We start from the raw sequence: 40,640 nt of genomic DNA on the forward strand, positions 1-40,640 counted from the left end.
TTCGTGGTCGGGCACCGCGACGGCCAGCCGCTTCTCCCCGGGCACCTCGGGCAGCCCTCTCGGCACCGCCCACGAGCGCAGCACGCCGTCCTCTTCCAGGCGCAGGTCGAAGTGGTGGCGCGGCCGCCGGTGCTCGTGCAGGACGAAGGCCGGCCGCCGGTGCTCGTTCGTCACCACCCGCAGGCCCGTGACTCCGGAGGACTCGGCCGCTCGGTGCCCACCGTTGTGTCGTCGCCGTGGCCGGAGTACACCCACGTCTCGTCGGGCAGCCCGTAGCGGGTGCATCTGCGCTGAGCAGGAGTGCGGTCCCACGCGGGACGTAACAGAGACAACGGCCCCCCTCGTCACGGTCATCGTCGCCATGCCCAGGATGCCAAATCTGCTGCGCGTCCCTGACGCGCACGCGCGCACCGGGCTACCGCTGCAGCGTGGGGTCGACCTGCTCGAGTGGCATCGGACTCACAGCGAAGTATCCCGCGAACGGGCGCTCCTGGGCCGCGATCATGATGATCGCCGCCGTCGCCGCCAAGGCGAAGAGCGTCATCGCGATCGCCGCTCCGCGTCGGTTGCCGCTGTGGACGAACGCGATCGCGAACAGGGTGAGGATCGCCAGGGCGGCCACGGCTCCCCACTTCGCTTCGTTGACGGAGGATTCGCTCACGATGATGCGCTGGCGCCGGGCGTCCAGCGCTTGCTCGACCGATGTGACGATCTCCTGCTGGGCGATCGTCTGGCCGGGGGTCTCGGGACGCAGGCCGAGCGTCATCGCCTGGAGATCCGCGAGCGGCTGTGACACGACGGACAGCGTCGCTCCCTGCTCGGCCATCTGTGGCCATTCCGTCGTGACCGCGTTCTCGATGTGGCGGTGAACGAGGCTGCGCGCCTGCGCCTCCGGCTCACCCGGGAACTCGGAGGACAGCAGGACGACCGCGCGCAGCGAGCTCGCTTCCTGGCTGACCGCGGTCGTGGCGCTGTCTCCCGAACTCCAGACCTGCGCGGCCAGAAACCCCACCAGTAACGCGAACACGATTCCCAGCGGCGGGAGCAGCCCGGGTGAGATCGACGCGAACGCGCGGCCGCGCTCCCCGGTCGAGAGCGAGATCACCACCGCGTAGATCGCCGCCGTGATGAGAACAGCGACCCCGAACACGAACGCGGCCAACCAGAACAAAGGAAGGCCGTGTAGCCAGTTCGGCATCCGTGAATCGTCCTCGCCGACGACGCCGGATTCAAGGCGGAAACGCACCCTGGCCGGTGGTGCGAGATCGAAATTCTTCCTGCGATCCCGTGCAGGTCTTCGGCCGTGTGCAGATGATGTCGCGAGACGTTGTCGGATCGGAGATCGAGTGTCCGGTTACTCGGGGTCTTTGCTGCTGCTCTTGACGGTCTCTTCAGCTGTGCGGAGGATTGCGGGTCCGCTGAGGAGAGGAGAAGTCCATGAGCCACGTTCGCATCGGCGTCTACGATCTGATCGGCGGGACAGCCGAGGAAGTCGGTGACCGTGCTCAGAAGGGAATGCTGAGGGTGTTCCAGGCGCAGCCTGGATTCAAGGCGTACGGGCTGGCCGAGACTCAAGAGGGCAAACTGATCTCGGTGAGCCTGTGGGACTCGGGCGAGCAGGCCAAGCAAGCCACCGAGCTGGCCGCCTCCTGGGTCAGCGAGAACGTAGCCGATCGAATTCGGCTTGAAAGCACTCAGGTCGGAGACTTCATGTTCTTCGAGAGTGCATGACAACCTGCGCGAGGATTCCCGCTCGCCCGCTTCGCGACCTGACTTCCGCGGAGACGACTACCAACCGCGCTCGCGCCACTCACCGAGGTGCGGGCGCTCCCGGCCGAGAGTGGTGTCGTCACCGTGGCCGGGGTACACCCACGTCTCGTCGGGCAGCGGGCCGAACACCCGCTCCTCCAGGTCGTTGATGAGCGACGTGAACTCCGCCGGTCCGGCCGTCTTGCCGGGCCCGCCGGGGAACAGGGAGTCGCCGGTGAAGATGTGCGGGTGGTCGGCGCCGCGGTAGACGAGCGCGATCGATCCCGGCGTGTGGCCGCGCAGGTGCACGACCTCCAGTTCGATCTCCCCGAAACGCACGGTGTCGCCCTGCTCCACCAGCTCGTCCATCGGGATGGGCAGCTCGGGGGCGTCCAGCGGGTGGGCGATCTGGCGGGTCTGGAACATGCCCGCGACGGCGCCGAGGGCCTGCCAGTGGTCGGCGTGGCGGTGGGTGGTGACCAGGTGCTGCAGCTCGGGCCGGGTGGAGGAGGCGCCGACGAGATCCGCCAGCCGGTCGGGCTCGTTGGCCGCGTCGATCAGCAGGGCCTCGTTCGTGGCCCGGCATACGAGCAGGTAGGCGTTGTTGTCCATCGGGCCGACGGAGAGCTTGGTGATGCTCAAGGCGTCGAGGTCGCGCCGGATCGCTGCGCCGCCGGGGTCGGTGTGACCTGAGTAGCTGTCGAGGACGTCCACCGCGACAGCCTAGCCAGCGAACTCCCCGTCACGATTGAGTCGCGAGCACGTGCCCGGTTCACCCGAATCGTTGACATTGAGAAGGTCGCTCGACAACGATCCGTCGACATCGCACCCAGGCTGCGGCCCGGTCGACGAGGAGCGTTCTGAGATGGTGCAACACCCCATGGTCAACCGGCGACGGTTCCTCGGTCTCCTGGGTGCGGCCGGCGCACTGCCGGTGCTGTCGGCGTGCGGAAGCAGCGTCGGGGGCGGCGGGTCCACCGCCGGCGGAGGCGGCACGGTGAAGGTCGGTCTCGTCGTCCCGCAGTCGGGGGTCTACGCCGCGCTCGGCACCGACATGCAGCGCGGCTGGGATCTCTGGCTGGCCGACCACGGGCAGAAGTTCGGGAACTACACCGTGGAGACCGTCGTCGCCGACGAGGGCGAGACGCCACAGACGGGCGTGCCCGCCGTGCAGAAGGTGCTGCAGAGCGACGGGGTCGACGTGGTGGTCGGGCTGGTCAACTCCGCCACCGCGCTGGGCGTGCGCGACGCGCTCACCGAGTCGAAGAAGCTGCTGATCGTCACGAACGCAGGCGCCGAGGACGTCACGGGCAAGGCCCGCACGCCCTACATCTGGCGCAGCTCCTTCACCAACGGCCAGATCGCGGCCGCGATGGGCACGCACCTCGCCCAGTCGGGCTTCTCCGAGGGCGTCTACGCCATCGCCCCCGACTACGCGGCCGGCACCGAGGTCATCACCGCCTTCACGAAGGCGTTCGAGACCGGCGGCGGGCGGGTGGTCGGGCAGGCGAAGACGCCGTTCGGCACCACGTCCGACTACCAGCCGTTCCTCACCGGCATCCAGAGCTCCGGGGCACGCGCCACGTTCTGCTTCTTCTCGGGTGCCGAGGCCATCAGCTTCGTGAAGCAGTACGCGCAGTTCGGGCTCTCGTCGACGATCCCGCTGTACGGCTCGGGCTTCCTCACCGAGGGCAACGTGCTGCCGCAGCAGGGCGACGCGGCGGTGGGCGTGCAGACGACGCTGCACTACACCGACCAGCTCGACAACCCGGCCAACACCGCGTTCGTGCAGGCCTACAGCGCGAAGTACGGCGAGAACCCCAGCTGCTTCTCGGTGCAGACCTGGGACGCCGCCAACGTCCTCAACCGGGCACTCACCTCGGCCACGGGCGTCGACGGCGACGCACTCGCCGCCGCGCTGGGTGGCATCGGCACCGTCGACGACAGCCCGCGCGGGCCGTGGACCTTCGACAACCAGACCCCACGGCAGAACATCTACCTGCGCCGGGTGGACAACGCCGGGGGCACGCTGGTGAACGCGGTGGTGCAGGACCTCGGCCCGCAGAGCCAGCCGGCGGCCTGATGCTCGTCAGTGTCCTCAACGGCCTCGCGATCGGGTCGCTGCTCTTCATCCTGGCCGTGGGGCTCTCGATCGTGTTCGGGATGATGGACGTCCTCAACCTCGCGCACGGCGCGCTGTTCCTCGGGGGCGCCTATCTCGGCGCCGCCTTCGCCGGGAGCTGGGGTGGGTTTCTCGCCGCGCTCGCGCTGGCCGCGGTCGGCGGCCTCGCCGCGGGTGCGCTGCTGTCGCTCATGACCGAGCCGCTGCGCAAACGCTCGCACCTCGACCAGGCCCTGCTTACGCTCGGCGTGGCGTTCGTCGTGGCCGAGCTGCTGATCATCGCGTTCGGGGACGACCCGCTGTCGGTGGCCGCGCCGCCCGCGCTCGACGGCTCGGTGTCGATCCTCGGAGCGACCTACCCCACGTACCGGCTGGTGCTGATCGGGGTGGGCGCGGTGCTGGCCCTGGCCGTGTACCTCGTCGTGGAACGGACGCGGGTGGGCGCGCTCGTGCGGGCCACGGTGGCCGACCGCGAGATGGTGGCCGCGCTCGGCGTCGACAACCGGATGGTGCAGGCCACGGTGTTCGCCGTCGGCTCGCTGCTCGCCGCCACGGCCGGAGTGCTCGGCGGCCCGATCTACGGCGCGCGCCCGGGGCTCGATGCGACGGTTCTCATCCTGGCGCTGGTCGTCGTCGTGATCGGCGGGCTCGGCTCGGTGCGCGGAGCGCTCGTCGGGGCGCTGATCATCGGGCAGGTCGACACGCTGGGCCGCTTGCTGCTCCCGGACTTCGCCTCCTTCATCCTGTTCGCCGCGCTCGCGCTGGTGCTCGTGCTGCGCCCGCACGGCCTGTTCGGGAGTCCGGCATCGGCGGGCGCGCGATGACCGCGCTGGACGCGCCCGCGGTGCCCGGAGGAGCGGCCGCGATGTCCCCACGGGTGCCCCGGGGCCGGGGCGGGCTCGTGGCGGCGGCGGTGCTCGTCGTGCTCGCCGCGGCTCCGCTGTTCCTCGCCCCGTTCGCCACCACCACGCTCACCCGCATCCTGGTGTTCGCGCTCTTCGCCGTGAGCCTGGACCTGCTCGTCGGCGTCACGGGCCTTCCCTCACTCGGTCACGCCGCCTACTTCGGCGCAGGCGCGTACGCCGCAGGCTGGGTGTCGATCAACGTCACCGCTGCGGCGCCGGTGCCGCTGCTGGTCGGAGCGGCCGTCGGCGCCGTCGCCGCCGCGCTGACCGGATGGATCACCGTGCGCACCGGCGGGGTCTTCTTCCTCATGCTCACCCTCGCCATCGGCGAGATGGTGCAACAGGTGGCCAACACCTGGGAGGGCGTCACCGGCGGGGCCAACGGGCTCACCGGCGTCCCGTCCGTGCGGGTCGCGGGAGCGCCTCTCGCGAACCCGGGCTTCCTGTACTGGTACGTGCTCGCCGTCTTCGTACTGGGCTTCGTGCTCGTCTGGCTCGTGGCGCGCTCGCCGTTCGGCGCGGCGCTGCGCGGAATCCGCGACAACGAGCCGCGCATGCGTGCCGTCGGCTACCCGACGGCGCTGTACAAGTACGGAGTCTTCGTGGTGGCAGGCGCCGTTGCGGGCCTGGCAGGCTCGTTGCTGGTGGCACAGCAACGACTCGTGACGCCGGCCGATCTCGGGTTCCTCACCGCCTCGTTCGCGTTGCTGGCCGTGATCATCGGCGGGGCGGGCTCGCTGTGGGGCGCGTGCATCGGTGCGGCGCTGGTGATCCTGATCCGGGACGCGCTCGGGCCCAGCCTCGACGGTCACGGCACCCTGGTGCTCGGAGCGGTGTTCGTGCTGGTGGTCTACCTGCTGCCGCGGGGCGCTGCGGGCCTGCAGCTGTGGCGACGGCGAGGTTCGTCGTGACCGTCCTGCGGTGCACCGGGTTGACCAGGTCGTTCGGCGCCCTGAAGGCGGTCGACGGCGTGGACCTGGCGGTTGCCCCCGGTGCCCGGCACGCCCTGATCGGACCCAACGGCGCCGGCAAGTCCACGCTGTTCAAGCTGGTCACAGGCACGATGCGGGCGGATGCGGGCCGCGTCGAGCTCGCGGGCAGCGATGTCACGCGGCTGTCCGAGGTGAAGCGCTGCCGGCTCGGGATGAGCCAGACGATGCAGCACGCGAGCCTGTTCGCCTCGATGACGGCGGCCGAGACGGTCGCGCTGGCCGTGCAGCGCCACGACAACGGGCGGATCTCCCTGCTGCCGCGCAGGCAGCCCCGGGTGGTCGCGCGGGCGGAGGAGCTGCTGTCCGACGTCGGCCTCGCCGGTCGTGGTGGCGTGCGCGTCCCCGCGCTGTCGCACGGCGAGCGCAAGCAGTTGGAGGTGGCGCTGGCGCTGGCCTGCCGCCCGTCGCTGTTGCTGCTCGACGAGCCCGCGGCCGGGATGTCGCCCGGTGAGAGCGCGCGGTTGGTCGAGCTGCTGCGCAGGCTGCCGCCGGAGATCACCGTGCTGTTCGTGGAGCACGACCTCGACCTGGTGTTCTCGCTGGCGGACGCGGTGACGGTGCTGCACCTCGGGCGCGTGCTGCTCTCCGGCACCCCCGACGACGTCCGGGCGAGCGACGCCGTTCGCGAGGCCTACCTGGGCACCGGTCGGCGCGAGGAGCTGTTCCTGTCATGAGCTTCCTCGAGGTACGTGGCCTCGTCTCCGGGTACGACAGGGGCAGGGTGCTGCACGGCGTCGATCTCACCCTCGACGCCGGTGCCGTGCTCGGGCTGCTGGGCCGCAACGGCGTCGGCAAGTCCACCTTGATCATGACGCTGGCAGGGCTCGTCCCGGTGACCGAGGGATCGGTGCGCCTCGACGGGGCCGAGCTGGCCGGGAAGCGGCCCGACCTGGTCGCCAGGGCCGGGGTGGCGCTGGTGCCGCAAGGGCGCCGGGTGTGGGCGACGCTCACGGTGGCCGAGCACCTCGCGCTGGCGCGTTCACGGTCGCGACCCGGCACCTGGACCGTCGACGCCGTGCTCGACCTGCTGCCCCGGCTCGCCGAGCGCCGCCGCCACTACGCAGGGCAGCTCTCCGGCGGGGAGCAGCAGATGCTCGCCGTGGCCCGGGCCCTGCTCACCAACCCGCGGCTGGTGCTGCTCGACGAGCCGTCCGACGGGCTCGCCCCGGCCATCGTCGACCAGCTCGCCGGTGTGGTCACCACCATGCGCGCCGAGGGTGTGACCGTCGTGCTGGTGGAGCAGGACTTGCACCTGGCCTTCAGCGTGGCGGACGAGATCGCCGTGATGGAGAAGGGCGCGCTCGTGCACCGCGTGCCGACCGCCGAGTTCCGTCGCGATCCCGGCACCGCGCACCGGCTCCTCGGAGTGGCCTGAGCCGCAGGAACGCCCTGCTCGTCGCGATCATCCGATGCGGCCTCAGGTCGACCCCGACGACGGGGCCGTTCCACAGGACAGGGCCGCTCCCGAGGACGATGCTGTCTGCGTGGACAGTGCCGCGTCGGGCCGTGCCGATTCCGAAGGCGCCGATTCCGAAGGCGCCGATTCCTCCGAGGAGACCGACTCGGGCGACGGTGCCGTCGAGCACGAACCGGACTACCGGTTCACCCTCGCCAACGAGCGCACCTTCCTCGCCTGGATCCGATCGTCACTGTCGTTGCTGGCGGCGGGGATCGCGGTGGTGCAACTGGTGCCCGCGTTCCCGCTGCCGGGGGTGCGCACCATCACGGGCGGGCTCCTGGTCGTCCTCGCGGTGCTGTGCGCCGCGAACGGTGTGCTGCGCTGGCAGCGGGTCGAGTACGCGATGCGCCGCGACGGTGCACTCCCACGGCAGCGGGCCCCGTGGGTGCTCGCCGTCGGCCTCGTCGTGCTGGCGCTGCTGGGATTGGCGTTGGTGATCGTCAAAGGGGTCGACGGATGAGGCCCCTACGTCCCGGTCCGCCCCCGGGAACCCCCGGGCTCCAGCCCGAGCGGACGAGGCTCGCCTGGAACCGCACGGCGCTCGGTGTGCTGGCCAACGGGGCGCTGCTCTCGGTGCGCGAGATCGGTGCGACGGGACCGACCGTCGCGATGGTGCCCGTCACCATGGCGATGCTCATCGCGCTGGTCACGGTCGCGGTAGGCAGGCACCGGGCGACCGTCCTGCGCCGTTCCCCGCTCCCGGCCCGCGTGGCCCCCGTCGTCTCGGTGCCGGTGGTCGGCTGGTCGGTGGTGGCACTGGCCCTCGTCACCGGCGTCGTCCTGCTCTGACGACGGGTGCCGGTGGGCCTCCGGGTCAGGACGCGCCGGTGGTGAGCTCCGTGCGGATCGTCAGTGCGTCGCGCAGCAGGACCGTGACCGGGGTGTGGTCGACCACCGAGGCGAGCTGCTCGCGCAGGTCCGGACTGACCTCGGCTTCGACGGTGACCCGGCGGTCCATCATCGGTGGCGACCCCGTGCGGAACCCGACGTGCACCGTCACCTCGCCTGGCTCGATATCCCAGAGCTGCAAGAACGTGCGGACCGACATCGCCGTGCAGGCCGACAGCGACCCGGCGAGCAGGCCGAACGGCGTGGCGCCCGCCGGTTCCGGCCCGAGATCGGCGGGGATCTCGCAGCTCAGCTCGAGCCCGTTGACCGTGACGCCGGCGGCCCGGCCGTCCCCGGTGGGCAGATGAGCGGTGGACCAGACGTTGGACTCTCCCACCCGATCGAGCGTAACCGTCGTCGCGGGCTGATCGGCCACACCCGGCCCGTGTCGTTCGAGCTCGGCGACGCCGTGCTGGAGGCGGTCCTCGACCCCCGCTGTACGGCCGTTCGAACGTCTGTGCGACCCTCGTTGCGGCGGTTCGGCTCGCCCGGCCCGCCGCCCGCCGGGCGAGCTAGCTGCCGGAACAGAACTGTCGGCGGCCGCGCTTAGCATGGATGAGGGCACACTGTCATGCCCCGGCCGTGTCGAGTCTGCTCGTGTCAGGCCCAGCTCGTGCCAGACCTTGCTCGTTGCCAGACCTGTTCGCCGTTCGGATTCACAGGAGGCTCCCCACCGTGGCCGACCGCAGCATTGATGGGCGTTCCGCCGACGCCGTGCGCCGTGTCGACGCTCCCCGTCTCGTTGTCCGCGGGGCCCGTGAGCACAACCTGCGCGGTGTCGATCTCGACCTGCCGCGCGACAGCCTCGTCGTCTTCACCGGGCTGTCCGGGTCGGGCAAGTCGAGCCTGGCGTTCGACACGATCTTCGCCGAGGGCCAGCGCCGGTACGTCGAGTCGCTGTCGGCGTACGCGCGGCAGTTCCTCGGCCAGATGGACAAGCCCGACGTCGACTTCATCGAGGGGCTCTCGCCCGCGGTGTCGATCGACCAGAAGTCCACCAACCGCAACCCACGGTCCACGGTCGGCACCATCACCGAGGTCTACGACTACCTGCGCCTGCTCTACGCACGGGCGGGCGTTCCGCACTGCCCGGTCTGCGGCCACGTCATCGAGAAGCAGACACCGCAGCAGATCGTCGACCAGGTGCTCGCGATGGAGGAGGGCAGCCGGTTCCAGGTGCTGGCGCCGGTCGTGCGCACCCGCAAGGGCGAGTTCGTCGACCTGTTCTCCACACTGCAGACGCAGGGCTACTCCCGTGTGATGGTCGACGGCACGGTGCACACGCTCACCGACCCTCCCACGCTCAAGAAGCAGGAGAAGCACGACATCTCCGTGGTGGTCGACCGGCTCACCGTCAAGGATTCGGCCAAGCAGCGGCTCACCGACTCGGTGGAGACCGCGCTGCGGCTGGCCGACGGCCTGGTCGTGCTCGACTTCGTCGATCTCCCCGACGACGACCCCCACCGCGAGCGCCGCTTCTCCGAGCGGATGGCCTGCCCCAACGGCCACCCGCTGAGCCTCGACGACCTCGAGCCCCGCACGTTCTCCTTCAACTCGCCCTACGGCGCGTGCCCCGAGTGCCACGGCATCGGGATCAAGAAGGAGGTCGACCCTGAGCTCGTCGTGCCCGACCACGAGGCGAGCCTCGCCGACGGCGCGATCGCTCCCTGGTCCGGCGGGCAGTCCGCGGAGTACTTCGGGCGCCTGCTGGACGGGCTGGCCAAGGCGATCGGGTTCCGGCTGGACACACCGTGGCGCAAGCTGCCCGCGGCCGCCCAGAAGGCGATCCTCCACGGCAGCACCGACCAGGTGCACGTCCGTTACCGCAACCGCTACGGCCGGGAGCGCTCCTACTACGCCAGCTACGAGGGCGTCATCCCGTTCCTCGAGCGCCGCCTCGACCAGACGGAGTCCGACTCGCAGCGGGAGCGCTACGAGGGATACATGCGCGACGTGCCGTGTCCTGCCTGCCAGGGGGCGCGGCTCAAGCCCGAGGTCCTGGCCGTCACCCTCGCCCATCGCGACCAGGGCGAGCGCTCGATCGCCGAGGTGTCGGCGATGTCGGTGTCGGAGTGCTCCGCGTTCCTCGACGGGATGGTGCTCGACGCCCGGCAGACCATGATCGCCGGCCGCATCCTCAAGGAGGTGCAGGCGCGGCTGGGCTTCCTGCTCGACGTCGGGCTCCACTATCTGTCTCTCGACCGCGCCGCCGGCTCACTCTCCGGCGGCGAGGCCCAGCGCATCCGGTTGGCCACGCAGATCGGCTCCGGGCTGGTGGGCGTGCTGTACGTGCTCGACGAGCCGTCCATCGGGCTTCACCAGCGCGACAACCGGCGCCTGATCCAGACGCTCGTCCGGCTGCGTGACCTGGGCAACACCCTGATCGTCGTCGAGCACGACGAGGACACCATCCGCGCGTCCGACTGGGCCGTCGACATCGGTCCGGGCGCGGGCGAGCACGGCGGTGAGATCGTCTACAGCGGGCCGGTTCCGGGGCTGGAGTCCCACGACACCTCGCTCACCGGGGCGTACCTGTCGGGCCGTCGCTCGATCCCGGTGCCCGACATCCGCCGGCCGGTCAACAAGAAGCGCCGGCTCACGGTGGTCGGTGCGCGCGAGCACAACCTGCGTGGCATCGACGTCGACATCCCGCTCGGCTGCCTCGTGTCGGTCACCGGGGTGTCGGGGTCGGGCAAGTCCACGCTGATCAACGACATTCTCGCCACTGTCCTGGCCAACAAGCTCAACAAGGCCCGGCAGGTCCCCGGCCGCCACACCCGGATCACGGGTCTCGACGAGCTCGACAAGCTGGTGCGGGTCGACCAGTCGCCGATCGGGCGCACCCCGCGGTCCAACCCGGCCACCTACACGGGCGTGTGGGACCAGATCCGCAAGCTGTTCGCGGCCACCACCGAGGCCAAGGTGCGCGGATACCAGCCCGGCCGGTTCTCGTTCAACGTCAAGGGCGGCCGCTGCGAGGCATGCTCCGGCGACGGCACGATCAAGATCGAGATGAACTTCCTGCCCGACGTCTATGTGCCGTGCGAGGTCTGCAAGGGCGCCCGGTACAACCGCGAGACGCTCGAGGTGCACTACAAGGGCAAGACGGTCGCCGAGGTGCTGGACATGCCGATCGAGGAGGCGGCCGAGTTCTTCGCGCCGATCAACTCGATCGCGCGCTACCTGCGCACGCTGGTCGACGTCGGGCTCGGCTACGTCCGGCTGGGCCAGCCGGCACCCACGCTCTCGGGTGGCGAGGCGCAGCGCGTCAAGCTCGCGTCGGAGCTGCAGAAGCGCTCCAACGGCCGCACCGTCTACATCCTCGACGAGCCCACCACGGGCCTGCACTTCGAGGACATCCGCAAGCTGCTCCAGGTGATCAACGGTCTGGTCGACAAGGGCAACTCGGTGATCGTGATCGAGCACAACCTCGACGTGATCAAGACCTCCGACTGGATCATCGACATGGGGCCGGAGGGTGGCTCGGGCGGCGGCACGGTGGTGGCGCAGGGCACACCGGAGCAGGTGGCGGCCAGCCCCGAGAGCTACACGGGCCAGTTCCTCGTCGGTCTCGTCACTCCGGAGGAGCCGGCGGTGGCCCCGGTGGCCGTCCGGCGGCGCCGCAAGGCTGCTGCGGCCGGCTGACCACCGGGGTTCCGGCTCACGTCAGGCGGTAGAAGCGGAAGAAGGCGTCGTCGATCGGGAGGACCTCGATGTCGGCGTACCCGGCCTCCTGGGCGTACCGGCGCAGGGTGTCCGGACGCATCACGGTGCCGGTGCCCACCGACGGCGCGTGCGCCAGCCCGTCCGGCAGGCAGCACGTGATGCTCCAGCCGTACATGAGCTGCTCGGTCTCGTCGCCGGGTGCGTGGAATCGCTCCGCCACGCGCTCGTCCACCACCAGCACGATCCCGTCGGGCGCGGCGATGCGGCGCATCGTCTCGAGCACGCCGACCGGGGCCGGCATGTCGTGGATGCACTCGAACGCGGTCACGAGGTCGTAGCGTCCGTCCGCGGTGGCGGCGTCGGCGCAGTGGAACCGCACGCGGTCCGCCACCCCGGCGTCGTTCGCGTTGCGCCGGGCCGCGTCGATCGAGGGTTCGTCCACGTCGTAGCCGTCCACGGTCACGTCGGGATGAGCGAGCGCGAGGCCGATGGACGACCAGCCGTACCCGCAGCCGACGTCGGCGATCCGGCCGCCCCGCTCCAGCACGTCCCGGATGGCGGGCACCGACGGGAAGTACTCGCGGGGGAGCGCCCCGAGGAACAGCGGGCGGTTGGCAGCGGCCTGAGCCTCGCGGGCGTCGGTGCCGAACTGGGCCCACGACACCCCGCCGCCGGACCGGTACGCGTCGACCAGCGCGTCCATGTGCTGCCCCATGCCGCCCACCATCCGGGCCAGCGGCAGCACGTGGTTCGGGCTGAGTACGTCGGTGAGCACCTCGGCGTGGGCGCTCGGCAGCCGGAAGCGCCGCTGATCGGGTGCTGCGGTGGCGTCGTCGACGGTGAGGACGCCGGCCACGGCCTGGTGTTCCAGCCACTCCCGCGCGTACCGCTCCGCTGTTCCGGTGCGGGCGGCCAGTTCGGGCGGGGTGAGCGGTCCCTCGGCGAGAGCCCGGTAGAAGCCGAGCCGATCACCCAGGTATGCAGCCTGGACGAGCTGGGCGCCGAGCACGGCGCCGAACAGACGCTCGACGAAGGCCTCGGTGGTCGACTCGGTATCGGTGGGCCTGGCTGTCGTCTCGGTCATCGGTGCTCCCTGGTGGATGCGGTGTGTCCGACGGCGACGCTGGGAGCGCGCCCTGTCGCATTGTTGTCAGCGCCCTGTCACTGCACCGACGGCCGCAGTGAGACCGGCGCGGATACCCATGGTATTTCCACTCGTGAGCTCTGCACGGTACTGCCAGTACCCGCACTCGTGATGATCGTCGGAGAAACCGTCCGGTACGGTGATCATCGTGACGTCGGACGCATCGCAGACGCCCGTCGACAACGCGCCTGTCCACGAGGTGGCGCCACAAATCCTCTGGCTCGCTCGTCGTGGCGAGAGGCTCGCGTGCGGCGGGATGTCACCGCAGTCGTGACGTCGTTTTCTCCGGGAGGAGAGTCCGCCAGGGGAGCCACGGCCCGGCGAATCGTGCTCGGCGCCCAGCTGCGACGGTTGCGAGAGTCGTCCGACATCTCGCGAGCCGACGCCGGGTACGCCATCCGCTCGTCGGAATCGAAGGTGTCGCGCATCGAGCTCGGCCGCGTCGCCCTCAAGGTGCGGGACATCTCCGATCTGCTCACCCTGTACGGAATTGCCGACGCCGCAGAGCGCGAGTCGTTCCTCGAGATGGTGGAGCAGGCGAACGAGCCGGGCTGGTGGCGCCGCTACAGCGACGTGATGCCCGGCTGGTTCCACGACTTCGTGGGTCTGGAGGAGTCCGCGTCGCGGATCCAGAGCTACGAGCTGCAGTTCGTGCCCGGCCTGCTGCAGACCGAGGCGTATGCACGCGCGATCGCCACCCGCGGGCGCGTCGGCTCCGCGTCGGAGGAAGGCGAGCGGCGGATCGCGCTGCGCATGCGGCGGCAGAAGATTCTCGGCGGCATGCACCCGCCGAAACTGTGGGTGGTGCTGGACGAGTCCGTTCTCCACCGGCCGATCGGCGGCCGAATGGTGATGCGGGAACAGCTCGATCGGCTGATCGAGCTCACGAAGCTGCCGAACATCACCATTCAGGTCGTGCCGTGGCAGTTGAGCGGATACGGCGCCGAAGGATCGTTCACGGTGCTGAGGTTCGCCGAGGCGGAGCTGCCGGACGTGGTGTACGTCGAGCATCTCAGTGGCGCGCTCTATCTCGACCGCCAGGACGAGATCGAGTTGTACGGAAGGGCCGTTGACCGCCTGACGGTGGACGCACTCACTCCCGACGAATCGCGACAATTGCTGGCGAAGGTGCTGACCGACCTCTGAGTGGCGGGAACGCCCTGGTCAGAAGGTGATCACGCGGGACGGAACTCTCCGTGCTCGACCCCGCCCAGGAAAGCGAGCCATTCGGCCCGGGTGAAGACGAGTGCGGGGCCGCTGGGGTGTCGTGAGTTGCGGACCGCGAACTCGCCGGTGTCGAGTGCGGCAACTTCGACACAGTTGCCCATTGCGCCGCTTCTGCTGCTCTTGCGCCAGACGGCGCCTCGAAGCAGTGCTGCTGAACCGCCCTCGTGATTCGTGTCGGGCACGTCATCATCCTCGCTCGTGCTGAGTTGGTGGCGCTCGTTCTGCACGAACCTTATCAGTTGCACCTGCACGTGCATTTGCACGGGTTGATGGGTCGGACTGCGCCTCATCGCTGCCGAGATGTCCGAATCGCGGTGATTCTGCAACAGTTTTTGCTGGTCAGCGCCGTGCGGCTCGGGATAGGGCTGTCCGGGCGGCTCGAGGAGGCCAAGCCTTCACCTCACGGTTCGTACAGGTGCACGTGCAGGCGGCTCTTGCATCTGCACCGATCGTTCGGCACGCTAAGGGGGTGCAGGGCAACTCGACGTCAACAACCCGTACCTCGGGCGACGCCGGGACGGGTGCGCGCAGAGGGAACGAAGCGGACTCTTCGCTGCGCCTCGTCAGCGGCCTGCGTGCATTGTTCCGCCGTGGAAATCATCGGCGCGGTGACGACCCGCGGCGCCAGTGGTGCATGACCGGGCACGCCTGAGCGATCCGATTCGGCGGGAGTGAGCCGCTTCGTCGCGCGGCCCTGTTCGAGCCCCGGCTCTCGGCCTCGCAGCGTTTCGTTCGCACCGAAACCGCAGGACAACGCCCGGATGGAGGGCGCCGGAGGCTGGGCCGCCATCGTCTTGCGGCGCACGCCCTATGATCGATATCAGCCTGCGTGCAGCTCGTCTCGACGTGGCGCCGGCGCCCCCGCGGGGGATTGACATCCCGCGCTCCTCAACCGTTACCGGGTGCGGGCACGGAGCGTGGCCGCGGGCTGCTATCCTGCGGAATGCGACCACCCTGTCGCGCGTTGCACAAGGCGTCAGGGCGATCAAGTGGAGCCCCGCTCCCACCCGCCGCCTCAGGCGTCCGGGTCCGGTCCGTCGATGAGCCACAGGCTCGTCGGGTGTGATCGTCGGGTTCAGGTCTCCGCTCCGTCGCACTACACGACGTCGATACGAGGAGACCCCATCAGCACAGAGACGCGCATCAACGACCGCATCCGAGTTCCCGAGGTCCGCCTGGTCGGACCCAACGGCGAACAGGTCGGCATCGTGCGTATCGAGGACGCCCTGCGGCTCGCGCAGGAGGCAGAGCTCGACCTTGTCGAGGTCGCGGCTCAGGCCCGCCCGCCGGTCTGCAAGCTCATGGACTACGGCAAGTTCAAGTACGAGAGCGCGCAGAAGGCCCGGGAGTCCCGCCGTAACCAGCAGCTCACCACGATCAAGGAGCAGAAGCTCCGGCCGAAGATCGACACCCACGACTACGAGACCAAGAAGCGCAATGTCGTGCGCTTCCTCGAGGGTGGCAACAAGGTGAAGGTCACCATCATGTTCCGCGGACGCGAGCAGTCCCGCCCCGAGCTGGGGTTCCGGCTGCTGCAGCGCCTCGCCGAGGACGTGGCGGAGCTGGGCACGGTCGAGGCTGCTCCCAAGCAGGACGGCCGCAACATGACGATGGTGATCGCTCCGAACAAGAAGCCGGCATCCCGCCCGCGCCCCGTCGCCCAGGCGGACGCACAGCAGGCCTGACGGCAGCAACGCCAGCACGACCAAACTGACGCCTCGCCCCCGAGGCGTCACCGGTGAACGGAACTGTCATGCCCAAGAACAAGACGCACAGTGGGATGTCCAAGCGGGTCAAGGTGACCGGCCGGGGCAAGATCCTGCGCCAGCAGACCGGCCTGCGGCACCGCCTCGAGGTCAAGTCGAGCAAGGAGACGCGTGACCTCTCGCGCGTCGTGCCTGTGAACAAGGCCGACGTCAAGCGCGTCAAGAAGCTGCTCGGCCGCTGACGCGGGCGCTCGCCCCCCTTCCCCGCCTGACCAAGACGTAAGGACACCCCCATGGCACGCGTGAAGCGCGCGGTCAACGCTCAGAAGAAGCGCCGCACCACCCTTGAGCTGGCCAGCGGCTACCGCGGACAGCGCTCGCGGCTGTACCGCAAGGCGAAGGAGCAGATGCTCCACTCGCTGAACTACGCCTACCGCGACCGTCGCGCCAAGAAGGGCGACTTCCGGCAGCTGTGGATCACCCGTATCAACGCGGCCGCCCGCGCCAACGGCATGACCTACAACCGCTTCATCCAGGGCCTCAAGGCCGCCGGCGTCGAGGTGGACCGCAAGATCCTCTCGGAGCTCGCCATCAGCGACCCGGCCGCCTTCACCGCCCTCGTCGAGCTGGCCAAGGCCAACGTGCCGGCCCAGAGCGGCCCGCAGGACGGGACCGCGGCCTGAGCCGTCCGTCAGGCACGGCCGTGACCGAACCGCCCGGTACACCGATCCGAGCGTCAGCGGAGATCGCGTTGACGCAGCGCACGCCGCGCGTCGTCGCAGCACGCAAGCTGCTCCGCCGCGCGGGACGCGATCGGGCCGGGCGGTTTCTCGTGGAAGGCGCACAGGCCGTCCGCGAGGCGCTGGAGTGGTCGGGCGCAGGATCGGGCCGGGTTCACGAGCTGTTCGTCACCGACGCGGCCGCGGCCCGTCACCCTGAGCTGGTCTCGGCGGCGCAGGCCGCCGGAGCCCGCCTCAGCCCGGTCCCCGAACCCGTCGCCGAGTCGCTGTCCGACACCGTCACCCCGCAAGGGCTGGTGGCCGTGTGCGACCTGCTCGACGTTCCGCTCGCCACCGCGCTGTCGAACGGGCCCGAGCTGGTCGCCGTGTGCGCCGACATCGCCGATCCCGGCAACGCGGGCACCGTCATCCGGGTGGCCGACGCGGCGGGCGCCGGTGCCGTGCTGCTCGCGGGGGAGACGGTCGACCCGCACAACGGAAAGGCCGTCCGGGCCTCCACGGGCAGCGTGTTCCACCTGCCCATCGCGCGCGACCGTGACGCCGACGCCGTGCTGGACGCCTGCCGCGCGGCCGGGCTCACGCTGCTCGTAGCCGACGGCCGCGGCGAGCTCGACCTGCACGATCCTGCCGCCGACGCTGTGCTCGCGGGGCCCGTCGCCTGGATATTCGGTGGCGAGGCACACGGCGTCCCGGCCACCGTTGCGGAGCGGGCCGACCACCGCGTCCGGGTGCCGATCCACGGCAGGGCGGAGAGCCTGAACCTCGCCACGGCCGCGGCGGTGTGTCTGTACGCGAGCGTGGCGGCACGACGTCGTCGAAGCCCGTCGGCGGCGGCCGTCGGAGAGCCGTCCCCGACCGGACCTTAGGATCGAGCCACCATGAGTGAGAGCACGGACGTGATGAGCCCGCTTGACCCGGATTCGCTGGACGCCGCCGTCGACGCGGCGGTCCAGGCTTTCGCGGGGGCCTCCGACCTGGCCGCGCTCGCCGCCGTCAAGCCGGCCCACCTGGGCGATCGCGCCCCGCTGCTGCTGGCGCGCCGCGAGCTCGGCTCGCTGCCCGGGCCGGAGCGTGCCGAGGCCGGCAAACGCGTCAACGCCGCCCGTCAGCGGGCGCAGGAGGCGTTCGACGTCCGCCGGGAGACGCTGGTCGCCGAGCGCGACGCGCGCGTGCTCGCCGAGGAGACCGTCGACGTCACGCTGCCGTGGGACCGCATCCCGCGCGGCGCGCGCCACCCGCTCACGCAGATCTCCGAGCAGATCGCGGACGTCTTCGTCGCGATGGGCTGGGAGGTCGCGGAGGGGCCCGAGGTCGAGTCGTCGTGGCTGAACTTCGACGCGCTGAACTTCGGCAAGGACCACCCTGCGCGCACCATGCAGGACACCTTCTACCTCGCCGGATCAGCAGCGGACGACTCCGAGAGCTCCGGCATGGTGCTGCGCACCCACACCTCACCGGTGCAGGTGCGGGCGCTGCTGCAGCGTGAGCTGCCCGTCTTCGTCGTCTGCCCGGGTCGTACCTTCCGCACCGACGCCCTCGACTCCACCCACACCCCGGTGTTCCATCAGGTGGAGGGCCTCGCCGTCGACAAGGGCATCACGATGGCGCACCTCAAGGGCACCCTCGACGCCTTCGCCCGCGCGATGTTCGGCGCCACGTCGCGCACTCGGCTGCGCCCGTCGTTCTTCCCGTTCACCGAGCCGTCCGCCGAGGTGGACGTGTGGTTCCCGGAGAAGAAGGGCGGGGCGGGCTGGGTGGAGTGGGGCGGCTGCGGCATGGTCAACCCCAACGTGCTGCGCGCCTGCGGCGTCGACCCCGATGTCTACTCCGGCTTCGCGTTCGGCATGGGCCTGGAGCGCACGCTGCAGTTCCGCAACGGCATCCCCGACATGCGCGACATGGTCGAGGGCGACGTCCGGTTCAGCCGCGCGTTCGGCGTCTGAGTCCGGCATCTGATCCCCCAGGAGCAACCCCGTGCGCGTTTCCCAGTCCTGGCTCGCCGAGATGCTCGGCGCCGGCAACGTCCCACCGGCAGATGACACCGCCGAGGCGTTCGTCCGTGTCGGCCTCGAGATCGAGGACATCCACCGGGCACCCGACCTCACCGGTCCGGTCGTCGTCGGCCGCGTGCTGGAGTTCGAGGTGCTCGCCGGGCTGAAGAAGCCGATCCGGTGGTGCCAGGTCGACGTGGGGGAGCCTGAGCCGCGGGGGATCATCTGCGGCGCGAGCAACTTCGCGGTCGGCGACCTGGTGGTCGTCGCGCTGCCGGGGACCATGCTCCCCGGCGGCTTCGAGATCTCGGCCCGCAAGACCTACGGCCACATCTCCGACGGCATGATCTCCTCGGCACGGGAGTTGGGCATCGGCGCCGACCACGCCGGCATCCTGGTGCTCCCGGAGGGCACCGCGGCGCCCGGCGACGACGCTCGCCGCCTGCTGGGTCTCTCGCCCGACGACCCGGACGACGTGATCGAGCTGAACATCACGCCCGACCGCGGCTACTGCTTCTCCGTGCGCGGGCTGGGCCGCGAGCTCGCCTGTTCGCTGGACGTCGGCTACACCGACCCGGCTGCCCGGGTCGAGGTCCCGCCGGCCCAGGGCGAGGCCTGGCCGGTCGTGCTCGCCGACTCGGCGTGCCCGCGGTTCGTCGCCAGCCGGGTGGACGGGGTCGACCCCGCCGCTGCCGCGCCGTGGTGGATGCAGCGGCGCCTGCTGGCCGCGGGCATGCGGCCCATCTCGCTGATCGTCGACGTCACCAACTACGTGATGCTCGAGCTGGGGCAGCCGCTGCACGCCTACGACGCCGCCCGGGTGACCGGCCCGATCGTCGTGCGGCGGGCCCGGGCGGGGGAGAAGCTGCGCACCCTCGACGACGTCGAGCGCACCCTGAACCCCGACGACCTCCTGATCACCGACGACTCCGGCCCGATCGGGCTGGCCGGTGTGATGGGCGGGGCGTCCACCGAGATCGCGGGCCCGAACGAGAACGGCCGGATCGACGTGCTGATCGAGGCCGCGCACTTCGACCCCGCCGTGATCGCGCGGGCCGCGCGCCGCCACAAGCTGCCCAGCGAGGCGTCCCGGCGCTTCGAGCGGGTGGTCGACCCGCTGCTGCCGCCCGTGGCCGCCGAGCGCGCCGCGCAACTGCTCGTCGAGCACGGCGGTGGCACGATCGTCCCCGGCCGCACCGACGCCGGCGCCGCACCGCGGTCCGTCCCCGTCGAGATGGCACTGGAGCTGCCCGACCACGTCGCCGGCATCGCCTACCCGCCCGGCGCCACCGTGCGCAGGCTCACGCAGATCGGCTGCAGCGTCGAGCTCATCACGGGCGACGACGGCCGCGGGCACGTGGTGGCCCTGCCGCCGTCCTGGCGACCCGACCTCGTCCAGCCTGCCGACCTCGTCGAGGAGGTGCTGCGGCTCGAAGGGCTTGACGTGATCCCGTCGGTGCTGCCCGCCGCCCCACCCGGGCGCGGGCTGACCCCGGCCCAGCTGCGCCGTCGTGTCGTCTCGCGTGCGCTGGCCGAGGACGGGTACGTCGAGGTGCTGCCGTTCCCGTTCGTCGACCCGGCCGTCTGGGACGCGTTCGGTCTTGCGGCCGACGACGTCCGCCGCCGCACCGTGCACGTGCTCAACCCGCTCGACGCCGAGCGTGCAGAGCTCGCCGGCACACTGCTCCCGGGCTTGCTCGACGCGCTGATCCGCAACCGCTCCCGTGGCGCAGCCGACCTCGCGCTCTACCACATCGGCCAGGTCGTCCTGCCGCACGCGAAGCCCGTGCCGATGCCCGATCCCGCTGTCGACGCCCGCCCCTCCGACGCGGAGCTTGCACAGATCGAGGCCGCCTTGCCCGCCCAGCCCGTGCACGTCGGGGTGGTGCTGGCCGGCGACCGCGAGGCGCGAGGCTGGTGGGGCGAGGGCCGGGCCGCGAACTGGGCCGACGCCGTGGAGGCCGGACGCCTGGTAGGGCAGGCCGCAGGCGTGGAGCTGCGCGTCACGGCGGCGTCGCTCCCTCCGTTCCACCCCGGCCGTTGCGCCGCGCTGCGCGTGGGCGACTGGATCGTCGGGCACGCGGGGGAGCTGCACCCCAAGGTCGTGGAGGCCCTCGGGCTGCCGGAGCGCACCTGTGCCATGGAGCTCGACCTCGACCTCCTCCCGCTGGACGACCGGCGCCCGGCGCCGCAGGTGTCGCCGTACCCGCCGATCGCGGTGGACGTCGCGCTCGTGGCCGACGCGTCCGTGCCTGCCGCGGAGCTGGCCGACGCGCTCACCGACGGAGGCGGCGAGCTGCTCGAGGACGTCCGGCTCTTCGACGTCTACACGGGCGAGCAGGTGGGGGCGGGCCGCCGCTCGCTGGCGTTCACCCTCCGTTTCCGCGCCCCCGACCGCACGCTGACGAGCGAGGAGGCCAACGCCGCTCGCGACTCCGCCGTGGCCGTGGCCGCCGAGCGGCACATGGCGACCCTGCGCTGACTCCGCGTCAGGCAGGCAGGCGGGAGAGCGCGGCCGCGGCCGCGCTGCGCCAGGCGTCGTCGGAGGGCGCACGGCCGGCCACGAGGATCGTCACCAGGTAGCGGGGGCTCGCCAGTTGCATCGTGGGCCCGGTGGCGGTGTCGATCACCGCGGCCGCATCGCCGACGTCCGGCAGGTCGCGGCGCCCCGCCGGCCCGGCCCGGACGTAGTCGGCGGGAGTGCCCGAGCGCACGGTGTAGACGTTGATCATGGCGATCGGCTCCGTGCCGTCGATGGCGACGCAGGCGGCGCTGCGGGATCCGTCCTCGCGCTGGACCGAGCCCTGCACCGGCGGCCGCACCGTGGAACCCACCAGCTCGCCGAACTCGGCGGCGTTGAGCAGGCATTCGTCCGGGAGCGGATCGACGTCCAGGCCGCTGCGCGGACCGCGAGGCGTGGCGGGGGTGGCGGGCTCGGGCGAGGTGGCCCGCTGTGGTGCCGCTGCTGCCGGGGCCGTGGGCGCCCCATTGCCCGGGACGGAGACGGTGCAGCCAGTGGCCACAAGGGCGAGTACGACAACAGCCGGTCCGAGCCACGCGCGCAGCACGAGGGGCGACAGTAGCCGGACGGATCGCTGTCACGGGGCGGTTCGGAGCTTTCCGCCGCCGACGGCCTCGGGATGCTTGCGCCGGTAGTCGTGACCTACCGGCCACGGTATGACCGCAAACGTCAGAGATGGAACGGATCGATCTCCAGTCCGAGCAGTGCCTGTCCGGCACCTCGCCACCGGCCCCGCGAGAACGCGATGTGCTGGCCGGCGACATTGACGTCGCGCCAGCAGCGCTGGATGACGTCACCTGCGAGTGCAGAGGACACCCCGGCTGTCTCGAACGCCAGATTGACCGCCTGTACCGCACTGCGCGTCGCGAACTGTGCAGCCAGGGCGTACTCCGTGCGCAGCGGCAGCGGCACCTCAACTCCCGATTGCACTGCAGACCACGTCCGCTCGGTGACGTCGAGCAGGAAGCTGCGGCCGGCCCGCAGTGCGGCCTCCGCCTCGGCCAGTCGGACCTGTACGTCCTGGTCCTGGACCAGCGGCGCCATCTCGCGGGTCTTGTGCCGGCAGAGCTCGGTCAGCTCGTCGAGCGCGCGCCGCGCCACCCCGAGGGGAATGCCGACGAGCAGCGAACGGACAGCGGTGAAGAATGGCACGCGGTACAGAGCTCCGCCGGCCCGCGGTGGCTCGTAAAACGGCATCAGCGTCCGTTCGGCCGGCACGAACACGCCCTCGGCGAGCACGTCGTGGCTGCCGGAGCCGCGCAGGCCGGCCGCATCATTCCACGTCGGCAGGACTTGCAGCTCCGTGGCCGGGAGCACCGCCCAGCGCATCATCGGGCGCTCGCCCAAGGTCCGCGGCACCCCGTCCGGGCCCACGACGACGACGCCCACCGAGATCATCGTTGCGTGCGGGGCACCGCTCACGAAGGACCATCGACCGGAGACCCGATATCCGCCGTCCTCCTCGACAGCCTGCCCGGTCGGGGCGAACGACGACGAGACCGGTTGCCCGGGCCTCCCGTCGAGCAGCCGGGCCGCGACGCTCTGATCCAGCCAGGCGAAGAACATCGAGCTGTTCCCGGTCATGGCCGCCCACGCCGCGGAACCGTCAGCGTGGGCGAGGGTCTCGGCCGTCCGGACCAGGGTCGCGGGATCGGCCTCGAAGCCGCCGAGGCTGAGCGGGAGCCCGAGCCGAAACATGCCGGCCGCCTCGAGCAGTTCGACGACGTCGGCAGGCAGCGTGCCGATGGCGGACGCCTCGGGTGCGCGTGCGCTCAGATGGGGAGCCAGTGCGGCTGCAGCCGCTGGCAGCTCAACGTGAACCGACTCGCCGACGACGTCCGACAGTGTTTCCGACGCCGTCATCGCTTCCTCTGCTGTCACGACTTCCTCCTGGCGTAGCCCCGGCGAGGCTCTCGGACTCCCGCACGTCCCACACATGCGATTGGTTCGATAGATCCCAGGCGATCAATCTCACTTTCCCGGGTTGCGTGCGCGAGTTGTCCGGTGGCGGCCGGGTGGGGCGTCAGCTCGTGGCCGGGGCCACCACTGCCTCGCGGCGGGCCACCTCCGCACGAACCCGCGGCGCCACCTCGGTGCCCAGCAGCTCGATGGCCCGCAGCACGTCCCGGTGCGGGACGCTGCCGATCGCGACCTGGATCGCCGTTCGCTGGTGCCCGAACAGCTCGTGCTGGAAGAGGATCTTCTCGGCCACCTGCTCGGGCGAGCCCACGACGTACGCCCCTCGCAGCGCGACCTGCGCGTCGAACGCGGCGCGGTTGGTCGGTCCCCAGCCGCGCTCGCGCCCGATCCGGTTCATGACCTCCGAGTGCGCCGGGTAGTAGATGTCCCCCGCGGCCTGCGACGTCTCGGCGACGAAGCCGTGGAGGTTGAGGCTGACCGGCAGCGACCCGTGGCCGCTGCGCGTCAGGGCCTCCCGGTACAGCTGGGCGAGCGGCACGAACCGCTCCGGCTCACCACCGATGATCGCGAGCGCCAGCGGCAGCCCGAGCGCCCCGGCCCGCACGACCGAGTGCGGGTTGCCTCCGACGGCCACCCAGATCGGCAGCGGGTCCTGCACCGGCCGCGGGTACACCGGCTGGTCGTGCAGCGGCGCGCGCAGCCGTCCCGACCAGGTGACCCGTTCCGCGTCACGGATGGCCAGCAGCAGGTCGAGCTTCTCGGCGAATAGCTCGTCGTAGTCGGCGAGGTCGTAGCCGAAGAGAGGGAAGGACTCGGTGAACGACCCGCGCCCGGCCATGATCTCGGCGCGGCCTGCAGAGAGCAGATCCAGCGTCGAGAACTGCTGGAACACCCGCACCGGGTCGTCGGAGCTCAGCACGGTGACGGCGCTGGTCAGCCGGATCCGGGAGCTGCGTTCGGCGCCGGCCGCAAGGATCATCGCCGGAGCGGATGCGGCGTAGTCGGGGCGATGATGCTCGCCGACGCCGAAGATCTCCAGGCCGACCTCGTCGGCCAGCGTGATCTCCTCGACCACCTCGCGTACCCGCTGCGTCGGCCCGACGCCACGGGGGTCGAGGCTGACGTCGGCGAAGGTGTGCACTCCGATTTCCACGCCGCCACCAACTCCGGTGCGTGGTTCGTCATTCCCCGAGATGCTTGAGCGCTTCCCGGCGGGAGAGCGGCGAGAGCCCGGGGTGGTCGGCGACGAACTCGCGTACCCAGTCCGGGTCGACTCGGGTGTGCCGGCGCAGCGCCCACCCGATGCCTTTGCGCAGGAAGAAGTCGGGATCGCCGAGGTTGGCCTCGACGGCGTAGCGCAAGAGGTCGAGGTCGGTGGCCGCGCCCGAGCCGAGCTGGCTGATCACCGCCGTGCGGCGCAGCCACCTGTCCTCGTCGGTGGCCCACGCGCGCAGCACCGGCGTGAGCTGCGCCGGGTGGGCTCGCAACAGCGGCCCGATCCGCCTGCTCGTGATGTCGTCGGTGAAGTCCCACCACGCTCCCGTGACGATCCAGTCCCGCAGCAGCGGCACCCACGAGGGGTCGGGCCAGCGCCGGTAGCGGCTGTGGTCGACGAGGGCGAGCGCGAGATAGCGCTCCTCGCGGAAGCGGGCGCCGGTCCACAGCTCCTCGGCCGCCGAACGCAGCGCTGCCGCGTCCGGAAGCGGGCACTCGGCCACCAGCATGCGCACCAGCTGGATCCGCGCGGGTTTGGGCACTCCCCGGAACGGCATCTCCGACTTCATGTAGCGCTGCATCTGCGGTGCGGCGACAGGATCGGCCAGCTCGGCGAGGCCGATGCGGGCGCGCTCGACGATCGGCAGCACGCCCGTGCCGCTACGGGGCCCGTGGTCAGTCACGATCGGTCGTTCCGGTGGCCCGGCCGAACGTCCGCGCCCAGCCGTGAACGTGGTCGAGCAGCTCGGGCGGCGACAGCACGGTGAAGTCGGCGCCCAGCGATCCCAGCGCCATCGCCGGCCAGTCCAGCGAGTCGGCCCGCATCCGCAGCAGGCACCGGCCGTCGCCGGCCTCCTCCACGTCGGCCCACCTGCCGAGGTGCTGCCGGACCACCGTCGCCGGTGCGGCGACCAGCACCTCGACGGCATGGGAGGTTGGCAGGTTGCCCAGACCCGCCCGGACGAACGCCGCTGCGTCCTCGGCGGGGAGCTCGCGCGGCCGGAACCGGGCCCCCGTATTGCGTGGCCGGTCGAGGCGGTCCAGGCGGAAGCTGCGCCAGTCGTGCCGGGTGAGGTCGTAGGCGACCAGGTACCAGCGCCGGCCCAGCGGGACGAGTCGCAGGGGCTCCACGTGCCGATCGGTCCGTTCGCCGCCTGCCGCGGTGTAGCCGAACTCGAGCCGTTCGGTGTCGCGACAGGCCTGGGCGAGCACGGTGAGCACGCCGGGGTCGACGCTGGGACCCGTGCCGTTCCATCCGGCGGGCACGGTCATGGCCCGCAGGGCCTCCATCCGCCGGCGCAGCCGGGGCGGCATCACCTGGACCACCTTGGCCAGGGCGCGCACGGACGACTCGGCGATTCCCGCGACGCCGCCCTGCGCGGCGGCCTGCAGTCCGACGGCGAGGGCGACGGCCTCTTCGTCGTCGAGCACCAGCGGGGGCAGCGCGGCGCCCGCGGCCAGCTGGTAGCCACCGTCCACCCCGCGGTTCGCCTCGACGGGGTAGCCCAGCTCGCGCAGCCGGTCGATGTCGCGGCGCAGCGTCCGCACGGAGACGTCGAGCCGCTCCGCCAGCTCGGTGCCCGGCCAGTACCGGTGGGTCTGCAGGAGCGAGAGCAGCCGCAGCGTCCGCGAGCTCGTGTTGGCCATGGTGGAGATTCTCCGGCAATTGAGGTCAGAAAGTGGCATGAATGGTCGTACCGTACTTCTCGACGGACCCCCGAGACCGAAGGACGACACCGATGACCAGCACGGAAGCGACCACCATCGACGAGCGCACCGACCTGCTGGAGGTCCTGGCGACGCGTCGTCAGTTCCTCCGCTACACGGTGCAGGGACTCACCGACGACCAGGCGCGGCAGCGCACCACGGCCAGCGCGCTGTGCCTCGGTGGCCTGGTGAAGCACGTCGCCGAGGTCGAGCGCGGATGGGCGGACTTCATCGTCGAAGGCCCGTCCGCCGTCGCCGGTGGTGGCTGGGACGGCGAGGAGCCGACGCAGGAAGTGATCGACTCGTGGTCGGCGAAGTTCCAGCTGCTCCCCGACGAGACCCTCGCCGGTGTGCTCGCCGAGTACGAGGAGGTGGCGCGCCGTACCGATGAGCTGGTGCGCACCCTCCCGGACCTCGGGGTCTCCCACCCGCTCCCCGAGGCTCCGTGGTTCGAGAAGGGCAAGCGCTGGTCGTTCCGGCAGGTGTTCCTGCACATCATCGCGGAGACCACCCAGCACGCCGGGCACGCCGACATCATCAGGGAGTCCCTGGACGGGCAGAAGACGATGGGGTGATTGCCGCCGTGATCCGAACTCGATTGCATTGACTTGCGCTCTCGTGCATAGTCATTCACGTGAAGCGGATCGCGGTGGCAGGTGCGAGCGGGTACGCGGGAGGGGAGCTGCTCCGGCTCCTCCTCGCTCACCCGGAGGTCGAGATCGGCACGTTGACGGCAGGCGAGAGTGCGGGCACGCCACTCGGCGTGCACCAGCCGCACCTGCTGCCGCTGGCGGACCGAGTGCTGGAGGAGACGTCGCCGGAGACCCTCGCGGGCCACGACGTCGTGTTCCTCGCGCTCCCGCACGGCCGCTCGGCCGAGGTGGCCGCGCAGCTCGGCGACGACACGCTCGTCATCGACTGTGGTGCCGACCACCGGCTCTCCGACCAGGCGGCCTGGGTCCGCTGGTACGGGGGTGAGCACGCCGGGAGCTGGCCTTACGGGCTGCCCGAGCTCCCCGGCGCCCGCGACGCGCTGCGTGGCACTCGCCGCGTCGCCGTGCCGGGCTGCTACCCCACGGTGGCCACGCTCGCCCTCTTCCCGGCGCTGGCCGCCGGCCTCGTGGCGCCCGACGTGGTGGTCACCGCCGTTTCCGGCACGTCCGGTGCCGGGAAGTCGCCGAAGCCGCACCTGCACGGTGCCGAGGTGATGGGCGCCCTCTCGGCGTACAAGGTGGGTGGTGCGCACCGGCACACGCCGGAGATGGTGCAGAACCTGTCCGGCGCGGCGGGCGTTCCCGTCACGGTGAGCTTCACGCCAGTGCTCGCCCCCCTGCCGCGCGGCATCCTGGCCACGTGCACCGCGCCGCTGACCGGTGACGGAACCGGCATCCGGGAGGCGTACGAGAAGGCCTACGCCGACGAGCCGTTCATCGCGTTGCTCCCCGAGGGCAGCTGGCCGACCACGGCGGCCACGCTGGGGGCGAACACCGCGCAGGTGCAGGTCACCGTGGATCCCGACGCGCAGCGGCTCGTCGCCGTCGCCGCGATCGACAACCTGACGAAGGGCACGGCCGGCGGTGCCGTGCAGAGCATGAACCTGGCCCTCGGACTTCCCGAGACCATGGGGCTGCCGCTCACGGGGGTGGCGCCGTGAGCCAGGGCGTCGTCGCCCCGAAGGGGTTCCGCGCGGCAGGCGTGACCGCCGGCCTGAAGACCAGCGGAGCCTCCGACCTCGCGCTCGTGGTCAACGACGGGCCGCGGTTCGACGCGGCCGGGGTGTTCACGCGTAACAAGGTCAAGGCCGCGCCGGTGCTGTGGTCGCAGCAGGTGCTCACCACCGGACAGCTGCGCGCGGTGGTGCTCAACTCCGGTGGTGCCAACGCGTGCACCGGCCCGGAAGGTTTCCAGACCGCGCACGCCACCGCGGAGAAGGCCGCCGAGTTGCTCGGCTGCGGCGCCATCGAGGTCGCGGTGTGCTCCACCGGCCTGATCGGCCGGCAGTTGCCGCGTGACCTCGTGCTGGCCGGGGTGGAGAAAGCCGCCGCGGGGCTGGCCGACAGCGCCGCGGCCGGTCTGGCCGCCGCCACCGCGATCATGACCACCGACACCGTCGCAAAGCAGGCGGTGCACAACGACCAGGCCGGCTGGAGCATCGGCGGCACCACCAAGGGCGCCGGAATGATCGCGCCGTCGATGGCCACGATGCTGAGCGTCCTGACCACCGACGCGGTGCTCGAGCCCGCCGCGCTCGACTCCGCGCTGCGCGCCGCCGTGCGCGTCAGCTTCGACCGCCTGGACGTCGACGGCTCGATGTCCACCAACGACACCGTGCTGCTGCTCGCCTCCGGAGCGTCGGGCATCACCCCTGCGGCCGACGAGTTCACGGCCGCGCTCACCGCGGTCTGTCAGGACCTCGCTCGCCAGATGCAGGCCGACGCGGAGGGCGTCACCAAGCGGATCACGGTGCGGGTCACGGGCGCAGCCGACGAGGACGACGCCGTCACGATCGCGCGGACGGTGGCCCGGGACAGCCTGGTCAAGACCGCGATCTTCGGCTCGGACGCCAACTGGGGCCGGATCGCGGCTGCCGTCGGCTACTCCGACGCGGAGGTCGACCCGGACCGGCTGGACGTCACGATCAACGATGCGCTGCTGTGCAAGGGCGGTGTCGCAGCGGGTGGCCGCACGGACGCCGATCTGTCCGGCAAGGACGTCCTCGTCGAGATCGAACTGGGGATCGGCGCGGGAACCGCAGAGATCCGCACCACGGACCTGTCGCACGGCTACGTGGAGGAGAACAGTGCCTACCCCACCTGAGGGCTCCTCCCCGGCCCCCGACGCCGCGGGCGACGACGAGGGGTCCACGGCCATGCGTCTGAAACGGGCGACCGAGAAGGCCGGCGTGCTGGCCGAGGCATTGCCGTGGCTGCAGCGATTCCACGACCAGATCGTCGTGGTGAAGTACGGCGGCAACGCCATGATCGACGACGACCTCAAGCAGGCGTTCGCGCAGGACATGATGTTCCTGCGGCTCGCAGGCATCCACCCGGTCGTGGTGCACGGCGGCGGGCCGCAGATCACCTCGATGCTGAGCCGCCTGGGCATGCAGGCCGAGTTCCGCGGCGGCCTGCGCGTCACCACTCCGGAGACGATCGACGTCGTCCGGATGGTGCTGGTCGGGCAGGTCGGCCGGGAGCTCGTCGGGCTGATCAACCAGCACGGCCCCTACGCCGTGGGCCTGTCGGGGGAGGACGCCGGACTCTTCCGGGCTGAGCGGCGCACCGCGCTCGTCGGAGGGGAGCCGGTCGACATCGGCCTCGTCGGCGACGTCGTGGAGGTCAACCCCGACGCGGTGCTCGACATCGTCGAGGCGGGCCGGATCCCGGTGGTGGCGGGTGTCGCACCCGACGAGAACGGCACCGTGTACAACATCAACGCCGACAGCGCGGCCGCCGCGCTCGCGTCCGCTCTCGGTGCAGCGAAGCTCGTGGTGCTCACCGACGTCGAGGGTCTGTATGCGAACTACCCGGACCCGGAGTCCGTGATCAGCGCGCTCACGGCCGATGAGCTGGAGCCGCTGCTCCCGGAACTCGAGAGTGGGATGGCGCCGAAGATGGAGGCTTGCCTGCGTGCCGTGCGCGGCGGGGTCGGGCGAGCGCACGTGATCGACGGGCGGGTGCCGCATTCGGTGCTGCTCGAGGTGTTCACCAGTGAGGGAGTGGGAACGATGGTGATCCCGTGAACGAGGGCAACGTGACGAAGAACGACTTCGCAGGCCGCTGGCAGGCGTCCCTGATGAACAACTACGGCGTGCCGCCGCTCTCGCTCGTGCGCGGTGCGGGCGCCGAGGTCTGGGACGCCGACGGCCGCCGCTACCTCGACCTCGTGGGCGGCATCGCCGTCAACTCCCTCGGGCACGCGCACCCGGCCGTGGTCGAGGCCGTCACCACGCAGCTGTCCACGCTGGGCCACACCTCGAACCTGTACATCACCGAGCCCGGGCTGGAGCTCGCGGAGAAGCTCAAGGAGCTTCTGGAGCAGCCCGACGCGCGAGTGCTCTTCTGCAACTCCGGCACCGAGGCGGTCGAGGCGGCGTTCAAGATCGCCCGGCGCACCGGAAGGCCGAATCTGGTGGCGGCCGAGAACGCCTTCCACGGACGCACGATGGGCGCGCTGGCCCTCACCGGTCAGCCGGCCAAGCGCACGCCGTTCGAGCCGATGCCGCCCGGGGTCTCGCACGTGCCCTACGGGGACGTCGCTGCACTGGACGCGGCAGTCGGTCCCGACACCGCGGCCGTGGTCCTCGAGCCGATCATGGGCGAGGCGGGCGCGATCACCCCGCCGGAGGGCTACCTCAGGGCCGCGCGGGAGATCACCGCCGCACGCGGCGCCCTGCTCGTGCTCGACGAGGTGCAGACCGGGATCGGCCGTACCGGCACCTGGTTCGCCCACCAGCACGAGGGCATCGTCCCGGACGTCGTGACCTTGGCGAAGGGCCTCGGTGGAGGGCTTCCGATCGGGGCGTGCATCGGGATCGGGGCGGCGGCGTCGTTGCTCGAGCCCGGGCAGCACGGCACGACGTTCGGGGGCAACCCGGTGTGCTGCGCCGCTGCGGTGGCCGTGCTGCGCACCATCGCCGCCGACGGGCTGCTGGAGCACGTCACGCTGGTCGGCAAGGGCATCGCCACGGGCATCGAGGAGCTGCACCACCCGCTGGTGCGCGAGGTGAGCGGGGCGGGCCTGCTCATCGGCATCGGTCTCACCGCTCCCGTGTCGGGCGCTGTCGCCGCCGCGGCGCGCGACGCGGGCTTCCTGGTCAACAACGCGGTTCCCGACCGGATCCGGCTGGTCCCGCCGTTGATCATCACCGAGGAGCAGGCCGGGGAGTTCCTCTCCGCACTCCCGTCGTTCCTGGACGCCGGCCGTGGTTAGGCACTTTCTGCGCGACGACGACCTCACCCCCGACGAGCAGCGGGAGGTGCTGGACCTCGCCGACACGATGAAGGCCGACCGGTACGCGCACCGGCCGCTCGCCGGTCCGCGCCCGGTCGCCGTGCTGTTCGACAAGCCGTCCACCCGCACCCGGCTGTCGTTCGAAGCCGGGATCGCGCAGCTGGGCGGGCATCCGCTGATCGTCGACGCCCGGTCCAGCCAGATGGGGCGCGGCGAGACGATCAGCGACACCGCGCGGATGCTCTCCCGCTACGTCGACGCGATCGTCTGGCGGACGGGCGACCAGTCGCGGATCGAGGAGATGGCGGCCGCCGCGAATGTGCCGGTGGTCAACGCGCTGACCGACCAGTTCCACCCCTGCCAGGTGCTGGCCGACCTGCAGACGATCCGGGAGCACTTCGGCCGGCTCGCCGGGCTGACCCTGACCTACCTGGGCGACGGCGCCAACAACATGTCCCATTCGTTGCTGCTCGGCGGTGCCACCGCCGGGCTGCACGTGCGGGTGTGTGCGCCGGAGGGCTTCCAGCCGGACGCCGGGGTGCTCCGCGATGCGACGACCCGCGCGGCCGCCACCGGTGGTGGGGTGGAGGTGATCACCGACGTCGACAAGGCCGTCGAGGGCGCGGACGTGATCGTGACGGACACCTGGGTGTCGATGGGGCAGGAGGACGACGGCCTGGACCGTGCGGCACCGTTCCGCGCGCTCCAGGTGAACGCCGCGCTCGTGCGCCGCGCCGCGCCCGGTGCGATCGTGATGCACTGCCTGCCGGCCCACCGCGGCGACGAGATCACCGACGAGGTGATCGACGGCCCCGCGAGCGTGGTGTGGGACGAGGCGGAGAACCGGCTGCACGCGCAGAAAGCGCTGCTCACTTGGCTGATGCGGCGCTGACCTGATTGCAGCGCTGATCGAGGTGACCACCAGCAAGCGAATGACCGAGGCGAGACGATGACAGGGACGACAGGAGCGAGCCGATGACAGCGGTGGGCGACGACTCCGTGACGTCGGGCGCGCCCGCACCGGGGCCCGGCCGGACGCGGGCCGGGCGCCAGGCCCGGATCGTCGAACTGATCACCCAGCAGGCGGTGCACAGCCAGCCCGAGCTGCTGGCGCTGCTGGAAGCCGAGGGCATTGGCACTACGCAGGCCACACTGTCGCGCGACCTCGACGAGCTCGGCGCCGTGAAGCTCCGGGGAGCCGACGGCGGCACGCCTGTCTACGTGATCCCGGACGACGGCAGCCCGGTGCGCGGAATCGAGGGTGGCACCGCCCGGCTGGCCCGGTTGCTGGGGGACCTGCTGGTCTCCGCGGACGCGAGCGGGAACCTCGCCGTGCTGCGCACACCGCCGGGGGGAGCGCACTATCTGGCCAGTGCCCTGGACCGGGCCGCCCTACACGACGTCGTCGGCACGATCGCCGGGGACGACACCCTGCTGGTGGTCGCCCGCGAGCCCCTCACCGGCGCCCAACTCGTCGCGCGCCTGCGCGAACTCTGACCCCGCGCGAATCGACAAGGAGCAACCAACTCGTGAGCAAGGTCCTGACCTCCCTTCCCAAGGGCGAGCGCATCGGCATCGCCTTCTCCGGGGGCCTCGACACCTCCGTGGCGGTCGCCTGGATGCGCGACAAGGGCGGGATCCCGTGCACCTACACCGCTGACCTCGGTCAGTACGACGAGCAGGACATGTCCGGCGTGCCCGCGCGCGCCAAGCAGTACGGCGCCGAGATCGCCCGCGTGCTCGACATCAGGCCGCAGTTGGTCGAGGAGGGCCTGGCCGCGCTGGCGTGCGGCGCGTTCCACATCCGGTCCGGGGGCCGGACGTACTTCAACACCACCCCGTTGGGCCGCGCCGTCACCGGGACGTTGCTGGTACGGGCGATGCAGGCCGACGACGTCAACATCTGGGGCGACGGCTCGACCTTCAAGGGCAACGACATCGAGCGGTTCTACCGCTACGGCCTGCTGGCCAACCCCGAGCTGCGTATCTACAAGCCGTGGCTCGACGCCGACTTCGTCCATGAGCTGGGCGGACGCCACGAGATGAGCAGGTGGCTCACCGCCCACGGGCTGCCCTACCGGGATGCGGCCGAGAAGGCGTACTCCACCGACGCCAACATCTGGGGTGCCACTCACGAGGCCAAGACGCTGGAGAACCTCGACGTGTCCCTGGAGACGATCGAGCCGATCATGGGGGTGAGGTTCTGGGACCCCTCGGTCGAGATCGAGACCGAGGACGTCACGGTCACCTTCGAGGCCGGGTATCCGGTGGCGATCAACGGAACGCGGTACGACGACAAGGTCGCCCTCGTCCTCGAGGCCAATGCCATCGGCGGACGCCACGGCCTGGGCATGTCCGACCAGATCGAGAACCGGATCATCGAGGCGAAGTCGCGCGGCATCTACGAGGCGCCCGGGATGGCGCTGCTCTTCGCCGCCTACGAGCGGCTGCTCAACGCCATCCACAACGAGGACACGGTCGCCAACTACCACAACGAGGGTCGCAAGCTGGGCCGGCTGCTCTACGAGGGGCGCTGGCTGGACCCGCAGGCTCTGATGGTGCGTGAGTCGGTCCAGCGCTGGGTCGCCTCGCTCGTGACCGGCACAGTCACGCTGCGGCTGCGTCGCGGCGACGACTACACGATCCTCGACACCGAGGGGCCGGGCTTCTCCTACCACCCCGACCGGCTCTCCATGGAGCGGGTCGAGAACGCCGCCTTCGGGCCGACCGACCGGATCGGCCAGCTCACCATGCGCAACCTCGACATCGCCGACTCCCGCGCCAAGCTGGAGGCTTACGCCGTGCAGCCGCACGAGCAGGGGACGGTGCTCGTCGAGCACGGCACTCTCTTCGGTGAGCTGCCTGTGGGCGGCTTCGACCGGATCGCGGCAACCGACGAGTCCGGTGAGCGCGACTCCGGAACGTCTCTCGACGCCGCCGCTCTGGAAGCTGGTAACGACTGATGGCGGGCTCCCGGTTGTGGGGCGGCCGGTTCGCGTCCGGCCCGGCCGACGCGCTGGCCGCCCTGTCGAAGTCCACGCACTTCGACTGGCGCCTCGCGCCGTACGACCTGCGTGGTTCGATGGCGCACGCCCGCGTCCTGCACCGCGCCGGCCTGCTCACCGAGAACGAGCTGGGCGGCATGCTGGACGCTCTGGCCAAGCTGGAGGCCGACGTCGAGTCGGGCGCGTTCGGACCCGCACCCGACGACGAGGACGTGCACTCGGCGCTGGAGCGGGGCCTCATCGAGCGGGCCGGGGTGGAGCTGGGCGGCAAGCTGCGCGCCGGCCGGTCGCGCAACGACCAGGTCGCCACGCTGTTCCGGATGTGGCTGCGCGATGCCGCCCGCCGGGTGGGTGCCGGCGTGCTGGACGTCGTGGACGCGCTGGTCGCGCAGGCGGACGCGCACCCGGACGCCCCGATGCCCGGGCGTACGCACCTTCAGCACGCACAGCCCGTTCTGCTCGCCCACCATCTCGCCGCCCACGCCCACGCGCTGCTGCGTGACGTCGACCGGCTGCGGGACTGGGACCGTCGTGCCGCGGTGTCCCCGTACGGATCGGGTGCGTTGGCCGGTTCCTCGCTCGGGCTCGATCCGGAGGCCGTGGCCGCAGAGCTGGGCTTCGACTCCTCCAGCGCGAACTCCATCGACGGCACGGCGTCGCGCGACTTCGCCGCCGAGGCCGCGTTCGTCCTCGCGATGATCGCGGTGGATCTCTCCCGGATCGCCGAGGAGGTGATCATCTGGGCCACCGCGGAGTTCTCGTACGTCACCCTCGATGACGCCTTCTCCACCGGCAGCTCGATCATGCCGCAGAAGAAGAACCCCGACGTCGCGGAGCTGGCCCGGGGCAAGGCGGGCCGGCTGATCGGCAACCTGTCCGGGCTCCTCGCCACTCTGAAGGCGATGCCGCTCGCCTACAACCGTGACCTGCAGGAGGATAAGGAGCCGCTGTTCGACTCGGTCGAGCAGCTGGAGCTGTTGCTCCCCGCGGTCGCCGGGATGGTCGCCACCCTGACCTTCCACACCGACCGGCTCGCCGAGCTGGCCCCGGCGGGGTTCACCCTCGCCACCGACGTGGCCGAGTGGCTCGTGCGGGCAGGCGTCCCGTTCCGTACCGCGCACGAGGCGGCAGGCGCATGCGTCCGGGCCGCGGAGGGCCGGGGCGTCGGGCTCGCCGACCTCACCGACGCGGAGCTGGCCGCCGTGCACCCGGCGCTCACCCCGGAGGTCCGGGAGGTGCTCACGGTCGCGGGCTCGATAGCCTCCCGCAACGCCCGTGGTGGGACGGCAGGGGAGCGCGTCACCGAGCAGCTCGACGAGGTGCGTGCCGCCGCGGCCGCCGCCCGGGAAGCCCTGGCGGCAGTCGTGACGAGCGCTCCCGCTCCGGGCGCCGAGACCGGAGGACCAGCATGACCTCGCCTGCCGACCTGGAGTCGCCGCTGCTCGACCTCGACGCGGCCCGTGCCGCGTACGACGAGTTCCGCGCCCAGGGCCTGTCACTCGACCTCACCCGCGGAAAGCCGTCGAGCGCCCAGCTCGATCTCGCCAACCCCATGCTGAGCCTTCCTGGCGAGCAGTTCCGATCCGCCGACGGCATCGACACCCGCAACTACCAGGGCCTGCAGGGCCTCCGGGAGCTCCGGGAGCTGTTCTCGCCGTTCCTGAAGGTGCCGGTCGAGCAGCTGATCGCGTTCGGCAACTCGAGCCTGGAGCTCATGCACGACACGGTCGTGCACGCTCTGCTCAGCCCGCTCCCCGGGGCCGAGCGCCGTTGGGTGGACGACGAGCGGGTGAGGTTCCTCGCCCCGACACCGGGCTACGACCGGCACTTCGCCCTGTGCGAACGCCTCGGCGTCGAGCTGGTGCAGGTGCCGATGACGCCGGACGGCCCCGACATGGACGTGGTCGAGGAGGTCGTGGCCGCGGACCCGTCCGTCAAGGGCATCTGGTGCGTGCCGAAGTACTCCAACCCCGACGGCGCCGTCTACTCCGACGAGACGGTGCGCAGGCTCGCATCGATGCCGACGGCCGCGCCGGACTTCCGCATCTTCTGGGACAACGCCTACGCGGTGCACCACCTCACGGACGAGGAGGTGGAGATCGCCGACGTGCTGACGCTGGCGGCGCAGGCGGGTCACGCCGACCGCCCCTTCGTGTTCGGATCCACGTCCAAGATCACGCTCGCTGGAGCGGGCGTCGCCTTCCTCGGGGCATCGCCTGCCAACGTCTCGTGGTGGCTGGCGCTCACCGGCAAGCGCACGATCGGGCCGGACAAGACCAACCACCTGCGGCACGTCATGTTCCTGCGGGACGCCGACGGCCTGCGGGAACACATGCGCCGTCACCGCGAGCTGATCGCCCCGAAGTTCGCCGGCGTCGACCGCATCCTGACCGAGCGCCTCGGGTCGGTGCCCGGCGTGCGCTGGTCACGGCCTGCCGGCGGTTACTTCGTGACGCTGATCGTGCCGGACGGCACCGCGGCCGAGATCGTGCGGCTGGCGGGCGAGGCGGGGATCGCGCTCACCCCGGCCGGCGCCACACACCCCTACGGCGTCGATCCCGAGGACCGCACGATCCGGCTCGCCCCGACGTTCCCGGAGCTCGCCGAGGTGGAGCGAGCCATGTACGGGGTCACCGACTGCGTCCGCCTCGCGCTGGCACAGCGGGGAGCGTCGACGGCATCGTGACGTTGCTGGACCGCGAGGAACTCGCGGACGACGTCCTCCGCGCGGCAGTGCGGTTGCTCGGGTGCACGGTCGAGGCCGACACCCCGGAAGGCACGGTCGCCGTGCGGCTCGTGGAGGTGGAGGCCTACCGCGGCGCCGACGACGCGGCCTCGCACAGCTTCCGGGGCCGCACCCCACGCAACGGTGTGATGTTCGGGCCGGCCGGGCACCTGTACGTCTATTTCATCTACGGGATGTACTTCTGCGCCAACATCACCTGCCTGCGTGACGGGGAGGCGGGTGCGGTGCTGTTGCGCGGCGGCGAAGTGGTCTCGGATCTGGCCACCGCCCATGTCCGCCGCCCCACCGCGCGGCGCCCGGCCGACCTGGCGCGTGGGCCGGCCCGGCTCGCGTCCCTGCTGGGGCTCGGTCGTGAGGACAACGGTGTGGACGTCACCGATGCGGGCTCGCGCGTTCGGCTGCTGGCCGCGCCGCCCGTGGACCCGGCGCTCGTCCGCTCCGGGCCCCGTGTCGGGGTGGCGGCCGCCCACGATCTCCCGTGGCGGTTCTGGCTGGACGGATCGCCGGGCGTGAGCCCGTATCGCCCCGGTCGCGGCGCACCTGTGGGACAGCTCAAGCCAAGGAAGTAGCTTAGGCTAACCTCTCTTCCCGTGACCGTTTTGCGTCTTCGGGCCTGGCGCACGCTCGCGCCCCTCCTCGCCGCCGCTGTCCTGCTCACCGCTTGCGCAGGCGAGGGAACGAGCGCCGGCACCGCGCAACCGTCATCGACGGGGAATGCGGCGCTCCCGGTGACGATCGAGCACGCCCTCGGCGCCACCGTGGTGCCCGCCGAGCCGCAGCGTGTCGTCTCGCTCGGCTTCAGCGACCAGGACGCGATCCTCGCGCTCGGGGTGATCCCCGTCGCGATTCGCGAGTTCACCGGCAACAAGCCCTCGGCGACCTGGCCGTGGGCCGCCGATCGGCTGCAGGGTCAGCAGCCGGAGGTGCTCGCCGGAGATATCGATCCGGAGAAGATCGCGGCGCTCCGGCCGGACCTGATCGTGGCCGTGTCGGCCGGGCTCGACCAGGAGCACTACGACGTCTTCTCCCGGATCGCCCCGACGATCACCCAGCCCGTCGGGTTCTCGGCCTATCAGACCCCCTGGCAGGACGCGACACGGCTGATCGGCAGAGCCCTCGGACGCGCCGGTGAGGCCGAGCGCCTGGTGACGGATCTCGACGCGCGGTTCGTGGCGGTGCGCGCGCAGTACCCGCAGTTCGCCGGCAAGCAGGCGGCGCTCGCTGCAGCCGGCTTCACCGGTACGGGCGGCTACTTCGTCTGGAACTCGAAGGACAATCGCGGACGCTTCCTGAGCTCGCTCGGCTTCACGGTGCCCGCGCAGTTCGACCAGCTCGCAGGGGAGCGGTTCTACGCAGAGATCAGCACCGAGCAGCTCAGCCTGCTCGACCAGAACGACCTGGTGGGATGGATCACCATCCCCGGCACCGAGAACTCCGGCCTCGACCAGCAGCCCGGCTACCCCGCGCTGCGCGTCGGCCGGGAGGGCCGTGTGGTCGGCCTCACCGAGGAGCAGGGCGTCGCGTTGTCGTTCAGCAGCGTGCTGAGCCTGCCCGCGCTGCTCGACGAACTCCCCGCCGAGTTCGCCGCGCACCTGGGCACCTGAAAACCCCTGGCCGCCGTGGGGGAGGATCGGTGTCGTGGGCATGGACATCCTCGACGAGCTGGAGTGGCGCGGCCTGATCGCGCAGAGCACCGACCTGGACGCCTTGCGGCGTGACCTGGCCGAGGGAGTGCTCACGCTCTATGCGGGCTTCGACCCCACGGCCCCGAGCCTGCACGCCGGAAACCTCGTGCCGCTGCTGACGTTGCGGCGTTTCCAGCAGGCCGGAGCCCGGCCGATCGTCCTCGCCGGCGGTGCCACCGGCATGATCGGAGATCCGCGAGAAGTCGGCGAACGGTCCCTCAACAGCGCCGAGACGGTCACAGGCTGGGCCGAACGCATCCGTGGACAGCTCGAGCGGTTCGTCGAGTTCGATGACTCGCCGACTGGCGCGCTGGTCGTCAACAACCTGGAGTGGACCGGGCCGCAGTCCGTGCTCGAGTTCCTGCGGGACATCGGCAAGCACTTCTCGATCAACGTGATGCTCGGCCGGGAGACGGTCAAACGCCGCCTCGCCACCGACGGCATGTCGTACACCGAGTTCAGCTACCTGCTGCTGCAGAGCCAGGACTACCTGCACCTCTTCCGGCGCCACGGCTGCCGGCTGCAGGTCGGCGGATCGGACCAGTGGGGCAACATCGTCGGCGGCGTCGAGCTCGTGCGGCGGGTGGAGGGCGAGACGGTCCACGCGCTCACCACGCCACTCGTCACCGACAGCGAGGGACGCAAGTTCGGCAAGTCCACCGGTGGCGGGAGCATCTGGCTCGACCCGGAGCTCACCTCGCCGTACGCCTGGTTCCAGTACTTCCTCAACGTGTCGGACGCCGACGTCGGCCGGTACCTGCGGCTCTTCACGTTCCTCCCACGGGAGGAGATCGAGGAGCTGGAGAAAACCGTCGCCGAACGGCCCCAACTACGCGCCGGACAGCGCCGGCTGGCCGAGGAGCTGACCACCCTCGTGCACGGCCGGCGCAACACCGACCAGGTCATCGCGGCGAGCAGCGCGCTGTTCGGCCGCGGTGACCTGCGGGATCTCGATTCGTCCACCTTGGACGCCGCGCTCGCCGAGGTCCCCACCACCACCGTCCGGCTCGAGGAACGGCCGACGGTCGTCGATCTGCTGGTTGCCACGGGTCTGGTGGAGAGCCGCAGTGCCGCTCGGCGCACCGTCGGCGAGGGCGGCGCCTACGTCAACAACGCCAAGGTGCCCGACGAGCAGTGGACGCCCGAGGAACAGGACCTGCTCCCCGGCGGTTGGCTCGTCCTGCGGCGGGGGAAGCGCAACCTCGCGGGCGCGCGGGCGGTTCCGGCCTGAGCGGCATCGAGCACCTCTGACCTGCGAGATCGTCCAACGACCTCGTCGGCGATGGGGGTTGGCCCACCATCAGCGGCTGGCGTGACGGGACGTGCGTGCGGGCTCGGGTTCGGCCTCGCTGGAGCGGGCCTGACCCGGAGCCTGCGCCTCGCGACGCCGTCGCCCGGCCCGGCGTTGGTCGGCTCGGTCAGTTCGTCGTTGCGAGGCCTGACTTGCCGGAAGGTTCGACCACCCGCCGGGGAAGAGATGCGTCGCCCGGCCTCGGGCCGATGCCGGGACGCACCCCGGGTGATCCCGCGTGTGGCCCGCTCCGGCGAGCCTGACATGCGGCGACACCGACGCGACCAGAACGACACGCGCGGGCCCTGCGTCGCTGCGAGCCCGACGCCACGTGGTTGGCAATGCGTCGGACGAGCTTCGCTCTCCGAGGTGGGCCTGACCAGCGGCGATCGGCTGGGCACAACCTGCGTCGCCGCGGTGTCGAGACCCGTGGTACCGCGTGACACGTCCCGCATGCGGCGTCCCGGCTCGAGAAGTTGGATGCGGGCCGGCACGCGAGGACAGCGAGGACGACTCGCTGGGAACACGCACCGCGTCCCGGGCGTTGGGAGAGTGGCAGGTGCGGGAAGCGGGCGCCTCGCATGGTTCACGGGTGGTTCGAGCTCCTTCGGCCGGAAACAGCACTTGACCTGCGAGAACGCCGAAGAGGGACCCCCGATTTGACTATGCTTCCGGCACCTGTGTAACTTTCTCCTCGTCGCCACGGCGGGCAGCACGACAGACCGGGACGGAGATCCTCCGGCCCAGAGTCAGCCCCCCGAGCAGGCGGCCACCTAGGAAGGCCTTGCACCACTCGGTGTAGACTTCCGAGCTGTGGGCCTGGTGGAGTTTGACTCCACGGTCAGGACCATGTACCGTAGAAAAGTTGCTCCGGCGCTGGTCGGGCAACACAGACGAGAACACAGCCCCGGCTCACTGCTTTACCGCAGTGGATGGTGTGCGGGTGTCTTTTGAGAACTCAACAGTGTGTCGAGCTTTATCATGAATTGGTTTTATGCCAGTTTGTTT

At 71.0% G+C, this 40,640-nt stretch carries 40 protein-coding genes (1 of these 40 running past the window's edge); 29 read left to right on the forward strand and 11 right to left on the reverse strand.

Going from position 1 to position 40,640, the window contains the following annotated elements; all coding sequences use genetic code 11:
- Together MMF94_RS32520 and MMF94_RS32525 are read right to left on the reverse strand one after the other, a co-directional pair.
- Positions 1-174 carry the beginning of a DNA polymerase ligase N-terminal domain-containing protein gene (locus tag MMF94_RS32520; RefSeq protein WP_241041251.1) on the reverse strand. 180 nt of this gene lie to the left of the window's left edge, so only the first 174 of its 354 coding nucleotides appear in the window; it begins with the start codon at positions 172-174; the stop codon falls past the left edge of the window.
- Positions 175-415: 241 nt separating this feature from the next.
- Positions 416-1,198, reverse strand: coding sequence for a bestrophin-like domain (locus MMF94_RS32525; protein WP_241041252.1), 783 nt, complete (start codon positions 1,196-1,198; stop codon positions 416-418).
- A 239-nt stretch (positions 1,199-1,437) separates the two neighbouring features.
- On the opposite strand from MMF94_RS32525, the gene MMF94_RS32530 reads away from it, so the two are divergent.
- Entirely contained in the window at positions 1,438-1,731 is a 294-nt protein-coding gene (locus tag MMF94_RS32530) for a hypothetical protein (RefSeq protein WP_241041253.1), read from the forward strand.
- A gap of 57 nt (positions 1,732-1,788) precedes the next feature.
- On the opposite strand, the gene MMF94_RS32535 is transcribed toward MMF94_RS32530, so the two are convergent.
- Positions 1,789-2,463: an MBL fold metallo-hydrolase gene (locus MMF94_RS32535; protein WP_241041254.1), complete on the reverse strand. Its 675-nt coding sequence runs from the start codon at positions 2,461-2,463 to the stop codon at positions 1,789-1,791.
- A 151-nt stretch (positions 2,464-2,614) separates the two neighbouring features.
- Here MMF94_RS32535 and MMF94_RS32540 point away from each other — a divergent pair, with 151 nt between their 5' ends.
- The 7 genes from MMF94_RS32540 to MMF94_RS32570 all read left to right on the forward strand — a co-directional run bounded on the left by MMF94_RS32540 (position 2,615) and on the right by MMF94_RS32570 (position 8,016).
- On the forward strand, positions 2,615-3,832 hold the full coding sequence (locus MMF94_RS32540) for an ABC transporter substrate-binding protein (protein WP_241041255.1): 1,218 nt from the start codon (positions 2,615-2,617) through the stop codon (positions 3,830-3,832).
- Complete coding sequence (locus MMF94_RS32545; protein WP_241041256.1) at positions 3,832-4,695, forward strand: branched-chain amino acid ABC transporter permease; 864 nt, start codon at positions 3,832-3,834, stop codon at positions 4,693-4,695. Before MMF94_RS32540 ends, MMF94_RS32545 begins: the two co-directional genes overlap by 1 nt.
- Positions 4,696-4,736: 41 nt before the next feature.
- Positions 4,737-5,687, forward strand: a complete 951-nt coding sequence (locus tag MMF94_RS32550; RefSeq protein ID WP_241041257.1) for a branched-chain amino acid ABC transporter permease — start codon at positions 4,737-4,739, stop codon at positions 5,685-5,687.
- Entirely contained in the window at positions 5,684-6,442 is a 759-nt protein-coding gene (locus MMF94_RS32555; RefSeq protein ID WP_241041258.1) for an ABC transporter ATP-binding protein, read from the forward strand. The genes MMF94_RS32550 and MMF94_RS32555 overlap by 4 nt, the downstream gene beginning before the upstream one ends.
- Entirely contained in the window at positions 6,439-7,143 is a 705-nt protein-coding gene (locus tag MMF94_RS32560) for an ABC transporter ATP-binding protein (protein WP_241041259.1), read from the forward strand. The genes MMF94_RS32555 and MMF94_RS32560 overlap by 4 nt, the downstream gene beginning before the upstream one ends.
- Positions 7,144-7,252: 109 nt before the next feature.
- Positions 7,253-7,687, forward strand: coding sequence for a YidH family protein (locus tag MMF94_RS32565; protein WP_241041260.1), 435 nt, complete (start codon positions 7,253-7,255; stop codon positions 7,685-7,687).
- Positions 7,684-8,016, forward strand: a complete 333-nt coding sequence (locus MMF94_RS32570) for a DUF202 domain-containing protein (RefSeq protein ID WP_241041261.1) — start codon at positions 7,684-7,686, stop codon at positions 8,014-8,016. The genes MMF94_RS32565 and MMF94_RS32570 overlap by 4 nt, the downstream gene beginning before the upstream one ends.
- A 25-nt stretch (positions 8,017-8,041) precedes the next feature.
- On the opposite strand, the gene MMF94_RS32575 is transcribed toward MMF94_RS32570, so the two are convergent.
- Positions 8,042-8,452, reverse strand: a complete 411-nt coding sequence (locus MMF94_RS32575; RefSeq protein WP_241041262.1) for an OsmC family protein — start codon at positions 8,450-8,452, stop codon at positions 8,042-8,044.
- A 338-nt stretch (positions 8,453-8,790) separates the two neighbouring features.
- On the opposite strand from MMF94_RS32575, the gene uvrA reads away from it, so the two are divergent.
- Positions 8,791-11,760: an excinuclease ABC subunit UvrA gene (uvrA, locus tag MMF94_RS32580; RefSeq protein ID WP_241041263.1), complete on the forward strand. Its 2,970-nt coding sequence runs from the start codon at positions 8,791-8,793 to the stop codon at positions 11,758-11,760.
- A 16-nt stretch (positions 11,761-11,776) separates the two neighbouring features.
- Here the strand turns inward: uvrA and MMF94_RS32585 are convergent, their stop codons facing one another.
- Positions 11,777-12,865: a class I SAM-dependent methyltransferase gene (locus MMF94_RS32585; protein WP_241041264.1), complete on the reverse strand. Its 1,089-nt coding sequence runs from the start codon at positions 12,863-12,865 to the stop codon at positions 11,777-11,779.
- Between the two features lie 330 nt (positions 12,866-13,195).
- Between MMF94_RS32585 and MMF94_RS32590 the strand changes: the two genes are divergently transcribed.
- A complete protein-coding gene (locus MMF94_RS32590) occupies positions 13,196-14,071 on the forward strand; it encodes a helix-turn-helix domain-containing protein (protein ID WP_241041265.1) in 876 nt (291 codons plus the stop codon).
- Positions 14,072-14,100: 29 nt separating this feature from the next.
- Here MMF94_RS32590 and MMF94_RS32595 read toward each other — a convergent pair whose 3' ends face one another.
- Complete coding sequence (locus MMF94_RS32595) at positions 14,101-14,334, reverse strand: DUF397 domain-containing protein (RefSeq protein ID WP_241041266.1); 234 nt, start codon at positions 14,332-14,334, stop codon at positions 14,101-14,103.
- Positions 14,335-15,261: 927 nt separating this feature from the next.
- On the opposite strand from MMF94_RS32595, the gene infC reads away from it, so the two are divergent.
- The 6 genes from infC to pheT all read left to right on the forward strand — a co-directional run bounded on the left by infC (position 15,262) and on the right by pheT (position 21,071).
- Entirely contained in the window at positions 15,262-15,837 is a 576-nt protein-coding gene (gene infC, locus MMF94_RS32600) for a translation initiation factor IF-3 (protein WP_379660315.1), read from the forward strand.
- Between the two features lie 68 nt (positions 15,838-15,905).
- On the forward strand, positions 15,906-16,100 hold the full coding sequence (gene rpmI, locus MMF94_RS32605) for a 50S ribosomal protein L35 (RefSeq protein WP_241041268.1): 195 nt from the start codon (positions 15,906-15,908) through the stop codon (positions 16,098-16,100).
- A 51-nt stretch (positions 16,101-16,151) separates the two neighbouring features.
- Entirely contained in the window at positions 16,152-16,541 is a 390-nt protein-coding gene (rplT, locus tag MMF94_RS32610) for a 50S ribosomal protein L20 (protein WP_241041269.1), read from the forward strand.
- A gap of 68 nt (positions 16,542-16,609) precedes the next feature.
- Positions 16,610-17,464 carry a TrmH family RNA methyltransferase gene (locus MMF94_RS32615; RefSeq protein WP_420852474.1) on the forward strand — a complete coding sequence of 285 codons (855 nt, stop codon included), beginning with the start codon at positions 16,610-16,612 and terminating at the stop codon, positions 17,462-17,464.
- Between the two features lie 12 nt (positions 17,465-17,476).
- The gene (pheS, locus tag MMF94_RS32620; RefSeq protein WP_241041270.1) at positions 17,477-18,541 is read left to right on the forward strand and encodes a phenylalanine--tRNA ligase subunit alpha; all 1,065 of its coding nucleotides are present in this window, start codon (positions 17,477-17,479) and stop codon (positions 18,539-18,541) included.
- Between the two features lie 31 nt (positions 18,542-18,572).
- On the forward strand, positions 18,573-21,071 hold the full coding sequence (gene pheT / locus MMF94_RS32625; protein WP_277398871.1) for a phenylalanine--tRNA ligase subunit beta: 2,499 nt from the start codon (positions 18,573-18,575) through the stop codon (positions 21,069-21,071).
- Positions 21,072-21,078: 7 nt separating this feature from the next.
- Here pheT and MMF94_RS32630 read toward each other — a convergent pair whose 3' ends face one another.
- The 5 genes from MMF94_RS32630 to MMF94_RS32650 form a co-directional block, all read right to left on the reverse strand.
- Positions 21,079-21,657: a hypothetical protein gene (locus MMF94_RS32630; RefSeq protein WP_241041271.1), complete on the reverse strand. Its 579-nt coding sequence runs from the start codon at positions 21,655-21,657 to the stop codon at positions 21,079-21,081.
- A 122-nt stretch (positions 21,658-21,779) separates the two neighbouring features.
- Positions 21,780-22,991: an acyl-CoA dehydrogenase family protein gene (locus MMF94_RS32635; protein WP_241041272.1), complete on the reverse strand. Its 1,212-nt coding sequence runs from the start codon at positions 22,989-22,991 to the stop codon at positions 21,780-21,782.
- 142 nt (positions 22,992-23,133) lie between these two features.
- A complete protein-coding gene (locus MMF94_RS32640) occupies positions 23,134-24,183 on the reverse strand; it encodes an LLM class flavin-dependent oxidoreductase (protein ID WP_241041273.1) in 1,050 nt (349 codons plus the stop codon).
- Between the two features lie 28 nt (positions 24,184-24,211).
- Entirely contained in the window at positions 24,212-24,928 is a 717-nt protein-coding gene (locus MMF94_RS32645; protein WP_241041274.1) for a DNA alkylation repair protein, read from the reverse strand.
- A complete protein-coding gene (locus tag MMF94_RS32650; RefSeq protein ID WP_241041275.1) occupies positions 24,921-25,892 on the reverse strand; it encodes a helix-turn-helix transcriptional regulator in 972 nt (323 codons plus the stop codon). The genes MMF94_RS32645 and MMF94_RS32650 overlap by 8 nt, the downstream gene beginning before the upstream one ends.
- Before the next feature lie 92 nt (positions 25,893-25,984).
- Here MMF94_RS32650 and MMF94_RS32655 point away from each other — a divergent pair, with 92 nt between their 5' ends.
- The 13 genes from MMF94_RS32655 to tyrS all read left to right on the forward strand — a co-directional run bounded on the left by MMF94_RS32655 (position 25,985) and on the right by tyrS (position 39,572).
- The gene (locus MMF94_RS32655) at positions 25,985-26,527 is read left to right on the forward strand and encodes a DinB family protein (protein WP_241041276.1); all 543 of its coding nucleotides are present in this window, start codon (positions 25,985-25,987) and stop codon (positions 26,525-26,527) included.
- A gap of 59 nt (positions 26,528-26,586) precedes the next feature.
- Positions 26,587-27,606: an N-acetyl-gamma-glutamyl-phosphate reductase gene (gene argC / locus MMF94_RS32660; RefSeq protein ID WP_241041277.1), complete on the forward strand. Its 1,020-nt coding sequence runs from the start codon at positions 26,587-26,589 to the stop codon at positions 27,604-27,606.
- The gene (argJ, locus tag MMF94_RS32665) at positions 27,603-28,769 is read left to right on the forward strand and encodes a bifunctional glutamate N-acetyltransferase/amino-acid acetyltransferase ArgJ (RefSeq protein WP_241041278.1); all 1,167 of its coding nucleotides are present in this window, start codon (positions 27,603-27,605) and stop codon (positions 28,767-28,769) included. The genes argC and argJ overlap by 4 nt, the downstream gene beginning before the upstream one ends.
- Positions 28,770-28,821: 52 nt before the next feature.
- Positions 28,822-29,694 carry an acetylglutamate kinase gene (gene argB / locus MMF94_RS32670; protein ID WP_241041301.1) on the forward strand — a complete coding sequence of 291 codons (873 nt, stop codon included), beginning with the start codon at positions 28,822-28,824 and terminating at the stop codon, positions 29,692-29,694.
- A 53-nt stretch (positions 29,695-29,747) separates the two neighbouring features.
- Positions 29,748-30,884 carry an acetylornithine transaminase gene (locus MMF94_RS32675; protein WP_241041302.1) on the forward strand — a complete coding sequence of 379 codons (1,137 nt, stop codon included), beginning with the start codon at positions 29,748-29,750 and terminating at the stop codon, positions 30,882-30,884.
- Positions 30,877-31,797, forward strand: coding sequence for an ornithine carbamoyltransferase (gene argF / locus MMF94_RS32680; RefSeq protein WP_241041279.1), 921 nt, complete (start codon positions 30,877-30,879; stop codon positions 31,795-31,797). The genes MMF94_RS32675 and argF overlap by 8 nt, the downstream gene beginning before the upstream one ends.
- Before the next feature lie 83 nt (positions 31,798-31,880).
- Complete coding sequence (locus MMF94_RS32685) at positions 31,881-32,402, forward strand: arginine repressor (protein WP_241041280.1); 522 nt, start codon at positions 31,881-31,883, stop codon at positions 32,400-32,402.
- A 32-nt stretch (positions 32,403-32,434) separates the two neighbouring features.
- Positions 32,435-33,868, forward strand: coding sequence for an argininosuccinate synthase (argG, locus tag MMF94_RS32690; RefSeq protein WP_241041281.1), 1,434 nt, complete (start codon positions 32,435-32,437; stop codon positions 33,866-33,868).
- Positions 33,868-35,322, forward strand: a complete 1,455-nt coding sequence (gene argH / locus MMF94_RS32695; protein ID WP_241041282.1) for an argininosuccinate lyase — start codon at positions 33,868-33,870, stop codon at positions 35,320-35,322. Before argG ends, argH begins: the two co-directional genes overlap by 1 nt.
- The gene (locus tag MMF94_RS32700) at positions 35,319-36,596 is read left to right on the forward strand and encodes an aspartate aminotransferase type Ic (protein ID WP_241041283.1); all 1,278 of its coding nucleotides are present in this window, start codon (positions 35,319-35,321) and stop codon (positions 36,594-36,596) included. Before argH ends, MMF94_RS32700 begins: the two co-directional genes overlap by 4 nt.
- A gap of 5 nt (positions 36,597-36,601) precedes the next feature.
- Entirely contained in the window at positions 36,602-37,225 is a 624-nt protein-coding gene (locus tag MMF94_RS32705) for a DNA-3-methyladenine glycosylase (protein WP_379660316.1), read from the forward strand.
- Positions 37,226-37,246: 21 nt separating this feature from the next.
- Complete coding sequence (locus MMF94_RS32710) at positions 37,247-38,260, forward strand: iron-siderophore ABC transporter substrate-binding protein (protein ID WP_241041285.1); 1,014 nt, start codon at positions 37,247-37,249, stop codon at positions 38,258-38,260.
- 34 nt (positions 38,261-38,294) lie between these two features.
- Positions 38,295-39,572: a tyrosine--tRNA ligase gene (gene tyrS / locus MMF94_RS32715; protein ID WP_241041286.1), complete on the forward strand. Its 1,278-nt coding sequence runs from the start codon at positions 38,295-38,297 to the stop codon at positions 39,570-39,572.
- Positions 39,573-40,640: the final 1,068 nt, after the last annotated feature.

Origin of the sequence: Pseudonocardia alaniniphila (assembly GCF_022524485.1) — a bacterium.
GTDB classification, from domain to species: domain Bacteria; phylum Actinomycetota; class Actinomycetes; order Mycobacteriales; family Pseudonocardiaceae; genus Pseudonocardia; species Pseudonocardia alaniniphila.

Bases quoted from the DNA above. Each gene is read 5' to 3' on its own strand.
- MMF94_RS32570 (WP_241041261.1), top strand. From the start codon at position 7,684: ATGAGGCCCCTACGTCCCGGTCCGCCCCCGGGAACCCCCGGGCTCCAG.
- MMF94_RS32530 (WP_241041253.1), top strand. From the start codon at position 1,438: ATGAGCCACGTTCGCATCGGCGTCTACGATCTGATCGGCGGGACAGCC.
- MMF94_RS32585 (WP_241041264.1), bottom strand. From the start codon at position 12,865: ATGACCGAGACGACAGCCAGGCCCACCGATACCGAGTCGACCACCGAG.
- rplT (WP_241041269.1), top strand. From the start codon at position 16,152: ATGGCACGCGTGAAGCGCGCGGTCAACGCTCAGAAGAAGCGCCGCACC.
- MMF94_RS32655 (WP_241041276.1), top strand. From the start codon at position 25,985: ATGACCAGCACGGAAGCGACCACCATCGACGAGCGCACCGACCTGCTG.
- MMF94_RS32560 (WP_241041259.1), top strand. From the start codon at position 6,439: ATGAGCTTCCTCGAGGTACGTGGCCTCGTCTCCGGGTACGACAGGGGC.
- argB (WP_241041301.1), top strand. From the start codon at position 28,822: ATGCGTCTGAAACGGGCGACCGAGAAGGCCGGCGTGCTGGCCGAGGCA.
- MMF94_RS32650 (WP_241041275.1), bottom strand. From the start codon at position 25,892: ATGGCCAACACGAGCTCGCGGACGCTGCGGCTGCTCTCGCTCCTGCAG.
- MMF94_RS32550 (WP_241041257.1), top strand. From the start codon at position 4,737: ATGTCCCCACGGGTGCCCCGGGGCCGGGGCGGGCTCGTGGCGGCGGCG.
- MMF94_RS32545 (WP_241041256.1), top strand. From the start codon at position 3,832: ATGCTCGTCAGTGTCCTCAACGGCCTCGCGATCGGGTCGCTGCTCTTC.
- MMF94_RS32525 (WP_241041252.1), bottom strand. From the start codon at position 1,198: ATGCCGAACTGGCTACACGGCCTTCCTTTGTTCTGGTTGGCCGCGTTC.
- pheS (WP_241041270.1), top strand. From the start codon at position 17,477: ATGAGTGAGAGCACGGACGTGATGAGCCCGCTTGACCCGGATTCGCTG.
- MMF94_RS32540 (WP_241041255.1), top strand. From the start codon at position 2,615: ATGGTGCAACACCCCATGGTCAACCGGCGACGGTTCCTCGGTCTCCTG.
- MMF94_RS32675 (WP_241041302.1), top strand. From the start codon at position 29,748: ATGAACAACTACGGCGTGCCGCCGCTCTCGCTCGTGCGCGGTGCGGGC.
- argH (WP_241041282.1), top strand. From the start codon at position 33,868: ATGGCGGGCTCCCGGTTGTGGGGCGGCCGGTTCGCGTCCGGCCCGGCC.
- MMF94_RS32685 (WP_241041280.1), top strand. From the start codon at position 31,881: ATGACAGCGGTGGGCGACGACTCCGTGACGTCGGGCGCGCCCGCACCG.
- rpmI (WP_241041268.1), top strand. From the start codon at position 15,906: ATGCCCAAGAACAAGACGCACAGTGGGATGTCCAAGCGGGTCAAGGTG.
- MMF94_RS32700 (WP_241041283.1), top strand. From the start codon at position 35,319: ATGACCTCGCCTGCCGACCTGGAGTCGCCGCTGCTCGACCTCGACGCG.